Source organism: Streptomyces sp. NPDC020597 (assembly GCF_044335095.1).
In the GTDB taxonomy this organism is placed as follows: domain Bacteria; phylum Actinomycetota; class Actinomycetes; order Streptomycetales; family Streptomycetaceae; genus Streptomyces.
The window spans coordinates 172,126-228,217 of sequence record NZ_JBIRUL010000011.1; the positions used below are offsets into that span (position 1 = coordinate 172,126).

At 71.7% G+C, this 56,092-nt stretch carries 54 protein-coding genes, 3 pseudogenes and 1 riboswitch (2 of these 58 running past the window's edge); of the genes and pseudogenes, 44 read left to right on the top strand and 13 right to left on the bottom strand.

Going from position 1 to position 56,092, the window contains the following annotated elements:
• Positions 1–683: the 5' portion of an LLM class flavin-dependent oxidoreductase gene (locus ACH4ZA_RS21200; protein ID WP_398430948.1), read on the bottom strand. The gene continues 289 nt to the left of window position 1, outside the view; only the first 683 of its 972 coding nucleotides appear in the window; the start codon lies at positions 681–683; the stop codon falls past the left edge of the window.
• 207 nt (positions 684–890) lie between these two features.
• On the opposite strand from ACH4ZA_RS21200, the gene ftsY reads away from it, so the two are divergent.
• On the top strand, positions 891–2,105 hold the full coding sequence (gene ftsY / locus ACH4ZA_RS21205) for a signal recognition particle-docking protein FtsY (RefSeq protein ID WP_319279746.1): 1,215 nt from the start codon (positions 891–893) through the stop codon (positions 2,103–2,105).
• Between the two features lie 215 nt (positions 2,106–2,320).
• Here ftsY and ACH4ZA_RS21210 read toward each other — a convergent pair whose 3' ends face one another.
• Entirely contained in the window at positions 2,321–3,010 is a 690-nt protein-coding gene (locus ACH4ZA_RS21210) for a bifunctional DNA primase/polymerase (protein WP_319279745.1), read from the bottom strand.
• Positions 3,011–3,457: 447 nt separating this feature from the next.
• On the opposite strand from ACH4ZA_RS21210, the gene ACH4ZA_RS21215 reads away from it, so the two are divergent.
• The 6 genes from ACH4ZA_RS21215 (at position 3,458) to ftsH (ending at position 13,208) form a co-directional block, all read left to right on the top strand.
• Positions 3,458–4,942, top strand: a complete 1,485-nt coding sequence (locus tag ACH4ZA_RS21215) for a hypothetical protein (RefSeq protein ID WP_319279744.1) — start codon at positions 3,458–3,460, stop codon at positions 4,940–4,942.
• Positions 4,943–5,302: 360 nt separating this feature from the next.
• Entirely contained in the window at positions 5,303–6,646 is a 1,344-nt protein-coding gene (locus ACH4ZA_RS21220; RefSeq protein ID WP_319279743.1) for an ammonium transporter, read from the top strand.
• Entirely contained in the window at positions 6,643–6,981 is a 339-nt protein-coding gene (locus ACH4ZA_RS21225) for a P-II family nitrogen regulator (RefSeq protein ID WP_003997576.1), read from the top strand. Before ACH4ZA_RS21220 ends, ACH4ZA_RS21225 begins: the two co-directional genes overlap by 4 nt.
• A gap of 26 nt (positions 6,982–7,007) precedes the next feature.
• Positions 7,008–9,464 carry a [protein-PII] uridylyltransferase gene (locus tag ACH4ZA_RS21230; protein ID WP_398430951.1) on the top strand — a complete coding sequence of 819 codons (2,457 nt, stop codon included), beginning with the start codon at positions 7,008–7,010 and terminating at the stop codon, positions 9,462–9,464.
• 120 nt (positions 9,465–9,584) lie between these two features.
• Positions 9,585–11,135, top strand: coding sequence for a signal recognition particle protein (gene ffh, locus ACH4ZA_RS21235; protein ID WP_319170242.1), 1,551 nt, complete (start codon positions 9,585–9,587; stop codon positions 11,133–11,135).
• A gap of 138 nt (positions 11,136–11,273) precedes the next feature.
• Complete coding sequence (ftsH, locus tag ACH4ZA_RS21240; RefSeq protein WP_319279741.1) at positions 11,274–13,208, top strand: ATP-dependent zinc metalloprotease FtsH; 1,935 nt, start codon at positions 11,274–11,276, stop codon at positions 13,206–13,208.
• 198 nt (positions 13,209–13,406) lie between these two features.
• On the opposite strand, the gene ACH4ZA_RS21245 is transcribed toward ftsH, so the two are convergent.
• The gene (locus ACH4ZA_RS21245) at positions 13,407–14,267 is read right to left on the bottom strand and encodes an SAM-dependent methyltransferase (RefSeq protein WP_319279739.1); all 861 of its coding nucleotides are present in this window, start codon (positions 14,265–14,267) and stop codon (positions 13,407–13,409) included.
• Positions 14,268–14,467: 200 nt separating this feature from the next.
• On the opposite strand from ACH4ZA_RS21245, the gene proS reads away from it, so the two are divergent.
• The 18 genes from proS to ACH4ZA_RS21335 all read left to right on the top strand — a co-directional run bounded on the left by proS (position 14,468) and on the right by ACH4ZA_RS21335 (position 29,444).
• Positions 14,468–15,883 carry a proline--tRNA ligase gene (gene proS, locus ACH4ZA_RS21250; RefSeq protein WP_319279738.1) on the top strand — a complete coding sequence of 472 codons (1,416 nt, stop codon included), beginning with the start codon at positions 14,468–14,470 and terminating at the stop codon, positions 15,881–15,883.
• Positions 15,884–16,144: 261 nt separating this feature from the next.
• A complete protein-coding gene (locus ACH4ZA_RS21255) occupies positions 16,145–16,741 on the top strand; it encodes a hypothetical protein (RefSeq protein ID WP_057580519.1) in 597 nt (198 codons plus the stop codon).
• A gap of 421 nt (positions 16,742–17,162) precedes the next feature.
• Positions 17,163–17,585, top strand: coding sequence for a 30S ribosomal protein S16 (gene rpsP, locus ACH4ZA_RS21260; RefSeq protein WP_107441715.1), 423 nt, complete (start codon positions 17,163–17,165; stop codon positions 17,583–17,585).
• A gap of 5 nt (positions 17,586–17,590) precedes the next feature.
• Complete coding sequence (locus ACH4ZA_RS21265; protein WP_003973401.1) at positions 17,591–17,830, top strand: RNA-binding protein; 240 nt, start codon at positions 17,591–17,593, stop codon at positions 17,828–17,830.
• Positions 17,831–17,946: 116 nt separating this feature from the next.
• Complete coding sequence (gene rimM / locus ACH4ZA_RS21270; RefSeq protein WP_319279736.1) at positions 17,947–18,501, top strand: ribosome maturation factor RimM; 555 nt, start codon at positions 17,947–17,949, stop codon at positions 18,499–18,501.
• On the top strand, positions 18,501–19,334 hold the full coding sequence (gene trmD / locus ACH4ZA_RS21275; RefSeq protein WP_319279735.1) for a tRNA (guanosine(37)-N1)-methyltransferase TrmD: 834 nt from the start codon (positions 18,501–18,503) through the stop codon (positions 19,332–19,334). The genes rimM and trmD overlap by 1 nt, the downstream gene beginning before the upstream one ends.
• A 137-nt stretch (positions 19,335–19,471) precedes the next feature.
• Positions 19,472–19,822, top strand: coding sequence for a 50S ribosomal protein L19 (rplS, locus tag ACH4ZA_RS21280; RefSeq protein WP_020128707.1), 351 nt, complete (start codon positions 19,472–19,474; stop codon positions 19,820–19,822).
• 45 nt (positions 19,823–19,867) lie between these two features.
• Positions 19,868–20,599, top strand: a complete 732-nt coding sequence (gene lepB / locus ACH4ZA_RS21285; RefSeq protein ID WP_319279734.1) for a signal peptidase I — start codon at positions 19,868–19,870, stop codon at positions 20,597–20,599.
• Positions 20,592–21,689 carry a signal peptidase I gene (gene lepB, locus ACH4ZA_RS21290; RefSeq protein WP_319279732.1) on the top strand — a complete coding sequence of 366 codons (1,098 nt, stop codon included), beginning with the start codon at positions 20,592–20,594 and terminating at the stop codon, positions 21,687–21,689. Before lepB (ACH4ZA_RS21285) ends, lepB (ACH4ZA_RS21290) begins: the two co-directional genes overlap by 8 nt.
• Positions 21,577–22,557 (top strand): signal peptidase I, encoded by a 981-nt coding sequence (lepB, locus tag ACH4ZA_RS21295; RefSeq protein WP_319279731.1) that lies wholly within the window; start codon positions 21,577–21,579, stop codon positions 22,555–22,557. The genes lepB (ACH4ZA_RS21290) and lepB (ACH4ZA_RS21295) overlap by 113 nt, the downstream gene beginning before the upstream one ends.
• A 153-nt stretch (positions 22,558–22,710) precedes the next feature.
• Entirely contained in the window at positions 22,711–23,487 is a 777-nt protein-coding gene (lepB, locus tag ACH4ZA_RS21300) for a signal peptidase I (RefSeq protein WP_319279730.1), read from the top strand.
• Entirely contained in the window at positions 23,477–24,013 is a 537-nt protein-coding gene (locus ACH4ZA_RS21305) for an NUDIX hydrolase (protein ID WP_319279729.1), read from the top strand. Before lepB (ACH4ZA_RS21300) ends, ACH4ZA_RS21305 begins: the two co-directional genes overlap by 11 nt.
• 56 nt (positions 24,014–24,069) lie before the next feature.
• On the top strand, positions 24,070–24,378 hold the full coding sequence (locus tag ACH4ZA_RS21310; RefSeq protein WP_005311352.1) for a DUF2469 domain-containing protein: 309 nt from the start codon (positions 24,070–24,072) through the stop codon (positions 24,376–24,378).
• Positions 24,379–24,503: 125 nt separating this feature from the next.
• On the top strand, positions 24,504–24,905 hold the full coding sequence (locus tag ACH4ZA_RS21315; RefSeq protein ID WP_319279728.1) for a YraN family protein: 402 nt from the start codon (positions 24,504–24,506) through the stop codon (positions 24,903–24,905).
• A gap of 1 nt (position 24,906) precedes the next feature.
• Positions 24,907–26,523 (top strand): YifB family Mg chelatase-like AAA ATPase, encoded by a 1,617-nt coding sequence (locus ACH4ZA_RS21320; protein ID WP_398430954.1) that lies wholly within the window; start codon positions 24,907–24,909, stop codon positions 26,521–26,523.
• A complete protein-coding gene (gene dprA, locus ACH4ZA_RS21325) occupies positions 26,520–27,677 on the top strand; it encodes a DNA-processing protein DprA (RefSeq protein WP_319279725.1) in 1,158 nt (385 codons plus the stop codon). The genes ACH4ZA_RS21320 and dprA overlap by 4 nt, the downstream gene beginning before the upstream one ends.
• Positions 27,678–27,950: 273 nt before the next feature.
• On the top strand, positions 27,951–28,793 hold the full coding sequence (whiG, locus tag ACH4ZA_RS21330; protein WP_319279723.1) for an RNA polymerase sigma factor WhiG: 843 nt from the start codon (positions 27,951–27,953) through the stop codon (positions 28,791–28,793).
• Between the two features lie 93 nt (positions 28,794–28,886).
• A complete protein-coding gene (locus ACH4ZA_RS21335) occupies positions 28,887–29,444 on the top strand; it encodes a helix-turn-helix domain-containing protein (protein WP_319279764.1) in 558 nt (185 codons plus the stop codon).
• 93 nt (positions 29,445–29,537) lie between these two features.
• On the opposite strand, the gene ACH4ZA_RS21340 is transcribed toward ACH4ZA_RS21335, so the two are convergent.
• Entirely contained in the window at positions 29,538–29,996 is a 459-nt protein-coding gene (locus ACH4ZA_RS21340) for a murein hydrolase activator EnvC family protein (RefSeq protein ID WP_398430955.1), read from the bottom strand.
• Positions 29,997–30,646: 650 nt separating this feature from the next.
• Here ACH4ZA_RS21340 and rpsB point away from each other — a divergent pair.
• From rpsB to ACH4ZA_RS21385, 9 genes and pseudogenes are all read left to right on the top strand, one after another.
• Positions 30,647–31,585, top strand: a complete 939-nt coding sequence (gene rpsB / locus ACH4ZA_RS21345) for a 30S ribosomal protein S2 (protein WP_398430956.1) — start codon at positions 30,647–30,649, stop codon at positions 31,583–31,585.
• Positions 31,586–31,740: 155 nt separating this feature from the next.
• Positions 31,741–32,577 carry a translation elongation factor Ts gene (gene tsf, locus ACH4ZA_RS21350; RefSeq protein WP_319279719.1) on the top strand — a complete coding sequence of 279 codons (837 nt, stop codon included), beginning with the start codon at positions 31,741–31,743 and terminating at the stop codon, positions 32,575–32,577.
• Positions 32,578–32,766: 189 nt separating this feature from the next.
• Entirely contained in the window at positions 32,767–33,525 is a 759-nt protein-coding gene (gene pyrH, locus ACH4ZA_RS21355) for a UMP kinase (protein WP_107441700.1), read from the top strand.
• A gap of 173 nt (positions 33,526–33,698) precedes the next feature.
• Positions 33,699–34,256 (top strand): ribosome recycling factor, encoded by a 558-nt coding sequence (gene frr, locus ACH4ZA_RS21360; RefSeq protein ID WP_057580535.1) that lies wholly within the window; start codon positions 33,699–33,701, stop codon positions 34,254–34,256.
• Complete coding sequence (locus ACH4ZA_RS21365; RefSeq protein WP_319279718.1) at positions 34,256–35,458, top strand: phosphatidate cytidylyltransferase; 1,203 nt, start codon at positions 34,256–34,258, stop codon at positions 35,456–35,458. The genes frr and ACH4ZA_RS21365 overlap by 1 nt, the downstream gene beginning before the upstream one ends.
• Before the next feature lie 286 nt (positions 35,459–35,744).
• Complete coding sequence (locus ACH4ZA_RS21370; protein ID WP_398430958.1) at positions 35,745–36,464, top strand: hypothetical protein; 720 nt, start codon at positions 35,745–35,747, stop codon at positions 36,462–36,464.
• Positions 36,465–36,485: 21 nt separating this feature from the next.
• Positions 36,486–36,695: pseudogene (locus ACH4ZA_RS21375) on the top strand (NUDIX hydrolase); the annotation flags it as partial.
• Positions 36,696–36,716: 21 nt separating this feature from the next.
• On the top strand, positions 36,717–36,908 hold the full coding sequence (locus ACH4ZA_RS21380; protein WP_319279716.1) for a hypothetical protein: 192 nt from the start codon (positions 36,717–36,719) through the stop codon (positions 36,906–36,908).
• A gap of 467 nt (positions 36,909–37,375) precedes the next feature.
• Complete coding sequence (locus tag ACH4ZA_RS21385; protein WP_319279715.1) at positions 37,376–37,909, top strand: tetratricopeptide repeat protein; 534 nt, start codon at positions 37,376–37,378, stop codon at positions 37,907–37,909.
• A gap of 1 nt (position 37,910) precedes the next feature.
• On the opposite strand, the gene ACH4ZA_RS21390 is transcribed toward ACH4ZA_RS21385, so the two are convergent.
• Together ACH4ZA_RS21390 and ACH4ZA_RS21395 are read right to left on the bottom strand one after the other, a co-directional pair.
• The gene (locus ACH4ZA_RS21390; RefSeq protein WP_398430959.1) at positions 37,911–38,753 is read right to left on the bottom strand and encodes an IS5 family transposase; all 843 of its coding nucleotides are present in this window, start codon (positions 38,751–38,753) and stop codon (positions 37,911–37,913) included.
• 315 nt (positions 38,754–39,068) lie between these two features.
• Positions 39,069–39,746, bottom strand: a complete 678-nt coding sequence (locus ACH4ZA_RS21395; RefSeq protein WP_398430961.1) for a hypothetical protein — start codon at positions 39,744–39,746, stop codon at positions 39,069–39,071.
• Between the two features lie 368 nt (positions 39,747–40,114).
• Here ACH4ZA_RS21395 and rlmN point away from each other — a divergent pair, with 368 nt between their 5' ends.
• From rlmN to ACH4ZA_RS21415, 4 genes are all read left to right on the top strand, one after another.
• Positions 40,115–41,221 (top strand): 23S rRNA (adenine(2503)-C(2))-methyltransferase RlmN, encoded by a 1,107-nt coding sequence (gene rlmN, locus ACH4ZA_RS21400; RefSeq protein WP_319281937.1) that lies wholly within the window; start codon positions 40,115–40,117, stop codon positions 41,219–41,221.
• Positions 41,222–41,257: 36 nt separating this feature from the next.
• A riboswitch (TPP riboswitch) is annotated at positions 41,258–41,365 on the top strand.
• Positions 41,366–41,445: 80 nt separating this feature from the next.
• A complete protein-coding gene (locus ACH4ZA_RS21405; RefSeq protein ID WP_398430962.1) occupies positions 41,446–42,522 on the top strand; it encodes a thiamine ABC transporter substrate binding subunit in 1,077 nt (358 codons plus the stop codon).
• The gene (locus ACH4ZA_RS21410; protein ID WP_398430964.1) at positions 42,498–44,180 is read left to right on the top strand and encodes an ABC transporter permease; all 1,683 of its coding nucleotides are present in this window, start codon (positions 42,498–42,500) and stop codon (positions 44,178–44,180) included. Before ACH4ZA_RS21405 ends, ACH4ZA_RS21410 begins: the two co-directional genes overlap by 25 nt.
• Positions 44,180–45,199: an ABC transporter ATP-binding protein gene (locus tag ACH4ZA_RS21415; protein ID WP_398430965.1), complete on the top strand. Its 1,020-nt coding sequence runs from the start codon at positions 44,180–44,182 to the stop codon at positions 45,197–45,199. Before ACH4ZA_RS21410 ends, ACH4ZA_RS21415 begins: the two co-directional genes overlap by 1 nt.
• Before the next feature lie 143 nt (positions 45,200–45,342).
• On the opposite strand, the gene ACH4ZA_RS21420 is transcribed toward ACH4ZA_RS21415, so the two are convergent.
• From ACH4ZA_RS21420 to ACH4ZA_RS21450, 7 genes and pseudogenes are all read right to left on the bottom strand, one after another.
• Complete coding sequence (locus ACH4ZA_RS21420; protein WP_319281948.1) at positions 45,343–46,080, bottom strand: LAETG motif-containing sortase-dependent surface protein; 738 nt, start codon at positions 46,078–46,080, stop codon at positions 45,343–45,345.
• A gap of 340 nt (positions 46,081–46,420) precedes the next feature.
• Complete coding sequence (locus ACH4ZA_RS21425) at positions 46,421–46,840, bottom strand: VOC family protein (protein WP_319281951.1); 420 nt, start codon at positions 46,838–46,840, stop codon at positions 46,421–46,423.
• Between the two features lie 110 nt (positions 46,841–46,950).
• Positions 46,951–47,634: pseudogene (locus tag ACH4ZA_RS21430) on the bottom strand (hypothetical protein); the annotation flags it as partial.
• A 765-nt stretch (positions 47,635–48,399) separates the two neighbouring features.
• A pseudogene (locus ACH4ZA_RS21435) lies at positions 48,400–48,930 on the bottom strand (hypothetical protein); the annotation flags it as partial.
• On the bottom strand, positions 48,912–49,655 hold the full coding sequence (locus ACH4ZA_RS21440) for an ATP-binding cassette domain-containing protein (protein ID WP_319281954.1): 744 nt from the start codon (positions 49,653–49,655) through the stop codon (positions 48,912–48,914). The gene ACH4ZA_RS21440 and the pseudogene ACH4ZA_RS21435, both read right to left, overlap by 19 nt.
• A gap of 220 nt (positions 49,656–49,875) precedes the next feature.
• A complete protein-coding gene (locus tag ACH4ZA_RS21445) occupies positions 49,876–51,240 on the bottom strand; it encodes an aspartate aminotransferase family protein (RefSeq protein WP_319281957.1) in 1,365 nt (454 codons plus the stop codon).
• Positions 51,241–51,259: 19 nt separating this feature from the next.
• Positions 51,260–51,778 (bottom strand): Lrp/AsnC family transcriptional regulator, encoded by a 519-nt coding sequence (locus tag ACH4ZA_RS21450; RefSeq protein WP_266725932.1) that lies wholly within the window; start codon positions 51,776–51,778, stop codon positions 51,260–51,262.
• A gap of 179 nt (positions 51,779–51,957) precedes the next feature.
• On the opposite strand from ACH4ZA_RS21450, the gene ACH4ZA_RS21455 reads away from it, so the two are divergent.
• The 6 genes from ACH4ZA_RS21455 to ACH4ZA_RS21480 all read left to right on the top strand — a co-directional run.
• Complete coding sequence (locus ACH4ZA_RS21455; protein ID WP_319281963.1) at positions 51,958–53,397, top strand: gamma-aminobutyraldehyde dehydrogenase; 1,440 nt, start codon at positions 51,958–51,960, stop codon at positions 53,395–53,397.
• Between the two features lie 207 nt (positions 53,398–53,604).
• Complete coding sequence (locus ACH4ZA_RS21460; RefSeq protein WP_319281969.1) at positions 53,605–53,964, top strand: sortase-dependent protein; 360 nt, start codon at positions 53,605–53,607, stop codon at positions 53,962–53,964.
• On the top strand, positions 53,961–54,671 hold the full coding sequence (locus ACH4ZA_RS21465; protein WP_319281965.1) for a class F sortase: 711 nt from the start codon (positions 53,961–53,963) through the stop codon (positions 54,669–54,671). The genes ACH4ZA_RS21460 and ACH4ZA_RS21465 overlap by 4 nt, the downstream gene beginning before the upstream one ends.
• Complete coding sequence (locus tag ACH4ZA_RS21470; RefSeq protein WP_319281967.1) at positions 54,668–55,165, top strand: RNA polymerase sigma factor; 498 nt, start codon at positions 54,668–54,670, stop codon at positions 55,163–55,165. Before ACH4ZA_RS21465 ends, ACH4ZA_RS21470 begins: the two co-directional genes overlap by 4 nt.
• On the top strand, positions 55,149–55,706 hold the full coding sequence (locus ACH4ZA_RS21475) for a hypothetical protein (RefSeq protein WP_398430969.1): 558 nt from the start codon (positions 55,149–55,151) through the stop codon (positions 55,704–55,706). The genes ACH4ZA_RS21470 and ACH4ZA_RS21475 overlap by 17 nt, the downstream gene beginning before the upstream one ends.
• 104 nt (positions 55,707–55,810) lie before the next feature.
• Positions 55,811–56,092, top strand: partial view of a hypothetical protein gene (locus tag ACH4ZA_RS21480; RefSeq protein WP_319280353.1) — the 5' portion only. The gene runs 240 nt beyond the window's last position; 282 of the gene's 522 nt are visible here — the first part of the coding sequence; its start codon is at positions 55,811–55,813; its stop codon lies off the right edge, out of view.

Below are 56,092 nucleotides of genomic sequence, written 5' to 3' on the forward strand. Positions count from 1 at the left end.
TCCGCGAGGTGCAGCAGGGGCGTCTCGGCGCCCGGCATCATCGTCCAGCCCTCCGTGCCGTATTCCGCCAGCCGCTCCTTGTAGTAGGCCTCCAGCTCCGGCAGATGGGCGCTGGGGAAGAACGGCAGCCCGAGGCGTGCGGCCCGGCGGGCGGCGGCCTTCGAGGAGCCGCCCACCAGCAGCAGGGGGTGCGGATCGGTCGCCGGGCGGGGGGTGACCCGTACCGTGCGCCCCCGGTAGGCGAACTCCTCGCCGGTCCAGGCCTTCAGCACCGTCTCCAGCAGCTCGTCCTGGAGCAGCCCCCGCCGCTTCCAGTCCACTCCGGCCCGGGCGTACTCCTCCGGCCGGTAGCCGATCCCGGCGACCGTGACCAGCCGTCCGCCGCTCAGCAGGTCCAGCACCGCGATGTCCTCGGCCAGCCGCAGCGGGTCGTGCAGCGGTCCGATGACGGCCGAGACGGTCACCGCCAGCCGCTGGGTCGCCCCGAGCACCGCGCCCGCGAAGACGAAGGGCGACGGCAGCCAGTTGTTCTCGACGCCGTGATGCTCCTCGGTCTGAACGAGGGTGACCCCGTGCCGGTCGGCGTATGCGGCCATCTCCAGCGCGGCCCGGTAGCGGACGCCCAGCTCGGCGGGGGTCGCATCGGGAGCGACGAGATTGAATCGGACGACGGTGACGGGCATGGGGGACCCCCTTCGGCGGATGTGGGGGACCGTAGCTGACGGGGTGTCAGAAGGCCATGGGCCGGGACGGTCCGGCTGTGAGCACCGGCCGGGAGCCGCCGCCTCGCGCCTGCCGGCCCGCCGGGAGAGGCCGGACGGGGGCCGCCTGACGCGCGGCCGGGCCGCCGCCCGCCCGGGCCGGGAGGGGTCACGCATACTGGACCCGTTATGGAAACCGTCATCCTTGCTGTAGTCATCGCCGTGGTCGTGCTCGCAGTGCTCGGCGGGCTGGTCGTCGGCAGCCGGCGGAAGAAGCCGCTGCCCCCGCCGCCCCCCGCAGCGCCCGACATCACCGCCCCTCCGGCCGAACCGCACGTCGGCGACGAGGCCGAGACGCCGCGCGACGAACCGCGCCGCACGATCGAGGAGGTGGATCTTCCCGACGGCGGCCAGACCGGGACCGCCGTCGAGGAACCCCCCGTCGTCCCCCCTCTCGAGGTTCCCGAGCTCGAGGTCCCGGAGCCCACCGAGGGGCGGCTGGTGCGCCTGCGCGCCCGGCTCTCCCGCTCGCAGAACGCCCTGGGCAAGGGGCTCCTCACGCTGCTCTCGCGCGAGCACCTCGACGACGAGACCTGGGAGGAGATCGAGGACACGCTGCTCACCGCCGACGTCGGCGTGGCCCCCACCCAGGAGCTGGTCGAACGACTGCGCGAGCGGGTGAAGGTGCTCGGCACCCGCACTCCCGCGGAGCTGCGCACGCTGCTGCGCGAGGAGCTGCTCAAGCTGGTGGGCGCCGACGTCGACCGCACCGTGAAGACCGAGCCCGAGGACCGCAAGCCGGGCATCGTGATGGTCGTCGGCGTCAACGGCACCGGCAAGACCACCACCACCGGCAAGCTCGCGCGCGTGCTCGTGGCCGACGGGCGCACCGTCGTCCTGGGCGCCGCCGACACCTTCCGCGCCGCCGCCGCCGACCAGCTCCAGACATGGGGCGAGCGGGTCGGCGCGCACACCGTGCGCGGTCCCGAGGCCGGCGATCCCGCCTCCGTCGCGTTCGACGCGGTGAAGGAGGGCAAGGAGATGGGGGTCGACGTCGTCCTCATCGACACCGCCGGCCGCCTGCACACCAAGACCGGCCTCATGGACGAGCTCGGCAAGGTCAAGCGGGTCGTCGAGAAGCACGCCCCGCTGGACGAGGTGCTGCTCGTGCTCGACGCCACCACCGGGCAGAACGGACTCGTCCAGGCCCGGGTCTTCGCCGAGGTCGTCGACATCACCGGCATCGTGCTGACCAAGCTGGACGGCACGGCGAAGGGCGGCATCGTGGTCGCGGTCCAGCGCGAGCTGGGCGTCCCGGTCAAACTGGTGGGCCTCGGCGAGGGGGCGGACGACCTCGCGCCGTTCGAGCCGGAGGCCTTCGTTGACGCCCTTATCGGGGACTGACCGGTCGGTACCGCAAGGCCGCGAACCGCAGTCGGGGCGCCGGGAGGCGCGCCGGGGCACGGAAGAAGCGCCCGCTCCGAGGTGCAGTCGGAGCGGGCGCTTCGCTGTGTACGCCGTCGGCCGCCGCGGGGGAGGGGCGGGCGCTCCCGGGGCCCGGACGGTCGTGCGGGGGCCGAGCGGCCCCGCGTCGGGCGGGTGGCGTCGGGCGGGTGGCGTCAGGCGGTGCGGCCGAGGGTCTCCCGGGGGCGCTGGGCGCGTGACCGGTGGGCCAGGTACGCCAGCGTCCCCAGCAGCAGCCGGGCCTCCGGCGGGCGGGTCGCCGAGTCCAGCGCGGGCGGGCGCAGCCAGCGCACCGGGCCGAGACCGCCGCGGTCGGAGGGCGGGGCCGTGATGAACGCGCCGGGGCCGAGGCCGCGCAGGTCGAGGGCGGCCGGATCGTCCCAGCCCATCCGGTAGAGCAGGTCCGTCAGCTCGGCGGCCGCGCCGGGGGCGACGAAGAACTGGGTACGGCCCTCGGGGGTGGCGATGACCGGGCCGAGGGGCAGTCCCATGCGCTCGAGGCGGACCAGGGCCCGTCGCCCGGCGGGCTCGGCGACGTCGAGTACGTCGAACGCGCGACCGACGGGCAGCATCACCGCGGCGCCCGGGAACCCGCCCCAGGTCCTGCCCACGTCGTCGAGGGTGGCGCCGGCCGGGACGCGCGGGGCGAACTCCAGGGGGTGCGCCCCCGGTTGGCGGCAACCGGGGCGTCCGCAGGAGCAGACGCCCGCCGCGGCCCGTGCGCCGGGCACCGCGTCCCAGCCCCACAGTCCCGTGAACTCGGCGACGGCGGTGCACTCGGACGAGCGACCGCGCCTGCGCGCGCCGGAGCGGATCTCGCGAATGCCGCCGATCGTGAAGCCCATGCCCCCTCCAACGGGTCCTGCGCGCCGCTGGTTACGCAGCGGTCGAGCACCGTGACTCTGTGTGCTCCCGCTTCCCCGGGGACGCCCGATCCAGGCAGCGCCCTGGAGTGCCGCGGGTGGTGGGCTCGGCTCCGCGCGCCCCTGAGTGCTTCGCTCCGCTCACCCCTGGCTGTTCTCTGTCAAGTGAATCGCGTACAGGTCACCGGGAGTTCATTCGAAGGGGTGGCGAATGGTGGCGTTTCCGGGATCGCCGTGGCCGGGACCGTGATCGTAGGATTACTTTGAGTAGGCGGGTCCTGTGGGTGCTTGCGCTCGTGGGTATGCCGGAGGCAAGTCGGGTTTCCGTTCGAAGGGTGACAAGTGCCGTACGGCGGGCTCTATTTACCGGCATTCTGATAAGGCTTGGCGCACTCAGTGACAAGTGGTCTCAGGGATGGGGGCGTTCCAGTGAGCGGCAACGGCGGAAGCGGGAACAGCGCTGCGAGCGCGGACAGGCGCCCGAACGAGCTGCTCACGTCGTGGTTCGTGCGCAGCGGCTGGTCGAAGGGCGAACTCGCACGTCAAGTGAACCGCCGAGCCCGCCAGTTGGGCGCCAACCACATCTCCACCGACACGTCGCGCGTGCGCCGCTGGCTGGACGGGGAGAACCCCCGCGAGCCCATCCCCAGGATCCTCTCCGAGCTGTTCTCCGAGCGGTTCGGCTGCGTCGTCTCGGTCGAGGACCTCGGACTGCGCGCGGCCCGGCAGTCGCCCTCCGCGACCGGCGTCGACCTGCCCTGGACCGCACCGCAGACGGTGGCCCAGCTCAGCGAGTTCTCCCGCAGCGACCTGATGCTGGCGCGCCGAGGCTTCCTCGGGACGTCGCTGGCCCTGTGCGCCGGGCCGTCCCTCATCGAGCCGATGCAGCGCTGGCTGGTCCCCTCGCCGTCCGCCCCGGTCGAGCAGCCGGAGTCGGTGCCGACCAGCCGGGCGCGCGGCAGGCTCTCCCGGCCCGAACTGGACCTGCTGGAGTCCACCACCGTGATGTTCCGGCAGTGGGACGCCCAGTGCGGCGGCGGCCTGCGACGCAAGGCGGTCGTCGGGCAGCTGCACGAGGTGACCGACCTGCTCCAGGAGCCCCAGCCCGAGTCCACCTCGCGCAGGCTGTTCAAGGTCGCCGCCGAGCTGGCCGAGCTCGCCGGCTGGATGAGCTACGACGTGGGGCTGCAGCCGACCGCGCAGAAGTACTTCGTCCTCGCCCTGCACGCGGCGAAGGAGGCCGGGGACCGGCCGCTCGGCAGCTACGTGCTGTCGAGCATGAGCCGCCAGATGATCCACCTCGGCCGGCCGGAGGACGCGCTGGAGCTGATCCACCTCGCCCAGTACGGCAGCCGCGACTGCGCCGGCCCCCGCACCCAGTCCATGCTGTATGCGATGGAGGCCCGCGCCTACGCCAACATGGGCCAGCCCGGCCGGTGCAAGCGCGCGGTCCGGATGGCCGAGGACACCTTCGCCGAGACCGACGAGTGGGACGAGCCGGACCCCGACTGGATCCGCTTCTTCTCCGAGGCAGAGCTGTACGGGGAGAACAGCCACTCCTTCCGCGACCTCGCCTACGTCGCCGGCCGCAGCCCCGCCTACGCCTCGCTGGCCGAACCCCTGATGCGGCGGGCCGTCGAACTGTTCGCGGGCGACGGCGACCACCAGCGCTCCTATGTGCTGAACCTGATCGGCATGGCCACGGTCCACCTGCTGCAACGCGAGCCCGAGCAGAGCACGGTTCTCGCCACGCAGGCCATGAAGGAGGCCAAGAAGGTGCGCTCCGAGCGCGTCAACACTCGTATCCGAAAGACGGTCGACAGCGCCGTACGCGATTTCGGCGACCTCTCCGAGGTCGTGGACCTGACCGCGCGGCTCACCGTCGAGCTGCCGGAGACGGCCGAAGCGGTCTGAAGCAACCGGCCCGACGTGCCGCCGACAGCGGTCCACCGGGCGAAAACCCCAGAACCCCGGCCGCGGCCGGTCCTCCCGAACTGCCCGACTCGGCTCCCCCATGCCAGGTCATCGGAAGGCCGTCCGCGGCCGGTTTCCTTCCTTCAGTGAAGGTTGCGCCACGATAACGATCCGCTCGTCGAACATCAGCCAGTTCACCGAGGCGTAACGCACACGGCGCCTTCGTCACGGCGGCGAAACAACGAGGGGCTTCCACCGAAACCGCGCTGCGCGAATCTCATGGCGCATAACCGGCCCACACCCTCACGAACCCGCTCTGGCTTCGCCCGCACGGGGCCGTACTACGACGAGGAGACGCCGATGGCAGCAGCCATCACGCTTGCCGCGGAGGCACCCAAGCTGTCCTCCGCGAACACAGGCTTCATGCTCATCTGTTCCGCCCTGGTGCTGATCATGACCCCGGGCCTCGCCTTCTTCTACGGAGGCATGGTCAGGGTCAAAAGCACGCTGAACATGCTGATGATGAGCTTCATCAGCATCGGGATCGTCACCATCCTGTGGGTGTTGTACGGCTTCTCGCTCGCCTTCGGGACCGACTCCGGCAGCCTCATCGGCTGGAACTCGGACTGGCTCGGTCTCAGCAACATCGGTCTGACGGAGCTGTGGGACGGCTACACCATCCCGATCTTCGTGTTCATGGTCTTCCAGATGATGTTCGCGATCATCACGCCCGCCCTGATCAGCGGCGCGCTCGCCGACCGCGTCAAGTTCTCCGCCTGGGCGCTGTTCGTCGCCCTGTGGGCCACGGTCGTCTACTTCCCGGTCGCGCACTGGGTCTGGGGCGCCGGCGGCTGGGCCTTCGAGCTGGGCGTCATCGACTTCGCCGGCGGCACGGCCGTCCACATCAACGCCGGTGCCGCGGCCCTCGGCGTGATCCTCGTCATCGGCAAGCGCGTCGGGTTCAAGAAGGACCCGATGCGCCCGCACAGCCTGCCGCTGGTCATGCTCGGCGCCGGTCTGCTGTGGTTCGGCTGGTTCGGCTTCAACGCCGGCTCGTGGCTCGGCAACGACGACGGCGTCGGCGCGCTGATGTTCGTCAACACGCAGGTCGCCACCGCCGCCGCCATGCTGGCCTGGCTCATCTACGAGAAGATCCGCCACGGCGCGTTCACCACGCTGGGCGCCGCCTCCGGCGCGGTCGCCGGTCTGGTCGCCATCACCCCCTCGGGCGGAGCGGTCTCCCCGCTCGGCGCGATCGCCGTCGGCGCCATCGCCGGTCTGCTCTGCGCCATGGCCGTCGGCCTGAAGTACAAGTTCGGTTACGACGACTCGCTCGACGTCGTCGGCGTCCACCTCGTCGGCGGTGTCATCGGCTCCCTGCTGATCGGCTTCTTCGCCACCGGCAAGGGCCAGTCCACCGCGACCGGCGTCTTCTACGGCGACCACTCCTTCGACCAGCTGTGGAAGCAGTGCGCCGGAGTGTTCGCGGTCCTCGCCTACTCACTGGTGGTCTCCGCGATCCTCGCCTTCCTCCTCGACAAGACCATCGGCATGCGGGTCTCCGAGGACGACGAGATCGCCGGCATCGACCAGGCCGAGCACGCCGAGACCGCATACGACTTCAGCGGGGCCGGCGGCGGCGCCGCCCGCACGACCGCCCTCCCGACCGCCGTCGCCGGGGCGAGCAAGAAGGTGGACGCATGAAGCTCATCACCGCCGTCGTCAAGCCCCACCGGCTCGACGAGATCAAGGAAGCCCTCCAGGCCTTCGGCGTGCACGGACTGACGGTCACCGAGGCCAGCGGCTACGGTCGTCAGCGGGGACACACCGAGGTCTACCGCGGCGCCGAGTACACGGTGGACCTGGTCCCCAAGATCCGCATCGAGGTACTGGCCGAGGACGACGACGCCGAGCAGCTGATCGACGTCATCGTCAAGGCCGCCCGCACCGGCAAGATCGGTGACGGCAAGGTCTGGTCCCTCCCGGTCGAGACGGCCGTACGGGTCCGCACCGGCGAGCGCGGTCCGGACGCGCTCTGACGGCAGAAGAGAACAGGAGTCGCTGGGTGACGAGTACGGACGTGCGCATGGATGCAGAGGACTCGGGACCCAGCGGCTACGCGGCGGCCCGGCTGCGCCTCCTCACCGAGGAGGCGCAGTCCGGGCCGCCGCGCCGTGCGGCCCTCGCCGAACTGACCGACGACTGGCTGGCCGGGCTCTTCACGGCCGGCGCCGAGGAACTGAAGGGCGTGTCCCTGGTCGCCGTCGGCGGCTACGGCCGCGGCGAGCTCTCCCCGCGCAGCGACCTCGACCTGCTGCTCCTGCACGACGGCGCCGACCCCAAGACCGTCGCCGCCCTCGCCGACCGCCTCTGGTACCCCGTCTGGGACCTGGGCCTCGCACTCGACCACTCGGTCCGCACCCCGGCGGAGGCCCGCAAGACCGCCGGCGAGGACCTCAAGGTCCAGCTCGGCCTGCTGGACGCCCGCCACCTCGCCGGCGACCTCGGCCTCACCGCCGGACTGCGGACGTCCGTCCTCGCCGACTGGCGCAACCAGGCGCCCAGGCGCCTGCCCGAACTCCAGGAACTGTGCGCCGAGCGCGCCGAGCGCCAGGGCGAGCTGCAGTACCTGCTGGAACCCGACCTGAAGGAGGCGCGCGGCGGACTGAGGGACGCCACCGCGCTGCGCGCCGTCGCCGCCTCCTGGCTGGCCGACGCGCCCCGTGAGGGGCTCGCCGACGCCCGCCGCCGGCTCCTCGACGTCCGCGACGCCCTCCACCTGGCCACCGGCCGTGCCACCGACCGTCTCGCGCTGCAGGAGCAGGACCAGGTGGCCGCCGAGCTGGACCTGCTCGACGCCGACACCCTGCTGCGGCAGGTGTACGAGGCGGCGCGCGTCATCTCCTACGCGAGCGACGTCACCTGGCGCGAGGTCGGGCGCGTCCTGCGCTCGCGCGCCGTGCGGCCGCGGCTGCGCGCGATGCTGGGCGGCGGCAAGCCCGCACCCGAGCGGTCTCCGCTGGCCGAAGGGGTCGTGGAACAGGACGGCGAGGTGGTGCTCGCCCGCGCCGCGCGCCCCGAACGCGACCCCGTGCTCCCGCTGCGCGCCGCGGCCGCCGCCGCGCAGGCCGGCCTGCCGCTGTCCCTGCACGCCGTCCGGCGCCTCGCCGCCACCGTGCGCCCGCTGCCCACGCCGTGGCCCGCCGAGGCCCGCGAGCAGCTGGTCACCCTGCTCGGCTCCGGTCAGCCCACCGTCGAGGTCTGGGAGGCGCTGGAGGCCGAGGGGCTGATCACCCTCCTGCTGCCCGACTGGGAGCGGGTCCGCTGCCGGCCGCAGCGCAACGCCGTGCACATCTGGACCGTCGACCGGCACCTCATCGAGACCGCCGTGCGCGCCTCCGAGTTCACCCGCCGCGTCCACCGGCCCGACCTCCTGCTGGTCGCCGCGCTGCTGCACGACATCGGCAAGGGCTGGCCCGGCGACCACTCGGTGGCCGGCGAGATCATCGCCAAGGACGTGGCCGCCCGCATCGGCTTCGACCGCGCCGACGTGAACGTGCTGGCCGCCCTCGTCCGCCACCATCTGCTGCTCGTCGACACGGCCACCCGGCGCGACCTGGAGGACCCGGCCACCGTGCGCGCGGTCGCCGAGGCGGTCGGCTCGCAGAGCACGCTGGAACTGCTGCACGCCCTCACCGAGGCGGACGCACTGGCCACCGGGCCCGCCGCCTGGTCGACCTGGCGGGGCTCACTCGTGGCGGACCTCGTCAAGCGGGTCGCGGCGGTCCTCGCCGGCAACGAACCGGAGGAGCCGGACGACACCGCGCCCACCGCCGAGCAGGAACGCCTCGCCATCGAGGCGGTCGCCACCGGCAGCCCGGTGCTGGCGCTGCGCGCTCAGACCGAGACGCCCGCCGGGACCGCGGGGGAGCAGCCGGCCGGCGACCCCGAGCCGCTCGGCGTGGAGCTGCTCATCGCCGTGCCCGACCAGGAGGGCGTGCTGCCCGCGGTGGCCGGCGTCCTCGCCGTGCACCGGCTGACCGTGCGCACCGCCGAGCTGCGCGCCCAGGACCTCCCCGACGGCGTCGACGGCTCGGTCCTCCTGCTGAACTGGCGGGTCGCCGCCGAGTACGGCTCGCTGCCCCAGGCGGCCCGGCTGCGCGCCGACCTCGTGCGCGCGCTGGACGGCTCGCTGGACATCGCCGGACGGCTCGCCGAGCGCGACGCCGCCTACCCGCGCCGACGGGGCGTGGTGGCCCCGCCGCCCCGCGTGACGGTGGCCTCCGCGGCCTCCCGGCACGCCACCGTCATCGAGGTGCGCGCCCAGGACGCGCCGGGGCTGCTGTTCCGCATCGGCCGGGCGCTGGAGGACGAGGGCCTGCGGGTGCGCAGCATGCACGTCTCCACTCTCGGCGCGAACGCCGTGGACGCCTTCTACGTCACCGGAACGGACGGCGCGCCCCTGCCGGGCGACGAGGCCGTCGCCGTCGCCCGGAAGCTGGAGGAGACGCTGCGGGCGTGATCGGGCGCCGCGCGGCCCGTCCCCGCCCGCCGAATGCGGCAGGCGGGGACGAATGTCTTGCGCGGCCGGATACTCTGGAAGACGCTCAGACCGCCCCCGACACCGAGGACCGACGCCGCCGTGTTCGATACTCTCTCCGATCGCCTCTCAGCGACCTTCAAGAACTTGCGCGGCAAGGGGCGCCTGAGCGAAGCGGACATCGACGCCACGGCGCGCGAGATCCGCATCGCCCTCCTCGAGGCGGACGTGGCCCTGCCGGTCGTCCGCACGTTCATCAAGAACGTCAAGGAGCGCGCCCTCGGCGCCGAGGTCTCCAAGGCCCTGAACCCCGCGCAGCAGGTCCTGAAGATCGTCAACGAGGAACTCGTCACGATCCTCGGCGGTGAGACCCGCCGCCTGCGCTTCGCCAAGCAGCCGCCCACGGTGATCATGCTGGCCGGCCTCCAGGGCGCCGGAAAGACGACCCTCGCGGGCAAGCTCGGGCGCTGGCTGAAGGAGCAGGGCCACTCGCCGCTGCTCGTCGCCTGCGACCTCCAGCGCCCGAACGCCGTCAACCAGCTCAGCGTCGTCGCCGAGCGTGCCGGCGTCGCCGTCTACGCCCCGCAGCCCGGCAACGGGGTGGGCGACCCGGTGCAGGTCGCCAAGGACTCCATCGAGTTCGCGAAGGCCAAGGTCCACGACATCGTGGTCGTGGACACCGCCGGCCGGCTCGGCATCGACGCCGAGCTGATGCAGCAGGCCGCGGACATCCGCGACGCCGTCTCGCCCGACGAGATCCTCTTCGTCGTCGACGCGATGATCGGCCAGGACGCCGTCAACACCGCCGAGGCCTTCCGTGACGGCGTCGGCTTCGACGGCGTCGTGCTGTCCAAGCTGGACGGCGACGCCCGCGGCGGCGCGGCCCTGTCGATCGCCTCGGTGACCGGCAAGCCGATCATGTTCGCCTCCAACGGCGAGAAGCTCGACGAGTTCGACGCGTTCCACCCCGACCGGATGGCCTCCCGCATCCTCGACATGGGTGACCTGCTCACCCTGATCGAGCAGGCGGAGAAGACGTTCAGTCAGGAAGAGGCCGAGAAGATGGCCTCCAAGCTCGCGTCCAAGAAGGGCCAGGACTTCACCCTGGACGACTTCCTGGCCCAGATGGAGCAGGTCAGGAAGATGGGCAGCATCTCCAAGCTGCTCGGCATGCTGCCCGGCATGGGCCAGATCAAGGATCAGATCGCCAACCTCGACGAGCGCGACGTCGACCGCACCGCCGCGATCATCAAGTCGATGACCCCGGGCGAGCGCCAGGACCCGACGATCATCAACGGCTCGCGCCGCGCCCGTATCGCCAAGGGCTCCGGCGTCGAGGTCAGCGCCGTCAAGGGGCTGGTCGAGCGGTTCTTCGAGGCGCGCAAGATGATGTCCCGGATGGCCCAGGGCGGCGGCATGCCGGGGATGCCGGGCATGCCCGGCATGGGCGGCGGCGCCGGCCGGCAGCGGAAGCAGCCGAAGCAGGCCAAGGGCAAGCAGCGCTCCGGCAACCCGATGAAGCGCAAGCAGCAGGAGCTGGAGGCGGCCCAGCGCCGCGAGGCGCAGGCCCAGGGCGGCAACGCGCTCGGTCTGCCGCAGCAGGGCGCCCAGGACTTCGAGCTGCCCGACGAGTTCAAGAAGTTCATGGGCTGAGCACCTCCCCGAGTCCTTCGGCCGGCTTCGGCCATCGAGGGCGTCCTCCGCGACGGAGGGCGCCCTCGGCGCGTCCCGGCGCATCCTTGCGCGACCTCAGCGCATGCCGTGTCCGGCGCTCTGTCGTAGCGTCCAGATATGAGCAATGCCGCTCCGGAGCGCAAGGCCCCCGACCAGCCGTGGCGCACCGAGGGCGCCCCGGACGACGGTCGGCGCCCGCCGGACGGCAGGAAGGCGCGCGGCCGCTGGTGGGGGCTGGCCGTCACCGCGGTGATCGTCTTCCTGCTGGTGTACGTCGGACTGAACTACCTCGGCGGGGGCGACGAGCCGACGATCTCCTACACCGAGTTCAGCCGGCAGGTCGACGCCGGCAACGTCGACAAGATCTACTCCAAGGGCGACGCCATCCAGGGCCAGCTCAAGAAGGCCCGCGACGATCCGGACGGCGGCGGCCAGTACACCAAGTTCACGACCCAGCGGCCGGCCTTCGCGGACGACGACCTCTGGCAGAGCCTGGACCGCCAGGACGTCACGGTGACCGCCCGGCCGGTCGTGCAGCAGCGCAGTCTGCTGGCCAACCTGCTCCTCTCGCTGGTGCCGATCGTGCTCCTGGTCGCCGTGTGGATCTTCTTCGCCCGGCGCTTCGGCGGCGGTCCGGGCGGCGCGGGCGGCATGCTCGGGCGCAAGACGCCGCCCAAACCGGTGGGCCTGCGGCCCGACGGACGGCGCACCACGTTCGCCGACGTGGCCGGCATCGACGAGGTCAAGGGTGAGCTGGACGACGTCGTCGACTTTCTCGAACACCCGGAGATCTACCGCCGGATGGGCGCGAAGATGCCCCGCGGTGTGCTGCTCGCCGGGTCGCCGGGCACCGGCAAGACCCTGCTGGCGCGCGCGGTGGCGGGTGAGGCCGGCGTGCCGTTCTTCTCCGCCTCGGCCTCCGAGTTCATCGAGATGATCGTCGGCGTCGGCGCGTCCCGCGTGCGGGAACTGTTCGCCGAGGCCCGCAAGGTGGCGCCCTCGATCATCTTCATCGACGAGATCGACACCATCGGGCGGGTCCGCAGCGGCGGCGCCTCGGTGAGCGGGCACGACGAGCGCGAGCAGACGCTGAACCAGATCCTCACCGAGATGGACGGCTTCTCGGGGGCCGAGGGCGTCATCGTCATCGCGGCGACCAACCGCGCCGACATCCTGGACCCGGCGCTCACCCGGCCGGGCCGCTTCGACCGGGTGGTCAGCGTCTCGCCGCCGGACCGCGCCGGCCGCGAGGCGATCCTCGCCATCCACACCCGCGAGATCCCGCTGGGACCGGACGTGGACCTCGCCCGGCTGGCGCGGACCACCCCGGGCATGACGGGAGCGGATCTCGCCAACCTCGCCAACGAGGCCGCGCTGCTCGCCGTCAAGCGGGGACAGGAGCAGGTGACGCAGTCCGACCTGTCCGAGGCGCTGGAGAAGGTGCAGCTCGGGGCCGAGCGCACGCTGATCATGCCGGAGGAGGACCGCCGGCGCACCGCGTTCCACGAGAGCGGCCACGCCCTCCTCGGCATGCTGCAACCCGGCGCCGACCCGGTCCGCAAGGTCACCATCGTGCCGCGCGGCCGCGCTCTCGGCGTGACCATGTCGACCCCGGAGGTCGAGCGGTACGCGCTCTCCGAGGAGTATCTGCGCGGCCGCATCATCGGCGCGCTCGGCGGCATGGCGGCCGAACAGATCGTCTACGGCGTCGTCACGACCGGCGCCGAGAACGACCTGGAGCAGGTCACCAACATCGCGCGCGGGATGGTCGCGCGGTGGGGCATGAGCGAGCGGGTGGGCCGCCTCTCCGCCCTCCCCAACGACGCCCAGCAGGCCTACGGCCTCGCCGCGGCCCCGGGGACCCTGGACGTCATCGACAGCGAGATGCGACGCCTGGTCGACGAGTGCTACGACGAGGCCTGCCGCAAACTCCGCGACCACCGCGGGCAGTTGGACGCCCTCGCCCTGGCGCTCCTGGAGCACGAGACGCTGGAGGAGGCGGACGCGTACCGCATCGCCGGCATCACCCGGCTCGCCAAGAAGGACGCCTAGTGCCGGGCCCGTTCATGGACCCGATCACCGCCCCTGTCACGGCCGCGGACCCGGTTACGGCCACTGCCCCTGTCACGGCCACCGCCCCGGCCACCGTCCCGGTCACGGACCCGGCGACCGTCCCACGAACCCGGCCCCGGACCAGGACGTGCAGCCGGACCGGGACCTGCCCGTGCCTGCGGCCGTGGGGGCGTGGGCTCACGGAGTCCGGGCGATCAGGTACCGGAACACGTTCGGCATCCAGACCGTGCCGTCCGCCCGCCGGTACGGGTGGAGCGCCTCCGCCGTCTCCTTCTCGACCTGCGCCTGGTCGGTCGCCGCGACCGCCGCGTCGAACAGGCCCGTGGAGAGCAGCCCCTTGAGGGCGCTGTCCAGGTCGGCGTACCCGAACGGACAGGCCACCCGGCCCGATCCGTCCGGCCGCAGACCGGCCCGCCGGGCGACGTCCTCGAGGTCGTCGCGGAGCGCGGGCCGCAGCCGGACCGTGCCGCGGTCCTGGTCCGCCGCCCTGGCCGCGATCCGGAGCACCGCCGTGGTGGCACAGCGCTCGGGCGGACCCCAGCCGACGAGCACCACGGGCGCGCCGCGCCGGGCGAGCGGCGACGCCGCCGCCAGCAGCACGGCCAGTTCCTCCGTGTCGCCCGCCACGCGTCCGATCGGCTCGAAGGCCGTCACCAGGGTGTACGGGGGCGTCTGCGCCTCCGTCCGGCCCGTGGGCAACCGGTCGGTGAGCCGGATGTCCGCACGCGCGTGCGTCGCCGAGCCCTCCCGCAGGAGTAGCCGCTCGCGCGCGAGGGCCAGCAGCGCGGGGGAGGAGGACTCGACGCCGGTGAGGGCCGCGCCCCTGGAGGCCGCCATCACCAGGGCGAGCCCGGAGCCGGAGCCGAGGGAGAGGAGCCGGCTGCCCGGCCCCACGTCCAGCCGCTCGTAGACGGCCTCGTAGAGCGGAACCAGCATCCGTTCCTGGATCTCGGACCAGTCACGCGCGCGTGCACCCTGATCCTCGAGGGGCGCCGGCCCCGCGTGAGGCAGGTGCTGTCGCACGAGCACAGGTGTCATGGAAAAGCGCCCCAATCCGCCGAGAGTCTGTGTCCGTACTCGATCAGTGGGCCCCCGTGCAGTGCTACGGCACCGCCCCCGTATGCCAGGTAACTCCCCGTCCGCGGCCGCGTCCAGGGGTAGCGGAGCCCTGCTTGAGGACGGCATGTGCCGGTGGCGAGAATTCACATTCCGGCAATGTGGACCCGTACCATCGCGCCATGGCAAAGGCACCCGTTCTCACCCCACGGGCGGACGACTTCCCTCGCTGGTACCAGGATCTGATCGGCAAGGCGGAACTGGCCGACAACGGCCCGGTGCGCGGCACGATGGTGATCCGGCCGTACGGGTACGGGCTGTGGGAGCGGATGCAGGCGGAGATGGACGCCCGGATCAAGCGGACGGGCGCCGAGAACGCGTACTTCCCGCTGCTGATCCCGCAGTCGTATCTCACCCGCGAGGCGGACCATGTCGAGGGCTTCGCACCCGAGTTGGCGGTGGTCACGCACGGCGGCGGCAAGGAGCTGGAGGAGCCTGCGGTCGTGCGGCCCACCTCCGAGACCATCGTCAACGAGTACTTCTCCAAGTGGGTGCAGAGCTATCGGGACCTGCCCCTGCTGATCAACCAGTGGGCCAACGTGGTCCGTTGGGAGCTGCGCCCACGCCTCTTCCTGCGCACGTCGGAGTTCCTCTGGCAGGAGGGCCACACCGCGCACGCCACGTACGAGGAGGCCCGCGACTTCGCCGCCCGCATCCATCGCGAGGTCTACGGGGACTTCCTGGAGAACGTGCTCGCGATCGATTTCGTCGCCGGCCGCAAGACGGCGAAGGAGCGCTTCGCGGGCGCCGTCAACACGCTCACCCTCGAAAGCATGATGGGCGACGGCAAGGCCCTCCAGATGGTCACCAGCCATGAGCTGGGCCAGAACTTCGCCAAGGCCTTCGACACCCGGTACCTGACCAGGGACGGCACACGGGAGCTGGTCTGGCAGACCTCCTGGGGCTCGACCACCCGCATGATCGGCGCCCTGGTCATGACCCACGGCGACGACGACGGGCTGCGGGTGCCGCCGCGACTGGCGCGGATCCAGGTCGTCGTCCTGGCGGTCAAGGACGACGAGGCGGTTCTGGCCAAGGTCCGCGAGCTCGGCGACCGGCTGACGGCGGCCGGGCTGCGCGTCCGGGTCGACGACCGCACCGATGTGCCGTTCGGCCGGCGCGCCGTCGACTGGGAGCTCAAGGGCGTGCCGGTGCGGGTCGAGGTCGGGCCCCGCGACCTGCCCGGCGGCACGGCGATGCTGGTACGCCGCATCCCGGGAGGCAAGGAGCCGGTGGCGGTCGACGCGCTGGCGGACCTGCTGCCCTCCGTCCTCGAGGAGGACCAGGCACTGCTGCTCCGGCAGTCGCGCGAGCGCCGCGAATCGCGGACGGCGGACGTCTCGACGGTCGAGGAAGCCGTCGAGGCGGTGGGCGCCGGCGGCTGGGCGCGCCTCCCGTGGGCGTCCCTGGGCGAAGAAGGCGAGGCCGCGCTGGCCGGGCAGTCGCTGACCGTGCGATGTCTCGTCGCCGAGGACGGGTCGGTGCCGGACGCCGAAGACGCCCCCGGTAACGTCGCGGTCGTCGCACGCGCTTACTGAAGCAGCGCCCTCCGCGCGTGAGGGCGGCCGAAACGCCTCTTGCGCCCCCGGGAGACCTCCGCGCCCCGGCGTGCGGACAAGGTCTACGCGCCGGGTCGTACCGGGGACTACGCACCAGCTTGATACGAGCTGCGAGGCTTCTCCGCAGATCAGCGCACCCGCCCTCGTCCGGACGCATGAGTACCGACTGACGGGTACGTGCAAATTATTTGGGATGCCCCGGAATAGGAACACGGGGGCACCCCCGCTCGTTGTCATTACGTGAGCACGACACAGACACCACCAGTTCTCGCCGCAGAGCTGGCAGAGGCGTGGGCCGACATTCAGCGGTACCACCCCGAACTGCCGGATCTCGCCGCGCCAGAGTCCCTGATCGGGGAGTCGTCGTCCGCATGCGGTCACGAGCTCTCCTTCGAGCGACTGCTTCACGAGGCAGTCCATGGCATCGCCGCCGCCCGCGGCGTCCGCGACACCTCCCGCGCCGGCCGCTACCACAACCGCAGATTCCTCGCGATCGCCGAGGAGATGGGGCTGGACCACCCCGAGGAACCGCACCCCAGCAGCGGCTTCTCCCTGGTCACGCTCAATCCCGAGGCCAAGCGCCGCTACCGCCCGACGATCGAGCGGCTGCAGCGGGCCCTCAAGGCCCACACGGCGGCCACCTCAGCCGACACCGCCCGCACCTTCCGCGGTCCGGCCGCCCGGCACGGCTCCTCCGGCGGAGGCGTCCGCGTCAAGGCCGTCTGCGACTGCGGGCGCAACGTCCGGGTCGTGCCGTCGGTCCTGGCCCAGGCGCCGATCGTGTGCGGGGGCTGCGGCAAGCCGTTCCGCATCCCGGAGATCGTCGGCGCGGCCTAGGTCCGCGACCGAGCCGGGCGTAGGGCCCCGGCCGGGAGCGGTCCGGTACCGGCATCTCGTGGCTGCCGGTCCACGGCGAGGGCGGGGCGCCCGTCCGCCGCGCACCGCAGTGCCTCCCCCGGCGCCCCACGGCCCCGGGGGACCTTCAGGGGCGCTGCAGGGCGCGGTCCGGCGCCCCGCCGCGCGGGGTCGCGCATCGGGCGCGGCGTCGCGTGACGCCAGGGGCTGCTCAGGCGTGCCCGGGCGCCGCCCCTCGGCCGAGGCGACCCGTCGGGTGTGGCACAATGGTCAGCTGTACTCGACAGTCGCACAGGACCCCTCTCTCCTCCGGCTGACGCGTCCATCGGGCACTCGGGTACCGCAACCCCACGCGGCCATCTCGCCGTGCCCAACCACGTCAAGACCAGGAGACACCACTTCCGTGGCAGTCAAGATCAAGCTGAAGCGTCTGGGCAAGATCCGTTCGCCTCACTACCGCATCGTCGTCGCCGACTCCCGCACCCGTCGTGACGGCCGTGCGATCGAGGAGATCGGCAAGTACCAGCCGACGTACCACCCGTCCGTCATCGAGGTGGACGCCGACCGCGTCGCCTACTGGCTGGGTGTCGGCGCGCAGCCGACCGAGCCGGTCCTCGCCATCCTGAAGAAGACCGGCGACTGGCAGAAGTTCAAGGGCGAGCCCGCCCCGGCGCCGCTGCTCGTCGCCGAGCCGAAGAAGGCCCGCCCGTCGTTCGAGGCCCTCGGCGGCGACGACTCGGGCAAGGGTGAGGCCATCACCCAGAAGAAGAAGGCCGAGAAGAAGGACGAGGCTGCCGCCGAGTCCTCTGAGTCGACCGAGGCCTGAGCAGCATGCTCGAAGAGGCGCTTGAGCACCTCGTGAAGGGCATCGTCGACAACCCCGACGATGTGCAGGTCGCCTCGCGCAACCTGCGCCGCGGGCGGGTGCTCGAGGTCCGTGTCCACCCGGACGACCTCGGCAAGGTGATCGGCCGCAACGGCCGCACCGCACGCGCTCTGCGCACCGTCGTGGGCGCCATCGGCGGCCGGGGCGTCCGCGTCGACCTCGTCGACGTGGATCACGTCCGCTGACGCGTTTGAGCACCACCGGCTCGGGCCGGGGAAGGCCACTGGGCCGTCCCCGGCCCGCAGTCGTTACGGCACTCGTGACGACAGGCACCGACAGGCACGACAGGAGATCTTCAGAAGTGCAGCTCGTAGTCGCACGGATCGGCCGCGCCCACGGCATCAAGGGCGAGGTCACCGTCGAGGTACGCACCGACGAGCCGGAGCTGCGGCTCGCACCCGGCGCCGTCCTGTTCACGGACCCGGCCACGGCCGGCCCGCTGACCATCGAGACCGGCCGCGTCCACAGCGGCCGCCTCCTTCTGCGCTTCGAGGGCGTGCGCGACCGCAACGCCGCCGAGGCCCTGCGCAACACCCTCCTGATCGCCGAGGTCGATCCCGAGGAGCTGCCCGAGGAGGAGGACGAGTACTACGACCACCAGCTGATGGACCTGGACGTGGTCACCGTGGACGGCGCCGAGGTCGGCCGGATCACCGAGATCTCCCACCTGCCGTCCCAGGACCTCTTCATCGTGGAGCGGCCCGACGGCAGCGAGGTGATGATCCCCTTCGTCGAGTCGATCGTCACCGAGATCGACCTCGAGGAGCAGCGGGCGGTCATCGACCCGCCGCCCGGTCTCATCGACGACCGCGCCGAGGTCGCCGGCACCCGGGACGCGGCCGGGGAAGAGTCCTGATGCGCCTCGACGTCGTCACGATCTTCCCCGAGTACCTGGAACCACTGAACGTCTCCCTCGTCGGCAAGGCACGCGCGCGCGGGCAGCTCGACGTGCGGGTGCACGACCTGCGGGAGTGGACGTACGACCGGCACAACACGGTCGACGACACCCCCTACGGCGGTGGTCCCGGCATGGTCATGAAGACCGATCCATGGGGTGACGCCCTCGACTCCGTCCTCGCCGACGGTTACGAGAGGGGCGCCCACGCCCCCGCGCTCGTCGTCCCCACCCCCAGCGGCCGGCCCTTCACCCAGGAGCTGGCGGTCGAACTCTCCGGCCGCCCCTGGCTGATCTTCACGCCGGCCCGCTACGAGGGCATCGACCGGCGGGTCGTCGACGAGTACGCCGCCCGGATCCCCGTCTACGAGGTGTCCATCGGCGACTATGTGCTGGCCGGCGGGGAGGCGGCCGTCCTCGTCGTCACCGAGGCCGTGGCACGGCTGCTGCCCGGTGTGCTCGGCAACGCCGAGTCCCATCGCGACGACTCCTTCGCCCCCGGCGCCATGGCCAGCCTCCTCGAGGGGCCCGTCTACACCAAGCCGCCCGCCTGGCGCGGTCGGGAGATCCCCGAAGTGCTGCTCAGCGGCCACCACGGGAAGATCGCCCGGTGGCGCCGTGACGAGGCCCTGCGGCGCACGACGCTCCACCGGCCCGACCTGATCGAGCGCTGCGCGCCCGCGTCCTTCGACAAGAAGGACCGCGAGATGCTCTCCATCCTGGGCTGGACGCCCGACCCGGAGGGTGCGCCGTACGGCCGATTTTGGCGCAGGACCGACGCCGTGGAAGAATAGGTCGCTGTTGTGCGCCGTCCGGTGTGCGCCCCTGCCGCAGGGGGACACGACGCCCGCCTCGACGGGCACACGGCACTCAATCCTCGAACATCTAGTTCCGTTGATGACCTGTGGCATCAGCGAAGAAAGCAGACGAAATGTCTCACCTGCTCGACTCCGTCGACGCCGCGTCGCTGCGCAGCGACGTCCCGGCCTTCCGCCCGGGCGACACCGTCAACGTCCACGTGCGCGTCATCGAGGGCAACCGCTCCCGTGTGCAGCAGTTCAAGGGCGTGGTCATCCGCCGCCAGGGCGCCGGCGTCCGCGAGACCTTCACGGTCCGCAAGGTCTCGTTCTCCGTCGGCGTCGAGCGCACCTTCCCGGTGCACACCCCGATCGTCGAGAAGATCGAGCTCGTCACCCGCGGTGACGTGCGTCGCGCCAAGCTGTACTACCTCCGTGAGCTGCGCGGCAAGGCCGCGAAGATCAAGGAGAAGCGCGACAACTGAGCGATTTCCGGAGTTCATGGAGGGGCCGGATAGCATCTGGCCCCGATGGACACCGAAGCTCAGCCGACGCCGGAGCGCGATCGCTCCTCCCGCCCTTCCGTGGCCGCCGACGTCTCCCAGGAGACCGCGGACCCGCAGGGACCGGAGGGGCGGTCGCGTTTTGCGTGGGCGGGACGGATCGCGTCCTGGGTCCCCGGGGGCCGCTACAGCCTGACCGCCCTGGTCTGCCTGCTGTTTTTGCTCGTCCTCAACGCTTTCGTGGTGCAACCCTTCCAGATTCCCAGCGGATCCATGGAAAACGGGTTGAGGATCGGTGACCGCGTTCTCGTAAATAAGTTGGCGTACGGTTTCGGTGCCGAGCCGCGGCGCGGCGACGTCGTCGTGTTCGACGGCACCGGGTACTTCGGGAACTCCGACTACATCAAGCGCGTCGTGGGTGTGGGAGGAGATCACGTGGTCTGCTGCGACAAGGAGGGGAGGATCCAGGTGAACGGCCTGCCGGTCGACGAGTCGACATTCCTGTACCCCGGTGACAGCCCGTCCACGGTCGCCTTCGACGTGGCCGTGCCCGACGGCGCCCTGTTCGTCATGGGCGACCACCGCAGCCGCTCCAGCGACTCCCGGGACCGTCTGGGCTCACCGGGCGGCGGCATGATCCCCGTCGACGACGTGATCGGCCGCGCCGACTGGATCGTCTGGCCCCTCGCCCACCTCACCCGCCTCTCGCGTCCGAGCGCCTACGCGCGCGTGGCCGGTTCGGGGGGCGCCCGTGGGTAACCGCGGCAAGCCGCGCGGCGTCTCGGGCAGCGCCGCGGACAACCTCCTGCCCACCGGCGTCCGGCGCACCGCCGGCCCGGGCCCCGGCCGCTCCCGCGCGGAGCGGCGAAAGCTGCAGCGCAAGGTCAAGCGCAAGCGCAGGCGCTCGGCCGTGCGGGAGATTCCGCTGCTGGTCGGCGTCGCCGTGCTGATAGCCCTGGTGCTGAAGACCTTCCTGGTGCAGGCCTTCGTGATCCCGTCCGGCTCCATGGAGCAGACGATCCGGATCGGCGACCGCGTCCTGGTCGACAAGTTCACCCCGTGGTTCGGCTCCCGGCCCGAGCGCGGGGACGTCGTCGTCTTCAAGGACCCCGGCGGCTGGCTCGACGACGAGCAGACCACCGCCAAGAAGAAGGACCCGGTCGTCGTCAAGCAGATCAAGGAAGGGCTCACCTTCATCGGTCTGCTGCCGTCCGACAACGAGAAGGACCTCATCAAGCGGGTCGTGGGGGTGGGCGGCGACCACGTCAAGTGCTGCGACGCGCAGGGGCGGGTCACCGTCAACGGCGTTCCCCTGGAAGAGGGAAGCTACCTCTATCCCGGCAACACCCCTTCGGACGACCCGTTCGACATCACCGTCCCCCAGGGGCGGCTGTGGGTGATGGGCGACCACCGGGCCAACTCCGCCGATTCCAGGGCGCATCGCAACACCGACTACGGCGGCACCGTCTCGGAGGACGAGGTGGTCGGCCGGGCCATGGTGATCGCCTGGCCCCTCGGGCACTGGATCCGTCTCAAGGAACCGCAAACTTTCTCCTCGGTGACCGGCTCGGCCGTCGGGGCGACCGCCTCCGCCCAGCCGTCGCATAGGGTTGCTTCCGGCGGTCCGGACGGATCCGTCGGAAGACTCCCGACCCCTGCGGAACTCCCGCTCGTTATGGGAGTGGTGGGCCTGCGTCGTATGTGGGGCAGGCAGCGGCACAGAGTGAGGAGTTGGCGTGGGGGATGTGGCGGTTGGCGCACGGTCCGGGCACGACGGCGAGGAGCACCGCGGGCACCCCGTGGGAGCTGCCGACCCGGTCACGGACAGCGCCGTGACCCCCGGGAGTGACCCCGTGGCGGGCGGCGACGGTCCGCCGGCGGACGAACCGCCGCGCACCGGCGGCGACGGTTCGGACGGTTCGGCGCCGAAGGCGAAGAAGCCCCGCTCCTTCTGGAAGGAGCTGCCGATCCTGATCGGCATCGCGCTGGTCCTCGCGCTGCTGATCAAGACGTTCCTGGTGCAGGCCTTCTCCATCCCGTCGGCCTCGATGGAGAACACCCTCAAGATCGGCGACCGGGTGCTCGTCGACAAGCTGACCCCGTGGTTCGGCTCCGAGCCCGAGCGCGGCGAGGTCATCGTCTTCCACGACCCGGACAACTGGCTCGCGGGCGAGAACACCGTCGAGCCGAACGCCTTCCAGACCGTCCTCAGCTGGATCGGCCTGATGCCGTCGGCGGAGGAGAAGGACCTGATCAAGCGGGTCATCGGCGTCGGGGGTGACACCGTCGCGTGCAAGGGCACCGGCCCGCTCACGGTCAACGGCAAGGCGCTGAACGAGCCGTACGTGTACCCCGGCAACACCCCGTGCAGCCAGGACGACCAGGGCGGCCAGTTCTCGGTGAAGGTTCCCAAGGGCTACGTCTGGGTCATGGGCGACCACCGCCAGAATTCGCGCGACTCGCGTTACAACCAGTCGGACAAGAACCACGGCATGGTGCCCGTCGACCAGGTCGTCGGCCGCGCCATCGTCAAGGCCTGGCCGCTCAACCACTGGGGCACGCTGCCGGTGCCGGACACCTTCGAGCAGACCGGTCTGAGCGACCAGTCCGCGGCGTCCGCGGCCCTCACCGTCGCGCCGCAGGGTCTCGCCCTCGCCGGAGTCGTACCGGTGGTCCTGTGGCGGCGCCGGCGGACCGGGGACTCCCGCACCCGCTGACCGCGGCTCTCCGCTCCGGCCCCCCCCCGGGCCCTCGTTCGGCAAACCCTTTCCCAAGCGTGTGACCTCGGCCTGCGAAGACCGCGCCGACCGGGCGCGGCCGGGAAAGAGGGGGCTGACCCGGTTCGGTACCGCCGGGTAGGGTGCGGGTCCATGGGTGGCGAGAGCACTACACGAACGGCCCCGCGCAGCAGCGGCGGCACCAGCAGCGGCCCGGTGGGCAGCCGGACCGGACAGCGACTGTCCGGACTGGCCGTCGCACTGGGCCTCGTGCTGTTCCTCGGCGGGTTCGCCTGGGCGGCCCTGCTCTACCGGCCCTACACCGTGCCCACCAGCTCCATGAGCCCGACGATCGCCGCCGGCGACCGGGTGCTCGCCGAGCGCATCGACGGCGGCGAGGTGCGGCGCGGGGACGTGGTCGTCTTCACCGACAAGACCTGGGCGAGCAACGCGCCCGTGGTCAAGCGCGTGGTCGCGATCGGCGGCGACACGGTCTCCTGCTGCACCGACGGCAAGCTGACCGTCAACGGAAAGCAGATCGAGGAACCGTATCTGCCGCCGGGTACACTTGCCGAGATCAAGAACTTCCCCACCGTGAAGGTCCCCGACGGCAGGCTCTTCCTCCTCGGTGACGAGCGGCAGGGCTCCCTGGACTCCACCGCCCACCTCACCGACGCCGCCCAGGGCACGGTGGCCCGCAGTGCGGTCAAGGCCCGCGTCGACGCCGTCGTCTGGCCCATGAAGGGCATGCTGAAGCGGCCGACGGGCTTCGAGGACCTCGGGGTCCTCTCCCAGCCGGGTCCGCTGGGCACGATCGGCTGGCTGATCGTCGGCGGTGCCGTGCTGGTGCTCGGCGGCGGCGCCTACGGCCCGATCGCCAAGCGGACGGGCCGCCGCCGCGGCCGGCCGGAGCCCGCCGGTGCCCGCTGAGGCCGCGAACGAGCCGGCCGGCGTGGACGTCGACTCCTACGAGGGAGGGCTGCGCAAGGTGGCGCGGGTCGTCCTCCTCGACCCGCAGGACCGCATCCTGCTGCTGCACGGGCATGAACCGGACGATCCCGCCGACCACTGGTGGTTCACGCCCGGCGGCGGCGTGGAGGGCGACGAGACCCGTGAAGAGGCCGCTCTGCGGGAACTCGTCGAGGAGACCGGTATCACCGAGGTCGACCTCGGTCCGGTGCTGTGGCGGCGGATGTGCTCCTTCCCCTTCGCGGGCCGCCGCTGGGACCAGGACGAGTGGTACTACCTCGCCCGGACGACGGTGACCGCGACCCGGGCGACGGCCCTGACCGAGCTGGAACGGCGCAGTGTCGCCGGAGCGCGCTGGTGGACGTGTCAGGAACTGACCCAGGCACATGAGACGGTGTATCCGACCAGACTCGCCGAGCTGCTGCGCAGGCTGCTCGACGAAGGTCCTCCCGCCGGACCGGTGACCCTTGACACGGAAATCGTCTAGGGGCGCTCGGGACTGGCGCACAATGGGGGGATCGCACGGCTGAAGGGGAACATGCCATGAGCGCCGAGGACCTCGAGAAGTACGAGACCGAGATGGAGCTGAAGCTCTACCGGGAGTACCGCGATGTCGTCGGTCTGTTCAAATACGTGATCGAGACCGAGCGTCGTTTCTATCTGACCAACGACTACGAGATGCAGGTGCACTCGGTCCAGGGCGAGGTGTTCTTCGAGGTGTCGATGGCCGACGCCTGGGTGTGGGACATGTACCGGCCGGCCCGCTTCGTGAAGCAGGTGCGGGTCCTCACGTTCAAGGACGTGAACATCGAGGAGCTGAACAAGAGCGACCTGGAGCTTCCGGGGAGCTGAGCCGTGCCGGGTTCGCGCCGAGCGCCCTGGTGGGGCCGGCCCGGGCCGGATTCCCCCGGACGTGTGACGGAGTTCTCCACAGTGGCCGGTGTGTCCACCAAGATCCTTCCGGTGGCGGCGGATGCGTGAGCGTTGGCCCCGGAGGTGGTGCCGACATGAACGCACAACGGGCACGGGGCGCACTCGGCAGGTACGGAGAGGAGCTGGCCGCCCGGCGGCTGGCCGAGGCCGGGATGACGGTCCTGCAGCGCAACTGGCGCTGCGGCAGGACCGGTGAGATCGACATCGTCGCGCGGGACGGCGACGTCCTGGTGGTCTGCGAGGTGAAGACCCGCAGGGACGGCGGCTTCCAGCACCCTATGGCGGCGGTGACGCCGAAGAAGGCGGAGCGCCTGCGCGGGCTCGCCGAACGATGGATCCAGGCGCACGGCGGAGCCCCGCCGGGCGGCGTCCGGATCGACCTGGTCGGCGTGGTCCTGCCGCGCCGCGGAGCCGCCGTCGTGCAGCACGCGCGGGGGGTGGCCTGAGATGGGCTTCGCGCGCACGTGTGCGGTGGCGCTGGTGGGCGTCGAAGGCGTCGTCGTCGAGGTCCAGGCCGACCTCGAACCCGGAGTGGCGGCGTTCACCCTGGTGGGGCTGCCGGACAAGAGCCTGAGCGAGAGCCGGGACCGGGTGCGGGCGGCCGTGGTGAACTCGGGCGGCGACTGGCCGCAGAAGAAGCTCACGGTGGGCCTCAGCCCCGCGTCCGTGCCCAAGGGCGGATCCGGGTTCGACCTGGCCGTGGCCTGCGCGGTGCTCGGTGCGGCCGAACGGATCGACCCGCGGGTGCTCGCCGACATCGTGATGATCGGCGAGCTGGGCCTGGACGGACGCGTGCGCCCGGTGCGGGGCGTCCTCCCGGCGGTGCTGGCCGCCGCGACCGCTGGATACGAACAGGTGGTCGTCCCCGAGAGCGCCGCCGCCGAGGCCGCGCTGGTGCCGGGCGTCTCCGTGCTCGGGGTGCGCAGCCTGCGGCAGCTGATCGCCCTCCTCGCGGACGAGCCCGTTCCCGAGGAGGAGCCGGACGAGGCGGGCCGCCCGGACCCGCTCCTGGCCGGTCTGCGGATGCCGGGCACGGGCGCCGCCACCGGCCTGGGCGCCGCCTGCCCGGACCAGGAGCACGACCTCGCGGACGTCGTCGGCCAGCGCTCGGCGCGGACCGCCGTGGAGGTGGCCGCGGCGGGCGGACACCACCTCTTCCTGGAGGGCCCGCCCGGCGCCGGCAAGACGATGCTCGCGGAGCGTCTGCCCGCCGTGCTGCCCACGCTGAGCAGGGGGGAGTCGCTGGAGGTCACGGCGGTGCACTCGGTGGCCGGCCTGCTGCCGCCCGGCAAGCCCCTCATCGACGTGCCCCCGTACTGCGCCCCGCACCACTCGGCCACGATGCAGTCGCTGGTCGGCGGCGGTCCCGGCGTCGCCCGCCCCGGCGCGGTCTCGCTGGCCCACCGGGGCGTGCTCTTCCTCGACGAGACCCCCGAGTTCGGCAGCCGGGTCCTCGACGCCCTGCGGCAGCCGCTCGAGGCGGGACATGTGGTGATCGCGCGCAGCGCGGGCGTCGTGCGCTTCCCGGCGCGGTTCCTCATGGTGCTGGCCGCCAACCCGTGCCCGTGCGGGCGGTTCTCGCTGCGCGACGCCCTGTGCGACTGTTCGCCCGCCGCGGTCCGCCGCTACCAGGCGCGACTCTCCGGGCCGCTGCTCGACCGGGTCGACCTGCGCGTGGAGGTCGACCCGGTCAGCCGGGCCGAGTTGGCGTACCGCGGGTCCGGAGGCGAGTCGACGGCCACCGTCGCCGACCGGGTGCGGGCCGCCCGGGAGCGCGCGGCGGTCCGTCTGGCGGGCACCCCCTGGCGGACCAACTCCGAAGTGCCGGGGCGGGAGCTGCGCCACCGCTGGCACGCGGCGGTCGGCGCCATGGACGAGGCGGAGCGCAACCTGGAACGCGGGACCCTGACCGCCCGCGGGCTCGACCGCGTGCTGCGGGTCGCCTGGACCGTCGCCGACCTGGTCGGCCACGACCGGCCGGACGCCACGGACGTGGCCCTGGCCCTGCAACTGCGCACGGGGGTGCCCCGCGGGGTGCCGATGGCCCTCGGGGCCCTCACGTGAACGGCGGCGCCCGGGACGAGGACCGGCTGGCCCGGGTCTTCCTCGGCCGGGTCGTCGAGCCCGGCGACGAGGTCGGCGGGCAGTGGGTGCGCGAACGCGGCGCGCGGGAGGTGGTGCGGCGGCTGTGCGCGGACGGCGAGCCGCTGCCGGGAGTCACCGCGCGGCGCTGGGCCGGGCTGCGGGCGCGGGCCGAGCGGGCCGAACCGGAGCGCGACCTGGCCCTCGCCCAGGAGGCCGGGGTGCGGTTCGTGTGCCCGGGCGACGCCGAGTGGCCCGGCACCCTGGAGGAGCTCGGGGACGCCCGGCCGCTGGGGCTCTGGGTGCGCGGGCGCCCCAGCCTGCGGATGTGGGCGCTGCGCTCGGTGGCCGTCGTCGGCGCCCGCGCCTGCACCGAGTACGGCGCCCACATGGCCGCGTCCCTCGCCTGCGGCCTCGCCGAACGAGGGTGGGTGGTGGTGTCCGGCGGCGCCTACGGGGTCGACGGCGCCGCCCACCGGGGCGCCCTCGGAGCGGGCGGCGCCACCGTCGCGGTCCTCGCCTGCGGGGTCGACCGGCCCTATCCGCAGGGTCACGCACGGTTGATCGGCAGGATCGCCGAACAGGGGCTGGTGATCGGGGAGTTGCCGCCCGGCGAGCATCCGACGCCGAGCCGCTTCATCCTGCGCAACCGGGTGATCGCCGCGCTCACCCGGGGCACGGTGGTCGTGGAGGCCGCCCACCGCAGCGGCTCGCTGGTCACCGCCCGGGCGGCGCTGCGGTTGGGACGGCACACGATGGGAGTGCCCGGCCCGGCCACCAGCGGCCTGTCCGCCGGGGTGCACGAACTGCTGCGGCAGGAGGCGGTGCTCGTCACGGATGCCGCGGAAGTCGTCGAGCTGGTCGGTGACATGGGGGAGCTGGCGCCCGCCCGGCGTGGGCCGGCGCTGCCGCGCGACCTCCTCGAGCCGGGCGCCCGGCGCGTGCTGGCCGCGCTCCCGGCGCGCCGGACCGCGGCGGTCGACGAACTCGCCCGCGAAGCCCGGACGACACCGGACGACGCGGTCGCGAGGCTGTACGAGCTCCTTGCGCTCGGTTACGTCGAACGACACGGCGACGGCTGGAAGTTGACACGCCAGGCGATGGTCTCCGTTCGAGGGGATCGGCCTCCGTGTTGACCCGGGGGGTTCGGCCGTCCGGGGGAACGCCGAAAGCCTTGCGGAATCCGGTAGTTGACGCGACCTCCTGATGGCGACCGCGATCGACCTGCCCCGGGAGGGCGTCCAGCGGAACGTATCTGCGTGTCCGTCGGGCCACGCCCTTCGCGCACCGCGACACCGCAGTCACGCTACGCTCACGAGGATTCCGTCACAGACCGGCACCACTGCACCACCTGGTAGCACCTTCACCCACCCTGACGCACTTCACGGCAGAACGGCACAAGGCGACGAATGCCCCAGCACACCTCCGGGTCCGACCGGGCGGCGATCCCCCCAGCCGCCCGTGACGGTGGCAGCGTGCGGCCGCCCGCTCCCTCGACGCTCGACGAGCTGTGGCGCTCGTACAAGGCGACGGGCGACGAGCGGCTGCGGGAGCAGTTGATCCTGCACTACTCGCCACTGGTGAAGTACGTGGCGGGAAGGGTGAGCGTCGGCCTGCCGCCCAATGTGGAGCAGGCCGACTTCGTGTCCTCCGGGGTGTTCGGCCTGATCGACGCGATCGAGAAGTTCGACGTCGACCGGGAGATCAAATTCGAGACGTACGCGATCACCCGGATCCGGGGCGCGATGATCGACGAGCTCCGGGCGCTGGACTGGATCCCGAGGTCGGTCCGGCAGAAGGCGCGCAACGTGGAGCGGGCCTACGCCACGCTGGAGGCGCGGCTGCGGAGGACCCCCTCGGAGTGCGAGGTCGCGGCCGAGCTCGGCATCGCCGTCGAGGACCTGCACGCCGTCTTCAGCCAGTTGTCATTGGCGAACGTGGTGGCCCTCGAGGAGCTGCTGCACGTCGGCGGCGAGGGCGGCGACCGGCTGAGCCTGATGGACACGCTCGAGGACACGGCTGCCGACGATCCGGTGGAGGTGGCCGAGGACCGGGAGCTCAGGCGGTTCCTCGCCCGGGCGATCAACACGCTGCCCGACCGGGAGAAGACGGTCGTCACCCTGTACTACTACGAGGGGCTGACGCTCGCCGAGATCGGGAACGTGCTGGGGGTGACCGAGAGCAGGGTCAGCCAGATCCACACCAAGTCGGTGCTCCAGCTGCGGGCCAAACTGGCGAGCTTCGGTCGCTGACCTGCCGTTCGCCGGTGCCGCGGCCGCAGCCACTCCCGCCGCGCGTGGAGCGTCCGTAAAGTGGACGACGTGCCAAGGATTCGAGCGGCCTCCGTGGCCGAGCACCGGTCGATGCAGCGTGCCGCCCTGCTGGACGCGGCACGTTCCCTGTTGTCCGAGGGCGGGACGGAAGCGTTGACGTTCCCCGCCCTCGCCGAGCGGACGGGGCTCGCGCGCTCGTCCGTGTACGAGTACTTCCGGTCGAGGGCCGCCGTGGTCGAGGAGCTGTGCGAGGTCGACTTTCCCGTGTGGACGGCGGAGGTCGAGGCGGCGATGACCGCGGCCGACGGGGCCGAGGCCAAGGTCGAGGCGTATGTGCGGCGACAGCTGGCGCTGGTCGGGGACCGGCGGCACCGGGCCGTCGTGGCGATCTCGGCCAGCGAGCTGGACGCCGGGGCCCGCGAGAAGATCCGGGCGGCGCACGGCGGTCTCGTGACGATGATCGGCCAGGCGCTGGCCGAGCTGGGTCACGCGGAGCCCCGGCTGGCGGCGATGCTGCTGCAGGGCGTCGTGGACGCGGCGGTACGGCGGATCGAGCTGGGGGCCGCGGAGGACCCGTCGGCGATCACGGAGGCCGCGGTCGGCATGGTCCTGCGAGGAGTCCGCGGCTGATCCGCGGTTGATCCGGGACCGACCGCCGCCCTGACGTGCCCGCGCCCGAGGCGCGTCGCCGCCCCCTGACCGGGCAGGGACGCCCCGGCCGGGTCACGGCAGGGGGACGCCCAGCACCGGCAGGAGTCTGGAGGGGGCCGTGTCCCACAGCCACGGCGGCAGCAGGGACAAGGGGTCCAGGTAGGCGTCGCCGCGCCGCAGCCCCCAGTGCACACACGTCAGCGCGCAGTGCGAGCCCGACGGCTCCACCGTCCCGACGACCTGGCCCGGGCTCACCCGGTCGCCCTCGCGCACCGACGCCCGCACGGGCTCGTACGTCGTGCGCAGGGGCGGCGCACCCGTGGCCGTCAGCTCCACCGAGACGACGCCCCGGCCCGCCACCCGGCCGGCGAAGAACACGCGTCCGGCTGCGACCGCTCGTACGGGTGCGCCCGGCGGCGCCGCCAGGTCCACGCCCCGATGGCCGCGGGCGTACGGCGTCGCCGGGGGTTCCCAGCCGCGTACCACCGTCGGACGCGTGCCCACCGGCCACGTCCGGCCGATCGCCGGCACGGGAGGCGCCCCGACGCCGCCCTCGCCCTCGGCGGGGACCGGACCCGGGGGCGGGGACGCAGACGACGGGGGCGCCGACGACGGGGCGGCCGGGTCGGGCGGGTCCGTCGGGGCAGGCGCGGCGGGCGCGTCGGATGAGGCGGTCGGGACAGGCGTGTCCGTCGTGACGGGCGGGTCCGTCCCGACAGGCGCGGCGGGCGCGCCCGACGGGACGGATCGGGCGGACAAGCCCGTTGGGACCGGTGAGGCCGGTGAGGCCCTTGGGACCGGTGAGGCCGATGGGGCCGGTGCGCCGGCATATGCGGTGGACGTCAGCGCCATGATCGACAGGAGCAGCGCCAGGCCGCCCGGGCATCGCTTCGCATTCATGACCGCACCGTCCCGCATTCCGGCGATCACCGCCCGGGCCTGTGGACCGTCCGCCGCTTGTGGACAGCGGCGTCACCCGGGACCCCGCGGGTCCCGTACACTTCTTCTGGCGATCCGGGTCACCGGGTCGACTTCGCACGCCCCAATATCGGGGGCCCGGCCACGGTCGGTCTTCCGGTATCCGCGCCCCTCGGTCCTTCGTGGCTCGGCGCATCGCGGGCGTCAGGCGCGGGAGCCGTCCGGTTCCCGCGGCACAACCGAGAAACCCAAGGAGAACGGCCATGGCCGTCGTCACGATGCGGGAGCTGCTGGAAAGCGGCGTCCACTTCGGTCACCAGACCCGTCGCTGGAACCCGAAGATGAAGCGCTTCATCTTCACCGAGCGCAACGGCATCTACATCATCGACCTGCTCCAGTCGCTGTCGTACATCGACCGCGCCTACGAGTTCGTCAAGGAGACCGTCGCCCACGGCGGCACGGTCATGTTCGTCGGCACGAAGAAGCAGGCGCAGGAGGCCATCGCGGAGCAGGCCACCCGCGTCGGCATGCCCTACGTCAACCAGCGCTGGCTGGGCGGCATGCTCACCAACTTCTCGACCGTCTACAAGCGCCTGCAGCGCCTCAAGGAGCTCGAGCTCATCGACTTCGAGGACGTCGCCGCCTCGGGTCTGACGAAGAAGGAGCTCCTGGTCCTCTCGCGTGAGAAGGCCAAGCTCGAGAAGACCCTCGGTGGTATCCGCGAGATGTCCAAGGTCCCCAGCGCCGTCTGGATCGTGGACACCAAGAAGGAGCACATCGCGGTCGGTGAGGCCCGGAAGCTCAACATCCCGGTCGTCGCCATCCTCGACACCAACTGCGACCCCGACGAGGTCGACTACAAGATCCCGGGCAACGACGACGCGATCCGCTCCGTCACCCTGCTCACCCGCGTGATCGCCGACGCCGTCGCCGAGGGCCTCATCTCCCGTTCCGGCGTCGCCACCGGCGACAAGGCCGCCGGCGAGCCGCTGGCCGCGTGGGAGCGCGACCTGCTCGAGGGCGAGAAGAAGGCCGACGCCGAGAAGGCGGACGAGGCTGCCGAGAAGCCGGCCGAGGCCGCTGCCGAGGCGCCGGCCGCCGAGGCCGCCGCTGTCGAGGCTCCCGCCGAGGAGGCCGCTCCCGCCGCCGAGGCCGCTCCCGCCGCCGAGGCCGCTCCGGCCGCCGAGGGCGAGCAGGCCTGAGTCAGGCCGTGAGCCGTACGGTCGCCACGCGGTCCGTACGGTCGTAGGGCGAAGTGACGGCGGGAGGCACCGGGAGTGCCGCCCGCCGTCCACCCACAGCCCGCAGATCTTCGTAGATCTTCGAGACTTCGAACTCCGAGAGAGATTCACAGATCATGGCGAACTACACCGCCGCCGACGTCAAGAAGCTCCGTGAGCTCACCGGCGCCGGCATGATGGACTGCAAGAAGGCGCTGGACGAGGCCGAGGGCAACGTCGACAAGGCCGTCGAGGCGCTCCGCATCAAGGGCCAGAAGGGCGTCGCCAAGCGCGAGGGCCGCTCCGCCGAGAACGGCGCCGTGGTCTCGATCATCGCCGACGACAACTCCTCCGGCGTCATCGTCGAGCTGAAGTGCGAGACCGACTTCGTCGCCAAGGGCGACAAGTTCCAGGCCGTCGCCAACGCGATCGCCGAGCACGTGGCGAAGACCGCCCCGGCCGACATCGAGGCACTGCTCGGCTCCGAGATCGAGGCCGGCAAGACCGTCCAGGCGTTCGTGGACGAGGCCAACGCCAACCTCGGCGAGAAGATCGTGCTGGACCGCTTCGCGCAGTTCACCGACGGCTACGTCACCGCGTACATGCACCGCACGATGCCCGACCTGCCCCCGCAGATCGGTGTCCTCGTCGAGCTGGACAAGCCGAACGCCGAGGTCGCCAAGGGCGTCGCCCAGCACATCGCCGCCTTCGCGCCGAAGTACCTCTCCAAGGAGGACGTGCCGGCCGAGGTCGTCGAGTCCGAGCGCCGCGTCGCCGAGGAGACCACCCGCGCCGAGGGCAAGCCCGAGGCCGCCCTGCCGAAGATCGTCGAGGGTCGCCTCAACGGCTTCTTCAAGGACGCCACGCTGCTCGGCCAGCCGTACGCGCTGGACAACAAGAAGTCGGTCCAGAAGATTCTGGACGAGGCCGGTGTCACCCTGAAGCGCTTCTCGCGCATCAAGGTCGGCATCTGAGTCCGTACCGCGATCGACGCGTCGGCCCGATAGGGTCGGGTGCAGTCGTCCGGTACGCCGTCACGCGCACGCGTGGCGGACGACAGCAGATCTGACGAGGAGGCCATTGCCGCGCATGGGATGCGAACGACACCCCACCGGCAGTGGTCTTCTTCGTTTGTGCACCACGCGAAAGAGGCGGGAACTCCCATGACCACCAAGGCCCAGAAGAGCGACGACGGCAAGGTACACGGCCGGTTCCTGCTGAAGCTGTCCGGAGAGGCGTTCTCCGGCGGTGGGGGCCTGGGCGTGGACCCCGACGTGGTGCACAAGATCGCCCGCGAGATCGCGGCGGTCGTGCGTGACGGCGCAGAGATCGCGGTCGTCATCGGCGGCGGCAACTTCTTCCGCGGCGCCGAACTCCAGCAGCGCGGCATGGACCGCGCCCGCTCGGACTACATGGGCATGCTCGGCACCGTCATGAACTGCCTCGCCCTCCAGGACTTCCTGGAGAAGGAGGGCATCGACAGCCGGGTGCAGACCGCTATCACCATGGGCCAGGTCGCCGAGCCGTACATCCCGCTGCGCGCCGTGCGGCATCTGGAGAAGGGCCGTGTGGTGATCTTCGGCGCCGGCATGGGCATGCCGTACTTCTCCACCGACACCACCGCCGCGCAGCGCGCCCTGGAGATCGACGCCGAGGCGCTGCTCATGGGCAAGAACGGCGTGGACGGCGTCTACGACTCCGACCCCAAGACCAACCCTGCGGCCGTCAAGTTCGACGCCCTCGGCTACGGCGAGGTCATCACGCGCGAGCTGAAGGTCGCGGACGCCACGGCGGTCACGCTGTGCCGGGACAACAAGCTCCCGATCCTCGTCTTCGAGCTTCTCGCGGAGGGCAATATCGCTCGCGCCGTCAAGGGTGAGAAGATCGGCACGCTCGTGGACGAGCAGGGCGGCCGAGCCTGACCGGTGAAATCCCGGTTACGTACGACAACACCTGACCGGGGGGCGGACCCTGGTCGGGGGATGGACAATGTCCTGCCGGTCGGGAACCGTGCAGGAAGAAGACGCGACGCAGCCGGCCGCCGCCCCCGCAAGGATCCGCAGCCGGGCCTACTCAAGACACGCAGGAGCAAGTGGTGATCGAAGAGACCCTCCTCGAGGCCGAGGAGAAGATGGAGAAGGCCGTCGTCGTCGCCAAGGAGGACTTCGCCGCGATCCGCACCGGCCGTGCGCACCCGGCGATGTTCAACAAGATCGTCGCCGACTACTACGGCGCACCGACGCCGATCAACCAGCTGGCCTCGTTCTCCGTGCCGGAGCCGCGCATGGCGGTGGTGACGCCGTTCGACAAGACCGCGCTGCGCAACATCGAGCAGGCGATCCGCGACTCCGACCTGGGCGTCAACCCGAGCAACGACGGCAACATCATCCGCGTGGTGTTCCCCGAGCTGACCGAGGAGCGCCGCCGCGACTACATCAAGGTCGCCAAGGGCAAGGGCGAGGACGCCAAGGTGTCCATCCGCGCGGTCCGCCGCAAGGCCAAGGACGCGATCGACAAGCTGATCAAGGACGGCGAGGTCGGCGAGGACGAGGGCCGTCGTGCGGAGAAGGAACTCGACGACACCACCGCGAAGTACGTCGCCCAGGTGGACGAGCTCCTGAAGCACAAGGAATCAGAGCTGCTCGAGGTCTGATGAACGACTCTTCCTGGGGCTCACCGCCGCACGCCGGACCGAGGGCCGGGCACTGGGGGCCCGTCGACCAGGGGCGGGGCCCTGTCCAGGGGGCCGCCCCGGCGGGTCCCGCGTACGATGCGCCTGAGGCGCAGCACACTCGCCCCATGCCCATCGTCCCCGACGTACCCGCACACGGCGGTCACCAGGATGACGACCGGGGGGCCGCTCGGCCGGGCGGCCCCCTGTTCCGAGACGAGAACTACGGCGGCGCGCCCTACGGCACCCAGTCCTACGGCGACGCCGCCCGCGGTAACGACACCCCGTCGGCACAGCCCCCTGCGGCGGTGCCGCAGAATCCGGAGCCCATGCCCGACGCCCCTCACCCGGCGCCCGCGCCGCAGAAGAAGAGCGCGGGCCGAGACCTGGGCGCGGCCATAGGGGTCGGCGTCGGGCTCGGCGTCGTGATCGTGGCCTCGCTGTTCGTCGTCAAGGCCGTCTTCGTCGGCGTGATAGCGGTCGCCGTCGTCGTGGGTCTGTGGGAGCTGACCAGCAGGCTGCAGGAGCGCAAGGGCATCAGGGCGCCGCTCGTGCCGCTCGCGGTCGGCGGGGCCGCGATGGTCGTCGCCGGATACGTCCGGGGTCCCGAGGGCGCCTGGGTCGCCATGGCCCTCACCGCGCTCGCGGTGCTGGTCTGGCGCATGACCGAACCGCCCGAGGGCTACCTCAAGGACGTCACCGCCGGCGTCTTCGCGGCCTTCTACGTCCCGTTCCTGGCCACGTTCGTCGCCCTGATGCTCACCGCCGACGACGGCGCCTTCCGCGTCCTGATCTTCCTGCTTCTGACGGTCGTCAGCGACACGGGCGCGTACGCCGTCGGCTGGCGTTTCGGCAAGACCAAGCTCGCCCCGCGCATCAGCCCCGGCAAGACCCGCGAGGGTCTGTTCGGCGCGGTGTCGTTCGCGATGGTCGCCGGTGCGCTGTGCATGCAGTTCCTGATCGACGACGGCACCTGGTGGCAGGGGCTGGTGCTCGGTTTCGCCGTGGCGGTCAGTGCGACGCTCGGCGACCTGGGCGAGTCGATGATCAAGCGGGACCTGGGCATCAAGGACATGGGCACGCTGCTCCCGGGCCACGGCGGCATCATGGACCGCCTGGACAGCCTCCTGCCGACGGCACCGGTGGTCTGGGCCCTGTTCGTCCTGTTCGCGGGTTCGAGCTGACGTACGACTCGTCGACGCCCGTGCGGGCCCCGTCCTGATCACTCAGGGCGGGGCCCGTCGTCGTCGGGACGGCCGGCCTGCGGGCGCCAACCAGCTCCTCGGCCTCTTCGGCCTCTTCGGCCTCTTCCGCCTTTCTCGAACCCTCCGACTCCGCCGTCGCATTGATCACCCGTCGGCGCCGCACGGCCGCTAACTTCGAATCTCCGACGTGTGGGATCGCGAGGGGGCGCACATGACAGCGGGCACGACCGGGAGCGCCGGCGAGCGGCCGATCACCTTCGCACCGATGACGAGACAGAAACGGGAACTCCGTGCCCTGCATCTGCTGCGGACGGCGCGCGAGGCGGCTCGGCTCCTCGACGACCCGCAGAGGAATGCCGCCCGGGAGCGGAAGGTGTGGGAACTGCAGAGGGCGACCGCGGAGCTGCTGGGCCTGCCGTTGGCCTCCGTCCCCCTCGACACCGTCCAGCAGAAGAAGCTCGTCACGCACGCCGGCGAGTTGGCGGTTCTCCTGCGCGCCTACAACTGGGGTGAGCAGGACCTCGCCCTGGCGGCCGTGCAGAATGCGGTGGGACGCGAGAACGTCGGCGAGAGGGGCGCGGCCGACGGGTTCGACGCGCTGGGCAAGCTCGTCCTGCCGACGGCCTCCCCGGAGGGCTGGGCGGGGGAGCTCGCCGCACGTGCTGCGGAGGGCAACGAGTATCTGGAGCGGGCGGTCAAGCTCGGCAAGTACCTCCTGCACCCGACGCCCCTCCTCATCCTGGACGACCTGACGGAGATCGTCGGCCAGGCGGTGCACTCCCTGAACGTCAGAAAGCTGACCGGCTGCGTGAACGACCTCGGCGCGTGCCTGGCGCCGAAACGACGGGCGGAGCCGGATGTGCTGCCGGAGGACGACCGCCTCATCCCCGGCAGGGGCCGCACACCGGACAGCCGGGACCTCGCCAAGGTCGCCCCGGGCAACGGGCCGCACGGCCTGGGCGGCCGCAGCGGCTGGAGCCTCTGATCCGAGCCACGTCGAGGTGAGGGTCCGGCCGGCCTCTGCACCGACCCTGGCCACGTCATGGCCTACGACGACAGCGAAGTCCGGCAGCAGTTCCCTGTCTGCTTCACGGCCCGGATCACCGGGGTCGAGCTTCGCACCAGCAGCGAGAGCAAGGAAGCGGCGTTCGTCGACCCGAACAGACTGAACGGCCTGAACATCCATCCCGGCCGGGCAGAGCCCTACGTCGGCTGAAGGCGTCGGCAGGGTCCGGCCATGAGGGAGACCGATCCGTCGACGGAGGCGGACAAGGGCCGAGTGCCGCTCTGGCTGGACCCTGACGACCTGCGCTGGTTGGCCGAGCACTGCTGCTGCCCCGCCGACGCGTCTGACGAGGAGAAAGACCGCTGCGGACGGCTACGCTTCCGCGCCGGCGCAGCGCTGCAGCAACACGGTCAGTCCCGTTGACCGAGTGATCAGGTGCTGACCCCAAGGCGGCTACGCGTTCGCTCGACAGCAGCGCCGAGGTATGGCCGCGCCTTGCTGATCGCGTTGTGCACCTCGCTGCCCGGATCGTAACGGACGAGGATCTCGTCAATGCGGGGCCGAAGTCGAAGGACTGCCCTGTGGGTCCCGTCGTCATGTCGGCGAAGATCAGGGCGTCCAGGACAGGCGAGTCTTCCTGCTCGTAGACGGCCAGCTCCGCCGTGAGGCCGCGTTGCTCTGCCTCGTACACGGCCCCGGAGTGATGGGCGACGGCCTTACGAGACATGCCGGCCACCCGACGTCTCCAGATGACGCGCGCCATCGATGGGGTGGAAGCCGGTGTCACGCAGCTTCCACGGCTTTAGAGCTCGCGCGGAATGGTCCCGGATGCTGGTTGCGGCGAGGGCGGTGCTTTGCTGATCTGGCGGGGTGTGTCAGCGTAGGGCGACATGAGCGATGATCATGAGAGGGCCGCGGTGCTGGCGCGAGCGGTTCAATTGCGGGAACAGGGCCAGGCCGGGCAGGCCAGGGAACAACTGGTGGAGCTGTCCGAGCAGTATCCCGAGGATGTCGAGATCGCCTACCAGACGGCTTGGGCGCACGATGTTCTCGGCCTGGAGCGCGAGGCCGTGCCCTTCTACGAGCGGGCCCTGGGCGGTGCGGGCCTGTCTCCGGAGGATCGTCACGGGGCTTTCCTTGGGTTGGGGAGCACTCACCGGGTCCTGGGCTCCTACGGGCAGGCCGTGCAAACCCTGCGGCACGGGCTCGAGGAGTTCCCGGACGATCCGGCGCTGCAGGCTTTCCTGGCCATGGCGCTGTACAACGAGGGTGAGGGCCGCGAGGCGGTGCGGTTGCTGCTGAAGACGCTGGCCGTCACCAGCAGCGACCGTCGGGTGCAGGACTATCGGCGGGCGATCGAGCACTACGCCGATGATCTGGACGGCGTGCAGCAGACGAACGAGGAGCCACGGGAGAAGAGTTGAGTCACCGGCGGCGCCGCGGGCGGCCGTCCCAGCGGTGCGTGGTCCACGCCCGCCGGATCAGACTGCGGACGGTGATGACGGTGTCGGCGAGGTCGAAGAAAGCGTTGATCACAATGGTGCGGCGTTCGTAGCAGCGGGCCAGGCGGTGGAAGGCGTTCTGCCAGGCATGGGTGCGCTCGACGTGCCACCGCCTGCTCGCCTGGATCGGCGTCTTCTCGCCCTTGTGGGCGATCTGTCCGTGCAGTCCCCGCCGGTCCAGGTCGGTGCGGGTGCCGGCGGAGTCGTAACCGGCATCGAGGTGCACGGTGATGTCGTCCGGCAGTGGCCCGAGTCCGCCCAGCAGGTCCAGGGTCGGGGCCAGGAGCGGCGAGTCGTGGCGATTGGCGCCGGCCCGGACGCGGCCGAGCGGGATACCGTAACCATCGGTCATCGCGGAGCGTTTCATGCCCTGCTTACCCCGGTCGACAGGGGAGCGCCCGGCCGCCTCGCCCCCACCGGGGGCCTTGGTGATCGCGCCGTCCACCGCGATCCGGTCGAGGACCAGGCCGACGATGCGGTCGTAGGCCTCCAGCGCGATCTGCTTCAACCGGGCGAACAGGCCCAGACGTATCCACTCGTCGCGGCGGCCTCGGATCGTGGTGGCCGAACAGGTTGTGTCAGCGATCGCCTCGTAGGAGCAGCCGAAGCGCAGGACCTGCAGCAGCTTGTCGAACACGATCCGGTCGGCGACACGGCGGCGATGACAGCCCAGCGGATGGGCCGGATCGAACTCCGGCCGTGGCGGCAGCAGCGCGGCGAATTGGTCCCAGAGCGGTTCGGTCAGCCATGATGGCAGCACAGGCACAGGTCTCCTTGGTGATCACGAGCGTCGCAACTCCATGATCACGGAACCTGTGCCTGCCTCATCTGCCACTCACCCCGTCGACTGCCTATCCGCGCGGCCTCTTAGGCAGCCACTTTGGGGGAGCCTCGAAGATCATGGCCCCGACGTCGTGCTTTACGGGCCGGTCCACAGACTGCCCGACTCGCCATCAGCTTACGGGGCCATGATCACTCCCCCCAAAGCAGCTCCAGCCCAAAGCCGCTCCGCCGACCTCAGTCGTACTCGGGATCAGGCGCTATCGGGGCTCACAGCTCTTTGACGTTTTGACGTGCCCCCTCATCGACCGATGCCGCTCATATCCAAAACGTCGGCCTTCGCCGGGGGCCGCACGTCCAGTGGCGCATCGAAGGCGCTGAACGAGGTGGTGGAGTGATATTTGGTGCCTTTGTAGACGACCTTGAGGATGTACGGCGTGCCCTTGGCGGCAACGTAAAAGGTGTAGGAGCCACCCTTATCCGCCTTGTCGGTCACCACCAACGGAATTGCCCGGCCGCCGTTGACCTTGGTCGGTTCGCCCTTCGTCGCTACGCCAAAGGAGGTGAACGAGTACGTGCATTGGGTGAGCCCGTCCCCTGGCCGCGCCTCGCTGGAAGGAGTCTTGATCCAGCGACTCTGCTCCTTCGAGCCAGCCATGCCACGGCCTGACTGCTCGATGTAAGCGCGATTCGGGCGGACATAGTCCGTCTCGCCTATCCGGATCTGCTCGAGGCTGGCACCTGTGGCCGAGGTCGTCTTGAACGCACACTTGTCTTTGAGGTCGGTCGTCAGTTGGCTGGAGTAATCATCACCGACGGTCACGGTGGTGGCCGCGTCGATGGTCACTGACTTGAGAGCGCGCATGGTGGCATTCGCGTCGTCAAGCATCTGTTCGGCGGAGAGCTCTTCCGCAGTGCTGGCGTCTGTGCAGCTGGCCAAGGCAGCCCCCAGCGCCAGGCATGCCAGGGCCGCCGTCACGGCGGTCGATATTGTTCGCACAAGCCCCCCAGGTTTGGATTGGATCAGGTTACTGGGGTCACCGGTGAGCCGTCGGCCAGCGCTTGCTACGACGAGGTAATCGGGAAGCCGGGGCGCAGCAGGCCCGGCACTGCGCCGTCGGCATGGAAGTCTCGTTTCGGCTCTCATGATCCCTACCAGGGAGTCGTATGGCCGTTGCACCACCACACTGGCACTGACATCGCCACGAGGCTCCGACCGAGTACCACGCTGGGCCGTCCCTGGGCCGTGCGAAGCCGACCAGCGCTGACGGTCGGCACCCGAGGGTGACCACCCCCACCCCCTTCCGGCCTGGGGCCCCGGAGATGATCTGCGACACTGGTCGTGTTATGCCGAAGCCCGGAGAACTTACATTCGTCGCCCCCCGCGGAGCCCAGAAGCCGCCGCGGCATCTTGCCGATCTCTCGCCCGCCGAGCGGAAGGAGGTCGTGGCGGAGGTCGGGGAGAAGCCGTTTCGTGCCAAGCAGCTCTCGCAGCACTACTTCGCGCGCTACGCGCACGACCCGGCGGAGTGGACCGACATCCCCGCCGGTTCCCGCGAGAAGCTGCGTGAGGCGCTGCTGCCGGACCTGATGTCGGTCGTGCGGCATCTGTCGACGGACCAGGGGACCACGCGCAAGACGCTGTGGCGGCTGTTCGACGGCACGCTCGTGGAGTCGGTGCTGATGCGGTACCCGGACCGGGTGACCATGTGCATCAGCTCGCAGGCGGGGTGCGGGATGAACTGTCCGTTCTGCGCGACCGGGCAGGCGGGCCTCGACCGGAACCTGTCCACCGCCGAGATCGTGCACCAGATCGTCGACGGGATGCGGGCGCTGCGGGACGGCGAGGTCCCCGGCGGGCCGGCGCGGCTGTCGAACATCGTGTTCATGGGGATGGGCGAGCCGCTCGCCAACTACAAGCGGGTCGTGGGGGCCGTGCGCGCCCTCACCGACCCGGCGCCCGACGGGCTCGGGCTGTCGCAGCGGGGCATCACCGTGTCGACGGTCGGGCTGGTGCCGGCCATCCACCGGTTCGCCGACGAGGGCTTCAAGTGCCGGCTCGCGATCTCCCTGCACGCCCCCGACGACGAGCTGCGCGACACGCTCGTCCCCGTGAACACGCGGTGGAAGGTGCGCGAGGTGCTGGACGCCGGGTTCGAGTACACCGAGCGGTCGGGCCGCCGGCTGTCCATCGAGTACGCGCTGATCCGCGACATCAACGACCAGGCCTGGCGTGGTGACCGGCTCGGCCGGCTGCTGCGCGGCAAGCCCGTGCACGTCAACCTGATCCCGCTGAACCCGACCCCGGGCTCGAAGTGGACGGCCTCCCGGCCCGAGGACGAGAAGGCGTTCGTCGAGGCGATCGCCTCGCACGGGGTGCCGGTCACCGTCCGCGACACCCGTGGCCAGGAGATCGACGGAGCCTGTGGTCAGCTCGCGGCCACCGAGAGGTAATCTGGCCACATCACGTCATCAGATTCGGACATCTTCATATTCCGACAGGGGAGCGCCACAGCGCTGAGAGTGCGGCAACCGGGCCGCAGACCCTCTGAACCTCGCCCAGGTCATTCTGGGTAGGAAGTTCGGTCATCACTCGAGCTGTTGCGCCCTGCCCGGGGTCCCGCGCGGATCCCGGGCAGGGCCGCGTCTCTTCCTGGTCCGTCCCAGGAGGAAATCCAGTGCAGAACAAGACCTTCGTCGCCGCGGCCGTCGGGCTCGGCCTGGTCGCCCTCACCGCCTGCGGGTCGTCGGGGGACGGGAAGGGCGAGACGGACTCCAAGACCGTCACCCTGGTCAGCCACAACTCGTGGGCCGTCTCCAAGAACGTGCTCGCGGACTTCGAGAAGCAGTCCGGCTACCGGGTGAAGGTCCTCAAGGACGGCGACGCCGGGCAGGCCGTCAACAAGGCGATCCTCACCAAGGACCACCCGCAGGGCGACGTCTTCTTCGGCATCGACAACACCCTTCTCTCCCGCGGCCTCGACAACGGGCTGTTCCAGCCGTACGAGGCGAAGGGGCTGGACCAGGTCGGCGCGCAGTACCAGCTGGACGCCGGCAAGCACCGCGTGACGCCCATCGACTTCGGCGACATCTGCGTCAACTACGACAAGGCGTACTTCACCGAGCACGAGCTGGCCCCGCCGGCCACCTTCGACGACCTGGTCAAGCCCGTGTACAAGGACCTCCTCGTCACCGAGAACGCCTCCACCTCCTCGCCCGGTCTCGGCTTCGTGCTCGGCACCGCCGCGCAGTACGGCGACACGGGCTGGGAGGGCTACTGGAAGAAGCTCAAGGCGAACGGCGTGAAGGTCGTCGACAGCTGGGACCAGGCCTACACCGAGGAGTTCTCCGGGTCCGCCGGCGGCAAGAAGGCCAAGGGCGACCGTCCGCTCGTCGTCTCCTACGCCTCCTCGCCGCCCGCCGAGGTGGTCTTCGGCGACCCCAAGCCGGCCACCGCGCCCACCGGCGTCGCGACCGGCACCTGCTTCCGGCAGGTCGAGTTCGCCGGGCTGCTGAGCAACGCGGCGAACGCCAAGGGCGGCAAGGCGCTGATCGACTTCCTGATCGGCAAGGAGTTCCAGCAGGACATGCCGCTGAACATGTTCGTCTACCCGGTGGTGAAGGGCGCGGCCGTGCCCGCCGAGTTCACGAAGTACGGGCCCGCCGCCGAGCACCCCGAGACCATGGACCCGGCGAAGATCGCCGACCGTCGCGACCAGTGGGTCAAGTCGTGGACCTCGCTCGTACTGAAGTAGCCCCGACCAAGGGAGCCCGGGGCTCCCGGGGGAGCGCGGCGGCGCGGCTCGGTCTCATGGCCGTGCCCGTCGCGTTCTTCGCGATCTTCTTCGCCTACCCGGTCGCTGCGATCGTCGCCCGCGGGCTCGACAGCGACGGCTCCTGGCGCTTCGGGCAGCTGTGGGACGTGCTCGCGCAGTCCGACATCCGGCACGTCCTGTGGTTCACCCTCTGGCAGGCGCTGGCCTCCACCGCGCTGACCCTGCTGGTCGCGCTGCCCGCCGCCTATGTCTTCGCGCGGCTCGACTTCCCCGGAAAACAGGTGCTGCGGGCCGTCGTCACCGTGCCCTTCGTGCTGCCGACCGTCGTGGTCGGCACGGCTTTCCTGGCGCTGGTCGGCCGTGGCGGGCTGCTCGACGCGCTGGTGGGCGTACGGCTGGACACCACGGTGTGGGCGATCCTGCTGGCGCACGTGTTCTTCAACTACGCGGTCGTCGTACGGACGGTGGGAGGGCTGTGGGCGCAGCTGGACCCTCGCCAGGAGGAGGCGGCGAGGATGCTGGGCGCGTCCCGTCTGCGGGCCTGGCGCACCGTCACCCTGCCGGCGCTCGGGCCCGCCGTCGCCGCCGCCGCGCTGATGGTGTTCCTCTTCACCTTCACCTCGTTCGGCGTGGTGCAGATCCTCGGCGGCCCCACCTTCTCCACCCTGGAGGTGGAGATCTACCGGCAGACCTCCGAGCTCTTCGACCTGCCGACGGCCGCCGTCCTCACGATCGTCCAGTTCGCCGCCGTGGGCGCGATCCTCGCCGTGCACGCCTGGACGGTGCGGCGCAGGGAGTCCGCGCTGCGGCTCGTCGACGCGGCGGGCACGGCGCGCCGGCCGCGCGGTGCGGGGCAGTGGACGCTGCTCGCCGGGGTGCTCGCCACGATCGCCGTGCTGCTGGTGCTGCCGCTCGCGGTGCTGGTGCAACGCTCGTTCGACGCCCCGGACTTCGCCTATTACCGGGCGCTGACGAGCGACGAAGGCAATGTCTTCCTCGTCCCGCCGATCGACGCGATCGGCAACTCGCTGGAGTACGCGGCCGTCGCGACCGTCATCGCCGTGTTCGTCGGCGGGCTCGCCGCGGCGGCGCTCACCCGGCGGGACGCCGGACGGCTGGTGCGCGGCTTCGACGCGCTGCTGATGCTGCCGCTGGGCGTCTCCGCGGTGACCGTCGGCTTCGGCTTCCTGATCGCGCTGGACGAGCCTCCGCTGGACCTGCGGACCAGCTGGATCCTCGTCCCGCTCGCGCAGGCTCTGGTCGGCGTCCCCTTCGTCGTGCGGACCATGCTGCCGGTGCTGCGGGCGGTGGATCAGCGTCTGCGCGAGGCCGCCGCCGTGCTGGGCGCGTCCCCGTGGCGGGTCTGGCGGGAGGTGGACCTGCCGTTGGTGCGGCGGGCCCTGCTCGTCGCGGCCGGGTTCGCCTTCGCGGTGTCGCTGGGGGAGTTCGGGGCGACCGTGTTCATCGCGCGGCCCGACAACCCGACCCTGCCGGTCGCCGTCGCCCGGCTGCTCGGCCGGGCCGGAGAGCTCAACTACGGCCAGGCAATGGCCCTTTCGACGATTCTGATGGTGGTGTGCGCGGTGGCGCTGCTGGTGCTGGAGCGGCTGCGGACCGACCGGACGGGGGAGTTCTGATGCTGCTGGAGCTGGAACGCGCGACGGTGCGGTTCGGCGGGCGCGCCGTCCTCGACGAAGTCGATCTCGCGGTCGCCGAGCACGAGGTGGTATGTGTGCTCGGGCCCAGCGGCAGCGGAAAGTCGACCCTGCTGCGGGCGGTGGCCGGACTCCAGCCGCTGGAGCGCGGGCGGGTCCGGCTCGACGGACGGGACCAGGCCGGCACCCCCGCGCACCGGCGCGAACTCGGGTTGATGTTCCAGGACCACCAGCTGTTCCCGCAGCGGGACGTCGCCGGCAACGTGGCCTTCGGGCTGCGGATGCGCGGCATGCAGAAGGGCCGACAGGGCGACCGGGTGCGGGAGTTGCTCGAGCTGGTCGGGCTGCCGGGGGCGGGCGGCCGCGCCGTGGCCGCGCTCTCCGGCGGTGAGCAGCAGCGGGTGGCGCTGGCCCGGGCGCTCGCCCCGCGGCCCCGGCTGCTGATGCTCGACGAGCCGCTCGGGCAGCTCGACCGGTCGCTGCGCGAGCGCCTCGTGGTGGAACTGCGGGAGCTGTTCGGCCGGTTGGGTACGACCGTGCTCGCGGTCACGCACGACCAGGGTGAGGCGTTCGCGCTCGCCGACCGGGTCGTGGTGATGCGGGACGGCCGGATCGCCCAGTCGGGCACGCCCCTGGAGGTGTGGCAGCGGCCGGCGGACGCGTTCGTGGCGCGTTTCCTCGGCTTCGACAACGTGGTGGAGGCGACCGTCACGGGCGCGGTGGCGGTCACGCCGTGGGGGAAGGTGCCGGTGCCCGCCGGCTCCGGTCAGGGAACGCGCACACTGCTCGTACGGCCGGCCGGCGTCCGCCTGGCGGGCGCGGACGCGGGACTGCGCTGCACGGTCGCCGCGCGCGCCTTCCGCGGCGCCCATGTCGCCCTGCGCCTGCGGCCGCAGGACGCGCCGACGCTCGAGGCGGCGTGCGCGCTGCGGGACGCACCCGCGGTCGGCGACGCCGTGGGAGTCTCCTTCGACCCGGCCGAGATCGTGGTGCTGGGCTGATCGGCCGCCGCCCGCGGTGTGCCGCGGCCGGGTGCCGGACCGGACCGCGAGCCGCCGCGCTTCATGCGAGCGCCTGCCCCCGTGCATGCGGGTGGCCCGCCCCGGTGAGGGGACGGGCCACGGACACACGGGTCGTGGTGCGGTCAGCGGTGGCTGGACCCGCGGCGACGCATGCCGAAGAACACCGCACCGCCGCCGACGACGACCAGGGCGGCCGCCACGCCGACGATCAGGCCGGTGTTCGAACTGGCGCCGGTCTCGGCGAGGTTCGACTCCTGGACCGCGGCCGAGGGAGCGTTGCTCGCGGAGGGTGCGCCGGGCGTGCCGGGCGCGGCGCTGTCGCTCGCCGAGTCGGACGGCGAGGGCAGGGCGGTGGCCGTCTCGGCCGGCGGCGAGACGGTGCCCGACGGCGTGGAGGAGGCCGTCGAGGACGGGGTGCCGGTCGGCGTGGAGGTGTCGGCCGCGCACGCCTTGGCCGGGGTGGTCAGGTTCTCACCGGGGTTGATGTCGGCGTCGACCAGGGTCTTCTTGCCCTTCACGGCCTTGACGTGGATCCGGTAGATCGCGCCCGGCTCCCAGTCCTCGGCGAAGGAGACGGTGACGCCCTTCTTCGAGCCCTTGACGATCTGTTCCGCGCCGACCTGTCGGAGGTCGGCGCCGTTGTTCTCGAGGAAGACGGTGACGACGGCCGGGACGCCTGCGGCGTCCTTGTCGGTGACGGTGATGACGCCCTTGGCGCCGTCGCAGGCGGCCGCGGCGGAGAAGTCGCCTATCTCGCAGGCCAGCGCGGTGCCCGAGGCGCTCAACGCGAGGGCGGCGGAAGCGGCGGCGACACCGAGCATGCGCACCGAACGGGCGGTGATACGGCGGGAAAGGGACACGTTTGTCCTTTACGGGAAGCGCAACTGCGGGGGGTGGAGGGGGAGATGGCGCCCCCGGTGAGCCGAGTGCGTCACCATCCCCAGCAGACCCACAGGTCTATAAGCGTTTCATAAGAAGTGTCAATCCGGGGAGTCTCCCAGGGGGTTGACTTTGCCGTCTTATTAACCGCTGAGACGTTTCGGCGCCTCCCGGACCTTCTCTATCCGGTCAACAAGGCTTAAACGGGACGTCGTAGTCCGCTTCCGGTCGGGTCGCCGCAGGAACGGCCGGGCGGGCGCCGTCGGATGCGCCCGCCCCTGCCCGGTGCCGGCGTGCGGGACCGGGACACCTGCGTGAGGGTCAGCCCTGGACGGCCGACGGGTCCATCCACACGACCTCCCAGGTGTGGCCGTCGAGGTCGTCGAAGGAACGGCCGTACATGAAGCCCATGTCCTGGGTCTGACCGCTGGGGGAGCCGCCGAGGGCGAGCGCGCGGTCCACCAGTTCGTCGACCTTCTCGCGGCTCTCCGCGCTCAGCGCGATGAGGACCTCGCTGGTCTTCGAGGAGTCCGCGATCTCCTTCTTGGTGAAGGTCGAGTAGAACGGCTTGGTGAGCAGCATCGCGACGATCGTGTCGCTGATCACCACGGAGGCCGCGTTGTCGTCGCTGAACTGCGGGTTGATCCCGTACCCGAGCTCCGTGAAGAACTTCTTCGACGCGTCGAGGTCGTTCACGGGCAGGTTCACGAAGATCATCTGCTGGTAGGCCGGGGTGGTCATCGCGCTCTCCCAAGGGGGTTCGTGTCGTTCGGATGTGCTGTTCGGTGGGGTAGACCGGAGCGTCCCGGCGAACTCATCGGGGGTGCGGGAGGTTTTTTCGGGACGGCGTCTCAGCGGACCAGTGGGAGAGCCGCCAGTTCGGCCACGACCAGGGTGAGCGGGACGAAGAGCGCCAGCAGGGCGCCGGTGCGCAGGGCGGCGGCGCTGCGCAGGGTCTTGGCCGGGGCGCCGAGGCGCAGCAGGGCGGCGGTGGTGTCGGCACGGGCCTGCCGCGCCTCCACGGCCGAGGTCAGGAGCGTCGCGACGGTGCAGCCCGCCACGACCGCGGCGCCCAGGGTGGACAGCGGGCCGAAGGACGGGTCCGCCGGGTCGTACAGCGCGGTCATCGTGTACGCGCCCGAGGCCACGGCGCAGACCACGCCCAGCGGGCGGCCGATCCTGGACGCCTCCTGCATCAGCCCGCGGCCCGCGAGGAGCCGCAGGGCGCCGGGACGGGCCGCCTGCAGCAGGCGGCCGCAGAGATGGGTGAGACCCGGGCCCGCGAGGGCGAGGCCCACGACCGTGAGGGCCCAGCCGAGGAACACGGCGGCGGGGCCCTCGGGCAGGCCGCCGGGCAGGGGGATTCCGCCGCCGTCGGCGGTGCGGCTCGCGTAGCCCTCCACCGCCAGGCCGGCGGCGAGCAGCGCGGCGCCCCAGGGGAGGGCGGTCGGGTCGGGGGCGGGAGGGTTCTGCGGGGGATGGAACCCGGGACCGGCCGCGACCCCCGCGGGGTCGCCCTCCGCCGGCTGAGGGGCCTCGCCGCTCAAGCCCTGCGGTGCGCGGTCCGCCGCGCCGCGCAAAGCCGCCGTGCGGCCCTCCACGGGCGGGTGTTCCCCGGCCGCCGGGACGTGGTGGCCGTCGGCGGGCCGTCCGTTCGCGGGACGTTCGTTCTCGGGACGTCCGTTCGTGGACGGTTCGTTCTCGGGTCGATCGCGCCCGTCCTGGGCGGGCCCGGCGTCCGTGCCGTTCGCCGGGTGGGCGTCCGGACCGTCGGGGCGGGCGAGGCGTCCGGTCACCGTACGGGCGCTCCGGGCGACGGCGGAGGGGACGGTGCGACGGAGCGCGTCCTGGGCGTCGGCGACCGCGCCGGTGGCGGTCCGGCCGTCGGGCTCGGCGCGGCCGTCGGGCGTGCCGCGGCCCCGGCCCTCGTCGGCCCGGCCGCTCCCCGCCGGGCCGTCCGCTGCCCGGCGGTCCGCGGCCCGGGCGGCACGGTCCTCCTCGATCGCGGTAGCGGCCGCGGTCCCCTGCTCGTGGCCGGCGGCCCCCAGAGCGGAGTGCTCTTGCGTACCCGGGGCGCCGGGGCCGTCCGCCGTCCGGGCCAGGTCGCCGGCCAGGGCCGGGACGTCCTGACCGTCGGCGGTCCGAGCGCCGGCCGGAGGCTTCCCGGCGTGGGGTGCGTGGGGTGCGTGGGATGCGCGGGGCGTCGTCGTGCGGTGAGCGCCGTATCTGCCGTACGCGCCGAACCTCTCCCCCCGGCCGTTCGCGCCGGGTGCGGTGAAGCGGCCGAGCAGTCTCGGGGTCGCCTGGGCCGCCACGCGCGCGTCCCTCGGCCGGAGCATCAGCGCCACGGCCACGGACGAGGCCGCGGGCACCAGGGAGAGCAGGGTCAGCGCGGCCGGCAGGGGCAGCGGCCGGCTCGCCGCCAGGAAGTCGCTCGCCGCCCCGTCGAACGGCATGCCCGTGAGGTCGCCGCGGAGGTGGAGGAAGAGCAGCAGGGCCAGCATGGAGCCGAGCAGCGTCGACAGGGCCGTCGTCGTCGCCGAGACGACCATCAGACGGGTCGGCCCCAGGCCGATCGCCGCCAGCCCCGGGCGCGGGCGGGTGCCGGGGTCGGTGCGGGCGACCGCCCTGGCGAAGTAGACGGTGGCGGCCAGGGGCGCCGCACACCAGGCGAGCCGGAGCGCGGCGGACGCCGACGCCTCGGGGTGGGTGAGCGCGTGGCCGAGGGTGCTCAGCAGAAGGAAACCGGTGCCCGCCGAGGCCGCCGCCACCAGGAGCCGGCGGAGCTGGACGGCGGGGTGGGCGCTGCGGGTCAGACGGCGAGCGAGCACGCGGCTTCCCGGCCTTCCGGCTCCGTGACCGGCGGCAGATGGACCGTGTTGACCCGGCGCCCGTCCAGCAGGGCGACCGTGCGGTCCGCGAGGGCCGCGGTCTGCGCGTCGTGGGTGGCGAGCACGACGGTGATGCCGTGCGAGCGGGCGGCCGAGGTCAGGGTGCGCAGGACGTGGGCGCGGTCCGCCCGGTGGAGCGGCGCGGTGGGCTCGTCCGCGAAGAGGACCGAGGGAGCCGGGGCCAGGGCCCGGGTGATGCAGACCCGCTGCCGCTCGGCCTGGGTGAGTTCGTGCGGCCGCAGCCGGCAGCGGTCGCCGATGTCCAGGCGTTCCAGCCATTCCAGCGCGGCGACCTTGGCCCGCCGGCGGCTGGTGCCGCGCAGCATGAGGGGCAGGGCGGCGTTCTCCCAGACGTTCAGCTCGGGGACGAGGAGCGGGACCGGGTCGATCCAGCCGAAGCGGTCCCGGCGCAGCCGTTCGCGGGCCGAGGCGCCCATGGTGTGCACGGGGAGGCTGTTGAACCAGACCTCGCCGCTGCGGGCGGAGGCCAGGCCGGACAGACAGCGCAGCAGTGTCGTCTTGCCGCTGCCGCGGGGCCCGCTGACGGCGAGGATCTCGCCCTCCCGCACACCCATCGAGACCCCGGCCAGCCCGGGGGAGCCGTCGGGGTGCGTGAAGTGCAGGGAGCGTGCCCAGAGCACGTCGTTGTCCGGCGGGGCCTCCATGGGCGTACACCTCGGTTCAGATCTGTGGTTCCCGTGCCGATCCCCCGAGCGGGGGAACGAAGGCAGGGTCGATCGGTCACTGGCACGCTAGGCAGGCGACGGCGGGAGGCCGGACAGCACACGGCCCCGGACCGCCGTTTCTCACTCGAACGGCAGACTCCGGGGCCGGTGTTGATCAGCTGATCAGGCTACGTCACGGACGTCACGGATGTAACGGACGTCACAGCTTCGTCCACGCCTCCGTCAGCGTGGCGCGCAGGATCTGCTCGATCTCGTCGAACGTCTCCTGGTTGGAGATCAGCGGCGGGGCGAGCTGGACGACCGGGTCGCCGCGGTCGTCCGCCCGGCAGTACAGGCCGTTCTCGAACAGGGCCTTGGAGAGGTAGCCGTAGAGGACGCGCTCGGTCTCCTCCTCGTTGAAGGACTCCTTCGTGGCCTTGTCCTTCACGAGCTCGATGCCGTAGAAGAACCCGTTGCCGCGGACGTCGCCGACGATCGGCAGGTCGTGCAGCTTCTGGAGCGTGGACAGGAACGCGCCCTCGTTGTCGAGGACGTGCTGGTTCAGGCCCTCGCGCTCGAACAGGTCCAGGTTGGCCAGGCCCACCGCGGCCGAGACGGGGTGGCCGCCGAAGGTGTAGCCGTGCAGGAAGGTGTTGTCGCCCTGGTAGAACGGCTCTGCCAGCCGGTCGCTGACGATGCAGGCGCCGATCGGGGAGTAGCCGGACGTCATGCCCTTGGCGCAGGTGATCATGTCCGGGACGTAACCGAACTTGTCGCAGGCGAACGTCGTGCCGAGGCGGCCGAAGGCGCAGATGACCTCGTCCGAGACGAGCAGCACGTCGTACTGGTCGCAGATCTCGCGCACCCGCCGGAAGTAGCCGGGCGGCGGCGGGAAGCAGCCGCCGGCGTTCTGGACCGGTTCGAGGAAGACCGCGGCGACCGTGTCCGGGCCTTCGAAGAGGATCTGCTGCTCGATCTGGTCCGCGGCCCAGCGGCCGAAGGCCTCGGGGTCGTCGCCGTGGATCGGGGCGCGGTAGATGTTGGTGTTGGGCACCTTGTGCGCGCCCGGGACGAGCGGCTCGAAGGGGGCCTTCAGGGCCGGCAGGCCGGTGATGGACAGGGCGCCCTGCGGAGTGCCGTGGTAGGCGACCGCGCGCGAGATGACCTTGTACTTGGTCGGCTTGCCGATCAGCTTGAAGTACTGCTTCGCGAGCTTCCAGGCGGTCTCCACGGCCTCGCCGCCGCCGGTGGTGAAAAAGACCTTGTTGAGGTCGCCCGGGGCATGGTGGGCCAGCCGCTCCGCGAGTTCCACGGCCTTGGGGTGGGCGTAGGACCACACCGGGAAGAACGCGAGTTCCTGGGCCTGCTTGGAGGCCGCCTCGGCGAGTTCCACGCGCCCGTGGCCTGCCTGCACCACGAAGAGGCCGGCGAGGCCGTCGAGGTAGCGCTTGCCCTTGTCGTCGTAGATGTAGGTGCCCTCGCCCCGGACGATGGTCGGTACCGGCGAGTTCTCGTACGAGGACATGCGGGTGAAGTGCATCCACAGGTGGTCGTACGCGGTGCGGCTGAGGTCCTTGGTGCTCACGGTTATCGGGTCCTCACGGTTATCGGGTTCCCCACATGTAGGTCTGCTTCTTCAGCTTCAGGTAGACGAAGCTCTCGGTGGAGCGCACGCCGGGCAGTGCCCGGATGCGTTTGTTGATGACGTCCAGCAGGTGGTCGTCGTCCTCGCAGACGATTTCGGCGAGGACGTCGAACGAGCCCGCGGTCATCACCACGTACTCGACCTCGGACATGTCGGTGAGCGCTTCCGCGACGGACTCCACGTCGCCCTCGACGTTGATCCCGACCATCGCCTGCCGCCGGAAGCCGACGGTGAGCGGGTCGGTGACGGCGACGATCTGCATCACGCCCTGGTCGAGCAGCTTCTGGACGCGCTGGCGCACGGCCGCCTCCGACAGGCCGACGGCCTTGCCGATCGCGGCGTACGGCCGGCGGCCGTCCTCCTGGAGCTGCTCGATGATGGCGAGGCTCACGGCATCCAGATGGGGGGTGCTGCCGTTCCTGGACTCGCGGGAGTCCCTGTGCTCTGCGCTTCGACTGGCCACGACGTCACTGTGCACGACAGGTCGACAGTTCCGCAAGGTCGGGGCGATGAAATTCGTTGTTTACGTGACCGAGATCTGCGGATTCCGCAGCCGAGGCCCGATCGGGGGTGTTGAAATCGCGGGCGGGCGGATTAGGGTGGGTGTCTCAGTACATGGACACCCCCAGAAGCAAGAATCCGATCAGGAGGCCGGCAGTGAGCACCGAGCTGCGTCGTCTGCGCAACTACATCCACGGCGAGTTCCGGGACGCCGCCGACGGACGGACCACCGAGGTGGTCAACCCGGCGACGGGCGAGGCGTACGCGACCGCGCCGCTGTCCGGTCAGGCGGACGTCGACGCCGCGATGGCCGCCGCCGCCGAGGCGTTCCCGGGCTGGCGCGACACGACCCCCGCCGAGCGCCAGAAGGCCCTGCTGAAGATCGCGGACGCCTTCGAGGAGCGCGCCGAGGAGCTCATCGCGGCCGAGGTGGAGAACACGGGCAAGCCCGTGGGGCTCACCCGCTCCGAGGAGATCCCGCCCATGGTCGACCAGATCCGCTTCTTCGCGGGCGCGGCCCGGATGCTCGAGGGCCGCTCGGCCGGCGAGTACATGGACGGCATGACCTCGATCGTGCGCCGGGAGCCGGTCGGCGTCTGCGCGCAGGTCGCGCCGTGGAACTACCCGATGATGATGGCCGTGTGGAAGTTCGCCCCGGCGATCGCCGCGGGCAACACGGTCGTCCTCAAGCCGTCGGACACCACCCCGGCGTCCACCGTCCTGATCGCCGACATCGTCGGCTCGATCCTGCCCAAGGGCGTCTTCAACGTCGTCACCGGCGACCGGGAGACCGGCCGGCTGATGGTCGAGCACCCGACCCCGGCGATGGCCTCCATCACCGGCTCGGTGCGCGCGGGCATGTCCGTCGCCGAGTCGGCGTCCCGGGACCTCAAGCGCGTCCACCTGGAGCTGGGCGGCAAGGCGCCGGTCGTCGTCTTCGAGGACACCGACATCGCCAAGGCCGTCGAGGACATCTCGGTGGCGGGCTACTTCAACGCGGGCCAGGACTGCACGGCCGCCACCCGGGTCCTCGTCCAGGAGTCCATCCACGACGAGTTCGTGGCCGCGCTCGCGAAGGCCGCGTCCGAGACGAAGACCGGGCAGCCCGACGACGAGGACGTGCTGTACGGCCCGCTGAACAACCCCAACCAGCTCAAGCAGGTCTCCGGCTTCATCGAGCGGCTGCCCGCGCACGCCAAGGTCGAGGCGGGCGGCAAGCAGGTCGGCGACAAGGGCTACTTCTACGCCGCGACCGTGGTGTCCGGGCTGAAGCAGGACGACGAGATCATCCAGAACGAGGTCTTCGGACCGGTGATCACCGTCCAGTCCTTCACCGACGAGGAGCAGGCGGTGGAGTGGGCCAACGGCGTCGACTACGCCCTCGCCTCCTCGGTGTGGACCAAGGACCACGGCCGCGCCATGCGGATGTCCAAGAAGCTCGACTTCGGCTGCGTGTGGATCAACACCCACATCCCGCTGGTCGCCGAGATGCCGCACGGCGGCTTCAAGAAGTCCGGCTACGGCAAGGACCTCTCGGGCTACGGCTTCGACGACTACACCCGCATCAAGCACGTCATGACGTCCCTGGACGCGTGACGCTCCGCGGGCCGGCCGGCTGTATGGGCGGTCGGCCCGCGGTGGCGTGCGGTGGGCCCGCCGTGCGGGTGGGCCCGTGGTGCGGGCGGGCGGCCGCGCGCTCGAATCACTCGGCTTTGCCATCTCTTTACAACCCGGTCGCGGGCTGTCTCGTCTCTTCGTCCGATCCGTCAACGGACCGACGAAAGAGAGCGATTCATGCGACTCATGTCCCGAACGGGCCTGGCCGGCCTGGCAGTTGCGGGCACCGCCCTGCTGGCGGCCGCGACGCCCGCACTCGCCGACTCGGGGACTCCCACCCCCGCGCCCTCCACCGCGGGGCGGGCCGCCTCCCCGGCCCCGGCCGACGCCTCCGCCATGCCGACCACCGCTCCCGCCGAGTCGGGAAGGACGCCTGCGGCCGTGCCGAGCCAGGTCGGCGTGGTGCCCAGGGGAGGAGCCAGGACCGGTGTCGCCGAGCCGTCGTCCGAGGACCACGGCGCACTGATCGGCGGCGCGGCCGCGGCGTCCGCGACGGCCGGCGTGGTCTTCCTCGTCGTACGCCGTCGGAGGGCGTCCGGCGCATGAACCCCCTCTCCAGGCGCGCCCCGGTCCTGACGGCCCTGGCCGTGCTGCTGCTCGCGGGCTGCGCCGGCGGCTCGACGGCCGGGACGCCGCCGGCTGCCTCCACGGCCGCCTCGGGCCCCGCCGTCTCCTCGGCCTCCTCGGGGTCCGCCGGGCGGCCCGCGGCGCGTCCGCTCGCCCGGTCGGCGCCGGTCGGGCTGCGGATCGCGGCCATCGGCGTCGACACCCCGGTCATGCGGCTGGGGCTGGCCGCCGACGGCAGCGTCCAGGTGCCTCCCGTCGAGCGGCACGACCGGGCGGGTTGGTACGAGCACTCGCCGACGCCGGGGCAGACGGGACCGTCGGTGATCCTCGGTCACGTCACGGTCGGCCGGTACGGCGACGGCGTCTTCCGCCGCCTGAGCCGGCTGCACGCCGGCGACCGGATCGCGGCGCGTCTGGAGAACGGCACGACGGCCGAGTTCGCGGTCACCAAGGTGCGTACCGTCGACAAGGCGCGCTTTCCGACGGAGGACGTCTACGGGAACGTGGACCGCCCCGAACTGCGTCTCATCACCTGCGGCGGCCCCCGCAGCGGCGACGGATACCGTGACAACGTGATCGTCTTCGCCGTGCTGAGCACGGGGGCGGACGCGGGGTCGGACGCGGGGTCGAAGTCCGGGCCGGGCGTCGCGTCGAGCGGCTCGAGCAGTTCTGCGGGAGAACGTTGAAACGGTCACGCTCGCGCGACAGGGCGGCGTCCGAGCTGTTCGCCGCGCTCTATCCACGCCTGGCCGGCTGGTGCCGCCGTCTCGTCGACGACGACGAGACGGCGCACGAGATCGCGTCGGAGGCGTTCACCCGGCTGTGGGCCCGCTGGACGTCGGTGGCGGAGCCCCAGGGCTTCCTCTTCGTCACCGCCGCCAACCTCGTCCGCGATCACTGGCGCAAGCTCGAGCGGGAACGCCGGGCCGTGCGCCGCGCCACCGCCGAGGCCGCGATCGCCCCCGCCGCCGAACCGGCCGACCCCTCGGTGCGGATGCTCGTGCAGTCCCTGCCCGACCGGCTGCGCGTCCCCATCCTGCTTCACTACTACGCTGACATGCCGATCCGGGAGGTGTCCGCGCTGACCGGGCGCAAGGAAGGGACCGTGAAGGCCGATCTGCACGCGGCCCGCGAACTGCTCCGCGCCCACCTGAGGAGAAGCCTTGATCACGCCCGTTGACGACTTCGACGACGGCTTCGACGACGGTCGCCCGGACCTCGCCCCCGAGGATCCCCTCGCCGTCGTTCTGCGGCCCCCCTCCGGTCGTCTCGCGCCGCCCGCCGGAAGTTACGAGAGGATCCGCCGCGGTGCGCGCCGCCGCCGGACCCTGCGCGCCGCGGCCGCGGCCGGCGCCACCTGCGCCGTCGCCGCGCTCGCCGTCCTGCTGCCGCTGCGTCCGGCCGCGTCCGGGCCGCCGCGGCCCTCGATCCCGCTCGCGCCGCCCCCGGCGAGCGGACCGGCGACCGTGCCCGCCCCGACGCCTCCGCTGAGCCCGGTCGCCGAGGACCCTACCGAGGGGACGGCCGAGAGCCGGGCGCCGGACGCCCGGGTCCCGACTGCTCCCACCGACACCGCTGCCTCCACCGACGCCCGTAGCTCCGACCGGTCGCCGTCACCGCCGTCACCGGCGCCGTCGTCGTCGCCGGCCGGGATCCGCGCCGTTCCCTCGGGGACGAGCGAGCGGTCCGCCACGCCGTCCGTCGCGACCGGGAGGCGTTGACCCGCCGATCCCGCGCTCGTGCCGCTGTCCCCTACCGCCGCCCGGTCGCCCGCTGCCGGCGCCCCATGTTTTGAACATGTTCAATTTCGGCGTACGCTGCCGCCATGAGCGACAGAGCCGCCCTGGTGAAGGGCATTCGTGTCTGGCTGGTCCTTTTCGTCGTGTGCCTGGTGCTCAGCGGCGTCACGGCCTTCCCGCTCGTCCACGAACTGCGCTGGACGGAGGAGTTGCTGCGCGCGCTGTCCGTGCCGGAGCGGCTGCCGGGCGCCATGGAGTGGATCGAGCGAGTGCGGCGCGGCCTCGACACCGCCGACGCCGACTACCCGTTCCTCCTCTACGGCACGGACTGGCTGGCCTTCGCCCACCTCGTGATCGCCGTCGCCTTC

Excerpts from the sequence above, each read along its gene's own strand:
- ACH4ZA_RS21310 (WP_005311352.1), top strand. The coding sequence starts at position 24,070 with ATGAGCGCCGAGGACCTCGAGAAGTACGAGACCGAGATGGAGCTGAAG.
- ACH4ZA_RS21440 (WP_319281954.1), bottom strand. The coding sequence starts at position 49,655 with ATGGAGGCCCCGCCGGACAACGACGTGCTCTGGGCACGCTCCCTGCAC.
- ACH4ZA_RS21245 (WP_319279739.1), bottom strand. The coding sequence starts at position 14,267 with ATGACACCTGTGCTCGTGCGACAGCACCTGCCTCACGCGGGGCCGGCG.
- ACH4ZA_RS21320 (WP_398430954.1), top strand. The coding sequence starts at position 24,907 with ATGGGCTTCGCGCGCACGTGTGCGGTGGCGCTGGTGGGCGTCGAAGGC.
- ACH4ZA_RS21425 (WP_319281951.1), bottom strand. The coding sequence starts at position 46,840 with ATGACCACCCCGGCCTACCAGCAGATGATCTTCGTGAACCTGCCCGTG.
- ACH4ZA_RS21225 (WP_003997576.1), top strand. The coding sequence starts at position 6,643 with ATGAAGCTCATCACCGCCGTCGTCAAGCCCCACCGGCTCGACGAGATC.
- pyrH (WP_107441700.1), top strand. The coding sequence starts at position 32,767 with ATGACCACCAAGGCCCAGAAGAGCGACGACGGCAAGGTACACGGCCGG.
- whiG (WP_319279723.1), top strand. The coding sequence starts at position 27,951 with ATGCCCCAGCACACCTCCGGGTCCGACCGGGCGGCGATCCCCCCAGCC.
- rlmN (WP_319281937.1), top strand. The coding sequence starts at position 40,115 with ATGCCGAAGCCCGGAGAACTTACATTCGTCGCCCCCCGCGGAGCCCAG.
- ACH4ZA_RS21365 (WP_319279718.1), top strand. The coding sequence starts at position 34,256 with ATGAACGACTCTTCCTGGGGCTCACCGCCGCACGCCGGACCGAGGGCC.
- ACH4ZA_RS21210 (WP_319279745.1), bottom strand. The coding sequence starts at position 3,010 with ATGGGCTTCACGATCGGCGGCATTCGCGAGATCCGCTCCGGCGCGCGC.
- lepB (WP_319279730.1), top strand. The coding sequence starts at position 22,711 with ATGGGTGGCGAGAGCACTACACGAACGGCCCCGCGCAGCAGCGGCGGC.
- ACH4ZA_RS21220 (WP_319279743.1), top strand. The coding sequence starts at position 5,303 with ATGGCAGCAGCCATCACGCTTGCCGCGGAGGCACCCAAGCTGTCCTCC.
- ACH4ZA_RS21460 (WP_319281969.1), top strand. The coding sequence starts at position 53,605 with ATGTCCCGAACGGGCCTGGCCGGCCTGGCAGTTGCGGGCACCGCCCTG.
- ACH4ZA_RS21380 (WP_319279716.1), top strand. The coding sequence starts at position 36,717 with ATGAGGGAGACCGATCCGTCGACGGAGGCGGACAAGGGCCGAGTGCCG.
- ftsH (WP_319279741.1), top strand. The coding sequence starts at position 11,274 with ATGAGCAATGCCGCTCCGGAGCGCAAGGCCCCCGACCAGCCGTGGCGC.
- ftsY (WP_319279746.1), top strand. The coding sequence starts at position 891 with ATGGAAACCGTCATCCTTGCTGTAGTCATCGCCGTGGTCGTGCTCGCA.
- trmD (WP_319279735.1), top strand. The coding sequence starts at position 18,501 with ATGCGCCTCGACGTCGTCACGATCTTCCCCGAGTACCTGGAACCACTG.
- proS (WP_319279738.1), top strand. The coding sequence starts at position 14,468 with ATGGCAAAGGCACCCGTTCTCACCCCACGGGCGGACGACTTCCCTCGC.
- lepB (WP_319279734.1), top strand. The coding sequence starts at position 19,868 with ATGGACACCGAAGCTCAGCCGACGCCGGAGCGCGATCGCTCCTCCCGC.
- ACH4ZA_RS21465 (WP_319281965.1), top strand. The coding sequence starts at position 53,961 with ATGAACCCCCTCTCCAGGCGCGCCCCGGTCCTGACGGCCCTGGCCGTG.
- ACH4ZA_RS21385 (WP_319279715.1), top strand. The coding sequence starts at position 37,376 with ATGAGCGATGATCATGAGAGGGCCGCGGTGCTGGCGCGAGCGGTTCAA.
- tsf (WP_319279719.1), top strand. The coding sequence starts at position 31,741 with ATGGCGAACTACACCGCCGCCGACGTCAAGAAGCTCCGTGAGCTCACC.
- ACH4ZA_RS21265 (WP_003973401.1), top strand. The coding sequence starts at position 17,591 with ATGCTCGAAGAGGCGCTTGAGCACCTCGTGAAGGGCATCGTCGACAAC.
- ACH4ZA_RS21415 (WP_398430965.1), top strand. The coding sequence starts at position 44,180 with ATGCTGCTGGAGCTGGAACGCGCGACGGTGCGGTTCGGCGGGCGCGCC.
- ACH4ZA_RS21370 (WP_398430958.1), top strand. The coding sequence starts at position 35,745 with ATGACGAGACAGAAACGGGAACTCCGTGCCCTGCATCTGCTGCGGACG.
- rpsB (WP_398430956.1), top strand. The coding sequence starts at position 30,647 with ATGGCCGTCGTCACGATGCGGGAGCTGCTGGAAAGCGGCGTCCACTTC.
- rplS (WP_020128707.1), top strand. The coding sequence starts at position 19,472 with ATGTCTCACCTGCTCGACTCCGTCGACGCCGCGTCGCTGCGCAGCGAC.